64 protein-coding genes, 1 tRNA gene and 1 riboswitch (1 of these 66 only partly in view) are annotated in these 53,477 nt (G+C 44.4%); of the genes, 8 read left to right on the forward strand and 57 right to left on the reverse strand.

Features of this window, described 5'->3' with window-relative positions; translation table 11 throughout:
• From ACLROL_RS08440 to ACLROL_RS08495, 12 genes are all read right to left on the reverse strand, one after another.
• Positions 1 to 51 (reverse strand) — tRNA-Ser (locus ACLROL_RS08440) (it extends 62 nt beyond the left edge of the window).
• A 131-nt stretch (positions 52 to 182) separates the two neighbouring features.
• Entirely contained in the window at positions 183 to 905 is a 723-nt protein-coding gene (ispD, locus tag ACLROL_RS08445) for a 2-C-methyl-D-erythritol 4-phosphate cytidylyltransferase (protein WP_287448181.1), read from the reverse strand.
• Between the two features lie 36 nt (positions 906 to 941).
• Complete coding sequence (gene tsaD / locus ACLROL_RS08450) at positions 942 to 1,970, reverse strand: tRNA (adenosine(37)-N6)-threonylcarbamoyltransferase complex transferase subunit TsaD (protein WP_288723787.1); 1,029 nt, start codon at positions 1,968 to 1,970, stop codon at positions 942 to 944.
• Between the two features lie 19 nt (positions 1,971 to 1,989).
• Positions 1,990 to 2,901, reverse strand: coding sequence for a ribonuclease Z (locus ACLROL_RS08455; protein ID WP_087203311.1), 912 nt, complete (start codon positions 2,899 to 2,901; stop codon positions 1,990 to 1,992).
• Between the two features lie 53 nt (positions 2,902 to 2,954).
• Positions 2,955 to 3,197: a hypothetical protein gene (locus tag ACLROL_RS08460; RefSeq protein WP_087203310.1), complete on the reverse strand. Its 243-nt coding sequence runs from the start codon at positions 3,195 to 3,197 to the stop codon at positions 2,955 to 2,957.
• Positions 3,198 to 3,238: 41 nt separating this feature from the next.
• Entirely contained in the window at positions 3,239 to 3,718 is a 480-nt protein-coding gene (gene rimI / locus ACLROL_RS08465) for a ribosomal protein S18-alanine N-acetyltransferase (protein WP_413067683.1), read from the reverse strand.
• The gene (gene tsaB / locus ACLROL_RS08470) at positions 3,715 to 4,425 is read right to left on the reverse strand and encodes a tRNA (adenosine(37)-N6)-threonylcarbamoyltransferase complex dimerization subunit type 1 TsaB (protein ID WP_413067684.1); all 711 of its coding nucleotides are present in this window, start codon (positions 4,423 to 4,425) and stop codon (positions 3,715 to 3,717) included. The genes rimI and tsaB overlap by 4 nt, the downstream gene beginning before the upstream one ends.
• 16 nt (positions 4,426 to 4,441) lie before the next feature.
• Complete coding sequence (trpS, locus tag ACLROL_RS08475) at positions 4,442 to 5,524, reverse strand: tryptophan--tRNA ligase (protein WP_087209767.1); 1,083 nt, start codon at positions 5,522 to 5,524, stop codon at positions 4,442 to 4,444.
• Between the two features lie 2 nt (positions 5,525 to 5,526).
• On the reverse strand, positions 5,527 to 5,958 hold the full coding sequence (tsaE, locus tag ACLROL_RS08480) for a tRNA (adenosine(37)-N6)-threonylcarbamoyltransferase complex ATPase subunit type 1 TsaE (RefSeq protein WP_087203306.1): 432 nt from the start codon (positions 5,956 to 5,958) through the stop codon (positions 5,527 to 5,529).
• 12 nt (positions 5,959 to 5,970) lie between these two features.
• A complete protein-coding gene (locus tag ACLROL_RS08485) occupies positions 5,971 to 6,510 on the reverse strand; it encodes a YcxB family protein (RefSeq protein WP_087203305.1) in 540 nt (179 codons plus the stop codon).
• A gap of 140 nt (positions 6,511 to 6,650) precedes the next feature.
• Complete coding sequence (locus ACLROL_RS08490; protein ID WP_330620419.1) at positions 6,651 to 7,298, reverse strand: ECF transporter S component; 648 nt, start codon at positions 7,296 to 7,298, stop codon at positions 6,651 to 6,653.
• Positions 7,299 to 7,438: 140 nt separating this feature from the next.
• A riboswitch (FMN riboswitch) is annotated at positions 7,439 to 7,557 on the reverse strand.
• 63 nt (positions 7,558 to 7,620) lie between these two features.
• Entirely contained in the window at positions 7,621 to 9,777 is a 2,157-nt protein-coding gene (locus ACLROL_RS08495) for a Tex family protein (RefSeq protein WP_413067685.1), read from the reverse strand.
• A 150-nt stretch (positions 9,778 to 9,927) separates the two neighbouring features.
• On the opposite strand from ACLROL_RS08495, the gene ACLROL_RS08500 reads away from it, so the two are divergent.
• The 6 genes from ACLROL_RS08500 (at position 9,928) to ACLROL_RS08525 (ending at position 17,537) form a co-directional block, all read left to right on the forward strand.
• On the forward strand, positions 9,928 to 10,536 hold the full coding sequence (locus ACLROL_RS08500; RefSeq protein ID WP_087209972.1) for a TetR/AcrR family transcriptional regulator: 609 nt from the start codon (positions 9,928 to 9,930) through the stop codon (positions 10,534 to 10,536).
• A 345-nt stretch (positions 10,537 to 10,881) separates the two neighbouring features.
• Positions 10,882 to 12,714 (forward strand): NAD(P)-binding protein, encoded by a 1,833-nt coding sequence (locus ACLROL_RS08505; protein WP_087203303.1) that lies wholly within the window; start codon positions 10,882 to 10,884, stop codon positions 12,712 to 12,714.
• Positions 12,708 to 14,447 carry a [FeFe] hydrogenase, group A gene (locus ACLROL_RS08510; RefSeq protein ID WP_087209773.1) on the forward strand — a complete coding sequence of 580 codons (1,740 nt, stop codon included), beginning with the start codon at positions 12,708 to 12,710 and terminating at the stop codon, positions 14,445 to 14,447. Before ACLROL_RS08505 ends, ACLROL_RS08510 begins: the two co-directional genes overlap by 7 nt.
• A 90-nt stretch (positions 14,448 to 14,537) precedes the next feature.
• Positions 14,538 to 15,455, forward strand: a complete 918-nt coding sequence (locus ACLROL_RS08515) for a diacylglycerol/lipid kinase family protein (RefSeq protein ID WP_204244081.1) — start codon at positions 14,538 to 14,540, stop codon at positions 15,453 to 15,455.
• Positions 15,456 to 15,635: 180 nt separating this feature from the next.
• The gene (locus ACLROL_RS08520) at positions 15,636 to 16,829 is read left to right on the forward strand and encodes a DUF5067 domain-containing protein (RefSeq protein ID WP_144018278.1); all 1,194 of its coding nucleotides are present in this window, start codon (positions 15,636 to 15,638) and stop codon (positions 16,827 to 16,829) included.
• Positions 16,830 to 16,862: 33 nt separating this feature from the next.
• Complete coding sequence (locus ACLROL_RS08525) at positions 16,863 to 17,537, forward strand: phosphatase PAP2 family protein (protein ID WP_087203299.1); 675 nt, start codon at positions 16,863 to 16,865, stop codon at positions 17,535 to 17,537.
• Between the two features lie 48 nt (positions 17,538 to 17,585).
• Here the strand turns inward: ACLROL_RS08525 and ACLROL_RS08530 are convergent, their stop codons facing one another.
• The 11 genes from ACLROL_RS08530 to ACLROL_RS08580 form a co-directional block, all read right to left on the reverse strand.
• Positions 17,586 to 18,737 carry a double-cubane-cluster-containing anaerobic reductase gene (locus ACLROL_RS08530; protein ID WP_087203298.1) on the reverse strand — a complete coding sequence of 384 codons (1,152 nt, stop codon included), beginning with the start codon at positions 18,735 to 18,737 and terminating at the stop codon, positions 17,586 to 17,588.
• A 99-nt stretch (positions 18,738 to 18,836) separates the two neighbouring features.
• The gene (gene mutY / locus ACLROL_RS08535; RefSeq protein ID WP_413067686.1) at positions 18,837 to 20,669 is read right to left on the reverse strand and encodes an A/G-specific adenine glycosylase; all 1,833 of its coding nucleotides are present in this window, start codon (positions 20,667 to 20,669) and stop codon (positions 18,837 to 18,839) included.
• Positions 20,670 to 20,671: 2 nt separating this feature from the next.
• Positions 20,672 to 21,082 carry a DUF3783 domain-containing protein gene (locus tag ACLROL_RS08540; protein ID WP_221919773.1) on the reverse strand — a complete coding sequence of 137 codons (411 nt, stop codon included), beginning with the start codon at positions 21,080 to 21,082 and terminating at the stop codon, positions 20,672 to 20,674.
• Positions 21,083 to 21,196: 114 nt separating this feature from the next.
• On the reverse strand, positions 21,197 to 22,669 hold the full coding sequence (gene xylB / locus ACLROL_RS08545; RefSeq protein WP_087203295.1) for a xylulokinase: 1,473 nt from the start codon (positions 22,667 to 22,669) through the stop codon (positions 21,197 to 21,199).
• A 70-nt stretch (positions 22,670 to 22,739) separates the two neighbouring features.
• The gene (locus tag ACLROL_RS08550; RefSeq protein WP_087209789.1) at positions 22,740 to 24,236 is read right to left on the reverse strand and encodes an L-fucose/L-arabinose isomerase family protein; all 1,497 of its coding nucleotides are present in this window, start codon (positions 24,234 to 24,236) and stop codon (positions 22,740 to 22,742) included.
• A 70-nt stretch (positions 24,237 to 24,306) separates the two neighbouring features.
• Entirely contained in the window at positions 24,307 to 25,140 is an 834-nt protein-coding gene (locus ACLROL_RS08555; RefSeq protein WP_087201640.1) for a helix-turn-helix transcriptional regulator, read from the reverse strand.
• A gap of 97 nt (positions 25,141 to 25,237) precedes the next feature.
• On the reverse strand, positions 25,238 to 25,981 hold the full coding sequence (locus ACLROL_RS08560) for an amino acid ABC transporter ATP-binding protein (protein ID WP_087201638.1): 744 nt from the start codon (positions 25,979 to 25,981) through the stop codon (positions 25,238 to 25,240).
• On the reverse strand, positions 25,971 to 26,699 hold the full coding sequence (locus ACLROL_RS08565) for an amino acid ABC transporter permease (protein ID WP_087201635.1): 729 nt from the start codon (positions 26,697 to 26,699) through the stop codon (positions 25,971 to 25,973). The genes ACLROL_RS08560 and ACLROL_RS08565 overlap by 11 nt, the downstream gene beginning before the upstream one ends.
• 67 nt (positions 26,700 to 26,766) lie before the next feature.
• Positions 26,767 to 27,558, reverse strand: a complete 792-nt coding sequence (locus ACLROL_RS08570) for a transporter substrate-binding domain-containing protein (RefSeq protein WP_087201651.1) — start codon at positions 27,556 to 27,558, stop codon at positions 26,767 to 26,769.
• A gap of 155 nt (positions 27,559 to 27,713) precedes the next feature.
• Positions 27,714 to 28,526 carry an undecaprenyl-diphosphate phosphatase gene (locus ACLROL_RS08575; protein ID WP_087201633.1) on the reverse strand — a complete coding sequence of 271 codons (813 nt, stop codon included), beginning with the start codon at positions 28,524 to 28,526 and terminating at the stop codon, positions 27,714 to 27,716.
• The gene (locus ACLROL_RS08580; protein WP_087201631.1) at positions 28,511 to 29,371 is read right to left on the reverse strand and encodes a Cof-type HAD-IIB family hydrolase; all 861 of its coding nucleotides are present in this window, start codon (positions 29,369 to 29,371) and stop codon (positions 28,511 to 28,513) included. Before ACLROL_RS08580 ends, ACLROL_RS08575 begins: the two co-directional genes overlap by 16 nt.
• 132 nt (positions 29,372 to 29,503) lie before the next feature.
• Between ACLROL_RS08580 and ACLROL_RS08585 the strand changes: the two genes are divergently transcribed.
• Positions 29,504 to 30,649 carry a cell wall hydrolase gene (locus ACLROL_RS08585; protein WP_087209792.1) on the forward strand — a complete coding sequence of 382 codons (1,146 nt, stop codon included), beginning with the start codon at positions 29,504 to 29,506 and terminating at the stop codon, positions 30,647 to 30,649.
• Positions 30,650 to 30,730: 81 nt separating this feature from the next.
• Here the strand turns inward: ACLROL_RS08585 and ftsH are convergent, their stop codons facing one another.
• The 5 genes from ftsH to ACLROL_RS08610 all read right to left on the reverse strand — a co-directional run bounded on the left by ftsH (position 30,731) and on the right by ACLROL_RS08610 (position 37,711).
• Positions 30,731 to 32,578, reverse strand: a complete 1,848-nt coding sequence (gene ftsH / locus ACLROL_RS08590) for an ATP-dependent zinc metalloprotease FtsH (protein WP_087209795.1) — start codon at positions 32,576 to 32,578, stop codon at positions 30,731 to 30,733.
• Between the two features lie 102 nt (positions 32,579 to 32,680).
• Entirely contained in the window at positions 32,681 to 33,187 is a 507-nt protein-coding gene (locus ACLROL_RS08595) for a GNAT family N-acetyltransferase (RefSeq protein WP_413067687.1), read from the reverse strand.
• A 102-nt stretch (positions 33,188 to 33,289) separates the two neighbouring features.
• On the reverse strand, positions 33,290 to 34,042 hold the full coding sequence (locus ACLROL_RS08600; RefSeq protein ID WP_087201624.1) for an aminoglycoside phosphotransferase family protein: 753 nt from the start codon (positions 34,040 to 34,042) through the stop codon (positions 33,290 to 33,292).
• A gap of 158 nt (positions 34,043 to 34,200) precedes the next feature.
• Complete coding sequence (gene adhE / locus ACLROL_RS08605) at positions 34,201 to 36,813, reverse strand: bifunctional acetaldehyde-CoA/alcohol dehydrogenase (RefSeq protein ID WP_413067688.1); 2,613 nt, start codon at positions 36,811 to 36,813, stop codon at positions 34,201 to 34,203.
• 223 nt (positions 36,814 to 37,036) lie between these two features.
• Positions 37,037 to 37,711: a YitT family protein gene (locus ACLROL_RS08610; protein ID WP_087209801.1), complete on the reverse strand. Its 675-nt coding sequence runs from the start codon at positions 37,709 to 37,711 to the stop codon at positions 37,037 to 37,039.
• A 76-nt stretch (positions 37,712 to 37,787) separates the two neighbouring features.
• On the opposite strand from ACLROL_RS08610, the gene ACLROL_RS08615 reads away from it, so the two are divergent.
• Complete coding sequence (locus tag ACLROL_RS08615) at positions 37,788 to 38,612, forward strand: MerR family transcriptional regulator (RefSeq protein WP_413067689.1); 825 nt, start codon at positions 37,788 to 37,790, stop codon at positions 38,610 to 38,612.
• 58 nt (positions 38,613 to 38,670) lie between these two features.
• Here the strand turns inward: ACLROL_RS08615 and ACLROL_RS08620 are convergent, their stop codons facing one another.
• The 29 genes from ACLROL_RS08620 to rplW form a co-directional block, all read right to left on the reverse strand.
• A complete protein-coding gene (locus ACLROL_RS08620) occupies positions 38,671 to 39,198 on the reverse strand; it encodes a bL17 family ribosomal protein (RefSeq protein ID WP_087201616.1) in 528 nt (175 codons plus the stop codon).
• Between the two features lie 236 nt (positions 39,199 to 39,434).
• On the reverse strand, positions 39,435 to 40,394 hold the full coding sequence (locus ACLROL_RS08625; RefSeq protein WP_087201614.1) for a DNA-directed RNA polymerase subunit alpha: 960 nt from the start codon (positions 40,392 to 40,394) through the stop codon (positions 39,435 to 39,437).
• A 39-nt stretch (positions 40,395 to 40,433) separates the two neighbouring features.
• Positions 40,434 to 41,027: a 30S ribosomal protein S4 gene (rpsD, locus tag ACLROL_RS08630; RefSeq protein ID WP_087201611.1), complete on the reverse strand. Its 594-nt coding sequence runs from the start codon at positions 41,025 to 41,027 to the stop codon at positions 40,434 to 40,436.
• 16 nt (positions 41,028 to 41,043) lie between these two features.
• Positions 41,044 to 41,439 (reverse strand): 30S ribosomal protein S11, encoded by a 396-nt coding sequence (rpsK, locus tag ACLROL_RS08635; protein ID WP_024731877.1) that lies wholly within the window; start codon positions 41,437 to 41,439, stop codon positions 41,044 to 41,046.
• A 60-nt stretch (positions 41,440 to 41,499) separates the two neighbouring features.
• A complete protein-coding gene (gene rpsM / locus ACLROL_RS08640; protein ID WP_087201608.1) occupies positions 41,500 to 41,868 on the reverse strand; it encodes a 30S ribosomal protein S13 in 369 nt (122 codons plus the stop codon).
• Between the two features lie 272 nt (positions 41,869 to 42,140).
• Complete coding sequence (gene rpmJ, locus ACLROL_RS08645; RefSeq protein ID WP_003022746.1) at positions 42,141 to 42,254, reverse strand: 50S ribosomal protein L36; 114 nt, start codon at positions 42,252 to 42,254, stop codon at positions 42,141 to 42,143.
• A gap of 168 nt (positions 42,255 to 42,422) precedes the next feature.
• Positions 42,423 to 42,641, reverse strand: a complete 219-nt coding sequence (gene infA / locus ACLROL_RS08650; protein WP_004607275.1) for a translation initiation factor IF-1 — start codon at positions 42,639 to 42,641, stop codon at positions 42,423 to 42,425.
• Positions 42,642 to 42,665: 24 nt separating this feature from the next.
• A complete protein-coding gene (locus ACLROL_RS08655; protein ID WP_413067690.1) occupies positions 42,666 to 42,914 on the reverse strand; it encodes a hypothetical protein in 249 nt (82 codons plus the stop codon).
• Positions 42,908 to 43,690 (reverse strand): type I methionyl aminopeptidase, encoded by a 783-nt coding sequence (gene map, locus ACLROL_RS08660; protein ID WP_413067691.1) that lies wholly within the window; start codon positions 43,688 to 43,690, stop codon positions 42,908 to 42,910. The genes ACLROL_RS08655 and map overlap by 7 nt, the downstream gene beginning before the upstream one ends.
• 2 nt (positions 43,691 to 43,692) lie before the next feature.
• Positions 43,693 to 44,337: an adenylate kinase gene (locus ACLROL_RS08665; protein WP_087201601.1), complete on the reverse strand. Its 645-nt coding sequence runs from the start codon at positions 44,335 to 44,337 to the stop codon at positions 43,693 to 43,695.
• A gap of 70 nt (positions 44,338 to 44,407) precedes the next feature.
• Positions 44,408 to 45,724, reverse strand: coding sequence for a preprotein translocase subunit SecY (secY, locus tag ACLROL_RS08670; protein ID WP_221919769.1), 1,317 nt, complete (start codon positions 45,722 to 45,724; stop codon positions 44,408 to 44,410).
• On the reverse strand, positions 45,725 to 46,165 hold the full coding sequence (gene rplO / locus ACLROL_RS08675) for a 50S ribosomal protein L15 (protein ID WP_087201598.1): 441 nt from the start codon (positions 46,163 to 46,165) through the stop codon (positions 45,725 to 45,727). It lies immediately after the preceding gene.
• Between the two features lie 23 nt (positions 46,166 to 46,188).
• On the reverse strand, positions 46,189 to 46,371 hold the full coding sequence (gene rpmD / locus ACLROL_RS08680; RefSeq protein ID WP_087201597.1) for a 50S ribosomal protein L30: 183 nt from the start codon (positions 46,369 to 46,371) through the stop codon (positions 46,189 to 46,191).
• Positions 46,372 to 46,385: 14 nt separating this feature from the next.
• Positions 46,386 to 46,895 (reverse strand): 30S ribosomal protein S5, encoded by a 510-nt coding sequence (gene rpsE, locus ACLROL_RS08685; protein ID WP_087201596.1) that lies wholly within the window; start codon positions 46,893 to 46,895, stop codon positions 46,386 to 46,388.
• A gap of 21 nt (positions 46,896 to 46,916) precedes the next feature.
• Complete coding sequence (rplR, locus tag ACLROL_RS08690; protein WP_087201595.1) at positions 46,917 to 47,285, reverse strand: 50S ribosomal protein L18; 369 nt, start codon at positions 47,283 to 47,285, stop codon at positions 46,917 to 46,919.
• A gap of 17 nt (positions 47,286 to 47,302) precedes the next feature.
• Entirely contained in the window at positions 47,303 to 47,845 is a 543-nt protein-coding gene (gene rplF, locus ACLROL_RS08695; protein WP_087201592.1) for a 50S ribosomal protein L6, read from the reverse strand.
• A 67-nt stretch (positions 47,846 to 47,912) separates the two neighbouring features.
• Positions 47,913 to 48,314, reverse strand: coding sequence for a 30S ribosomal protein S8 (gene rpsH / locus ACLROL_RS08700; RefSeq protein WP_087201590.1), 402 nt, complete (start codon positions 48,312 to 48,314; stop codon positions 47,913 to 47,915).
• Between the two features lie 146 nt (positions 48,315 to 48,460).
• Entirely contained in the window at positions 48,461 to 48,646 is a 186-nt protein-coding gene (locus ACLROL_RS08705) for a type Z 30S ribosomal protein S14 (RefSeq protein ID WP_087201587.1), read from the reverse strand.
• A 15-nt stretch (positions 48,647 to 48,661) separates the two neighbouring features.
• Entirely contained in the window at positions 48,662 to 49,201 is a 540-nt protein-coding gene (rplE, locus tag ACLROL_RS08710; protein ID WP_221919768.1) for a 50S ribosomal protein L5, read from the reverse strand.
• 23 nt (positions 49,202 to 49,224) lie between these two features.
• Positions 49,225 to 49,536 carry a 50S ribosomal protein L24 gene (rplX, locus tag ACLROL_RS08715; protein ID WP_087201583.1) on the reverse strand — a complete coding sequence of 104 codons (312 nt, stop codon included), beginning with the start codon at positions 49,534 to 49,536 and terminating at the stop codon, positions 49,225 to 49,227.
• A 14-nt stretch (positions 49,537 to 49,550) separates the two neighbouring features.
• Positions 49,551 to 49,919, reverse strand: a complete 369-nt coding sequence (rplN, locus tag ACLROL_RS08720) for a 50S ribosomal protein L14 (RefSeq protein ID WP_087201582.1) — start codon at positions 49,917 to 49,919, stop codon at positions 49,551 to 49,553.
• Positions 49,920 to 49,955: 36 nt separating this feature from the next.
• Complete coding sequence (gene rpsQ, locus ACLROL_RS08725) at positions 49,956 to 50,213, reverse strand: 30S ribosomal protein S17 (protein ID WP_087201580.1); 258 nt, start codon at positions 50,211 to 50,213, stop codon at positions 49,956 to 49,958.
• 11 nt (positions 50,214 to 50,224) lie between these two features.
• Complete coding sequence (gene rpmC, locus ACLROL_RS08730; RefSeq protein ID WP_087201578.1) at positions 50,225 to 50,431, reverse strand: 50S ribosomal protein L29; 207 nt, start codon at positions 50,429 to 50,431, stop codon at positions 50,225 to 50,227.
• Positions 50,421 to 50,858 (reverse strand): 50S ribosomal protein L16, encoded by a 438-nt coding sequence (gene rplP / locus ACLROL_RS08735; RefSeq protein ID WP_087201576.1) that lies wholly within the window; start codon positions 50,856 to 50,858, stop codon positions 50,421 to 50,423. Before rplP ends, rpmC begins: the two co-directional genes overlap by 11 nt.
• On the reverse strand, positions 50,858 to 51,514 hold the full coding sequence (gene rpsC / locus ACLROL_RS08740; protein WP_173864017.1) for a 30S ribosomal protein S3: 657 nt from the start codon (positions 51,512 to 51,514) through the stop codon (positions 50,858 to 50,860). The genes rplP and rpsC overlap by 1 nt, the downstream gene beginning before the upstream one ends.
• An 11-nt stretch (positions 51,515 to 51,525) precedes the next feature.
• Positions 51,526 to 51,912: a 50S ribosomal protein L22 gene (rplV, locus tag ACLROL_RS08745; protein WP_004843607.1), complete on the reverse strand. Its 387-nt coding sequence runs from the start codon at positions 51,910 to 51,912 to the stop codon at positions 51,526 to 51,528.
• 34 nt (positions 51,913 to 51,946) lie between these two features.
• A complete protein-coding gene (rpsS, locus tag ACLROL_RS08750) occupies positions 51,947 to 52,228 on the reverse strand; it encodes a 30S ribosomal protein S19 (RefSeq protein WP_004843609.1) in 282 nt (93 codons plus the stop codon).
• 26 nt (positions 52,229 to 52,254) lie between these two features.
• Complete coding sequence (rplB, locus tag ACLROL_RS08755; protein ID WP_009245094.1) at positions 52,255 to 53,097, reverse strand: 50S ribosomal protein L2; 843 nt, start codon at positions 53,095 to 53,097, stop codon at positions 52,255 to 52,257.
• Positions 53,098 to 53,163: 66 nt separating this feature from the next.
• A complete protein-coding gene (gene rplW / locus ACLROL_RS08760) occupies positions 53,164 to 53,463 on the reverse strand; it encodes a 50S ribosomal protein L23 (protein WP_004843611.1) in 300 nt (99 codons plus the stop codon).
• Between the last annotated feature and the right edge of the window lie 14 nt (positions 53,464 to 53,477).

Consider the following 53,477-nt stretch of genomic DNA (forward strand, 5'->3'; position numbering starts at 1 on the left):
GGACAAACGGTTTTCAAGACCGCCTCGTTATGACCACTTCGATACCTCTCCATACACTCTATTCATTTCGTCCGCACAGCGAACAATATGTATTCTAACAGAACCACATGTGCTTGTCAACATTTTTTTTGATTTTTTTCTTTTTTTTCAAATGTCCTAAAACTGTCGCTCTTTTTTGGTCGCTACCTTGAGATTTTGTTTCGGGAAGCCGCAAAGATTTCGGCAATTTTTAAGTCTTCCGGTGTTGTGACTTTGATATTCTCGTAGGAACCTTCCACAAGAAATACAGGATTGCCTGTCATCCGTTCCACTGCCATGGCGTCATCTGTCACATTTTCATGAGGAGATCTCATCATTTTTCTGTACGCTTCGATAATGAGTCTGCTTTGGAACACTTGGGGAGTCTGCACGATCCACAGCGTCCTTCTGTCCGGTGTTTCCGTTGCCGCTCTGTTCTTATCTACTATCTTAATCGTATCTTTTACAGGCATCCCGGCCACGCAAGCCCCTTTTTGGACAGCCTCTTCGTATGTACGTTCCAAAATCTGCTCATCCGGAAACGGGCGTGCTCCATCATGGATGAAGACGATCGCGTCATCTTTCTCCGACTGTTCTATCGTTTTCAAAGCATTCCATACAGAATCATAGCGTTCCTTTCCGCCTTCCACAATCCTGGATATTTTCTCAAATCCATACTCCTGCACAATCGTCTCGCGGACATACTCTATCTCTCCTGCCCCTGTCACAAGAATGATTTCATCGATCAGTTCTGACTTATCAAACACTTCCACCGCATAATAAAGGATCGGTTTTCCTGCGATTTTCAGATATTGCTTTCTTGTCTTTGTCCCCATCCTTGTCCCTTGTCCCGCTGCCAGGATAATCGCTATACATTTTTTCTTCATGACTGTTCCGCCTTTTTCTCCAGATATCTCTGTTCTTTACCGTTCTCCCAGTTTCAGATTAGGTACTGCATTCAGATCCCATCCGCTTCTGATCCCGTTTAGATAGTCATAGTACGCCGCTGCTCCGATCATTGCCGCATTATCTGTACAGAGAATTGGCGATGGGTAGTAGAATTCGATCTCACGTTCCTCACACGCCTGCTTCATCGCCATGCGCAGACTCGAATTGGATGCCACACCTCCTGCAATCGCAAGTTTTTTAAGTCCATAATTCTCCACGCCCTTCATGGCATGATCCACGAGAACATCTGTCACTGCCTTCTGGAAGGATGCTGCTATATCAGCCGTATTATACTCTTGCCCCTTCATTTTGCATCCATTGATATAATTCAAAACTGCAGATTTAACTCCGCTGAAACTAAAATCGTACACGGAATCTCCCACATGCGCGCGTGGAAAAGCAATCGCATCCGGATTCCCTTCTTTTGAAAGTTTGTCAATCTTTGGTCCTCCTGGGTATCCAAGACCGATAGCTCTTGCCACTTTGTCGAATGCTTCTCCAGCCGCATCATCTTTTGTTTTGCCAAGGATCTGATATTTCCCATAATCTTCCACACATACCAAATGGGTATGCCCACCGGACACAACCAGACATAAGAACGGAGGCTCCAGCTCTTTATTTTCAATGTAATTGGCTGAAATATGCCCTTCAATATGATGTACACCGATCAGCGGGAGTTTTTTTGCGTAGGCGATGGCTTTGGCCTCAGCTACCCCGACAAGAAGGGCCCCAACAAGTCCCGGCCCATAAGTGACGGCGATGGCATCGATGTCATCCAGTGTATATTTTGCCTCTTTTAGTGCCTCCTCAATGACTTGATTGATCTTCTCGATATGTTTTCTTGATGCAATCTCCGGTACAACTCCTCCATACAGTTTATGGAGATCGATCTGGGATGAAATCACATTTGACAGGACTTCCCTTCCGTTTCTTACCACTGCAGCGGACGTCTCATCACAGGAACTTTCTATCGCCAGTATCGTTATATCTTTTGTTTCATTCATTTTCAACCTTTACCTCCGATCATGATTCCGGGAAATACAGTTCTACACTCATTCTATCTTTGCCGGCCTTCGCCCCCGGAAAGATCTTCCGCACCTCATCCATATATTCTTCCGGTCTTGTCAGAGACGGGCTGTAATGTGTAAGCCACATTTCCTGGACATCTGCCTCTTTCGCAAGTCTGGCAGCTTCGTAAAATGTCATGTGTTTGTATTCTACCGCTTTTTTTGCTTTATCCGGCTCCCCGTACATGCCTTCGCAGATGAAGAGGTCGGATCCGACTGCATTTTCTGCAATAGATTTCGTCGGCCTTGTGTCTGTGCAGTACGTAAGCTTGATTCCCTTGCGCGGGGGGCCAAGCACCATGTCCGGTGTATAAATTTTTCCGTCTTCTTCCATGGTTTCTCCTTTTTGCAGAAATCTCCAGAGACGCTGCGGTATTTCCTGCTGCCTTGCGCGCTCCACGTCGAATTTTCCTGCTCGGTCGATCTCGATAGTATACCCGTAGCAGATTACGTTGTGATTGACTTTAAATGCTCTTAGCCGGTATCCATCCATCTCGAATGTCTGTACCGGCTCTGTGATCTCCATAAATTTCAATTCAAACGGAAGCTCCTGCGCGATAACACGCAGAGCATTGACTACTCTTTCGAGTCCTTTCGGCCCGATCAAAGTGAGGGGCTCCTTCCTGTCGGCATTTCCCATTGTGAGCAAAAGCCCCGGAAGTCCGCTTATATGATCCCCGTGATAGTGGGTAAAACAGATGACGTCAATCGGTTTGAAGCTCCATCCTTTTTCCTTAATGGCAATCTGTGTGCCTTCGCCGCAGTCGATCAGGATGCTGCTCCCATTGTACCGCATCATCAGCGATGTGAGCCATCTGTACGGAAGCGGCATCATGCCGCCTGTACCCAGTAAACATACATCCAGCATTTCTCTTCTCCTAACTTTCAGATTTCAAAAAATGCCGCCCTGTCACACCGACATTACCCGTTCTCTTTCTCTACAGGTATCACAAACTGTGCAATCAGCTTGTCATAACATGATTCGCACAGATCAAACCGATGCACCTCGTTGTCTTTCTCGGAAAAATATCCCCATCGTTTTTCAACGGTAAGGATATCTTCCTGCGGCATTTCATTTTTTACGATAATTTCTTTTCCGCACTGGTTGCAAAAAATTTTTTCTGTTTTTCTTTCTTCTTTCAAATGATACTGATACTGGCGCATACAATCTCCTCCGATGAGTTTTTTCCTTTGTTACGCCTTTATTATATCTGCTGATTTTTGCCATGTACAGCGGAAAGGGTTTCCAGTTTACGCGTCATGAGCACGGCATCCTCTCTTGGATGATCATAGTATGCTTTTCGAATTCCGTCCTGCACAAACCCGTGCCTTATGTAAAAGGCCCGCGCGCCTTCGTTGCTCTCGCGCACATCCAAATGCCAAAGCCAAATCCCTTTTTCCGCACTTTCCTTCTCAAGCACCTGAAGGATCCGGCTGGAAACCCCTTGTCTCCGCGCTTTTTCCGCGCAGGCAATCCGCGCAATCTCTCCTTCGTCCAACACTGGATAGAAAATCACGTATGCCAGCAGCCGGGAATTTTCTTCTGCATGTGCGACATAAATCCACGCATTTCCCTTTGTCATACTCTCAAGGATCCCTTCCTCGCTCCACGCATCTGAAAAGATTTCTTTTTCCAGCTCCGCAATATACGCTGCGTCCTCTTCTCTTGCTCTGCGCACGATCATTCTTCGCGCCCCTTTTCCCTTTCCATCCGCTCTCTTTCAGCCTGCGATACTCTCAGGTAGTCCGGCTGGTGGTCTCTTGCATTTTCCAGTTTTCCTTCTTTTGCGTAGACGAGCCCCAAAGCTCCTACTGCAGCAGCGCTCTGCCTGTTCAAATGAGGCGGCGCAAAAGAAAACGGGACTGTCACACTCTCCCGGATCTTCTCTTTGTATACCGGCACTCCATCTCCGAGGAATACAACCTTTTCCCCATACGAATTTAAAAGTTCGGCAAGTTTTACGATATCTTCTGCCATCTGGCGCTCGACAATCTCAAAGGAATTCTCGAAACGGTACACTCCTGTGTACACCTGGTTTCTTCTGGCATCCATAATAGGGCAGATCAATCCGCCGAAACCGTAAAGCCGGTATGCCATGGCATCCACAGTCGGGATATGGATAAGCGGCTTATCAAGCGCAAGTCCAAGCCCTTTTGCTGTGGCAGACCCGATCCGAAGCCCTGTAAAAGAGCCCGGTCCTCCTGCCACCGCAATGGCGTCGATGGAATCCAGGGAGAGTCCCGTCATCCTGACCGCATCATCCAGCATCGGAAGGAGGGTCTGGGAATGCGTTTTTTTGTAATTCATTGTATACTCACAGAGTATCTGTTCTTCCTCCACCACCGCGATACTTGCGGTAAGTCCGGAACTATCCATTGCTAAAATACGCATCTTCTTCGTCCCTCTCTTATCTAAACCGCTCTGACTGAGAACGGATCAGTTCTTCATCGTCAAAATAATTGATCTTCATGGAAGCCTTTACTTCCGCCAGTGTTCTGGCTGCCACTTCCTCAGCCTTCTCGCTTCCCTTTCTGAGGATGTCATAGATGGCCGGAATATCTTTTGCAAACTCTTTTCTTCTTGTACGGATCGGTTCCAATTCTTGCTGGATCACTTCGTTCAGGAAGCGTTTTACTTTCACATCTCCAAGTCCGCCTCTTGTATAGTGCGCTTTCAGTTCGTCGAGGTTTGCATATTCCGGGAGGAATTCCTCAAAATGATGTTCCTGACAGAATGCATCGAGATAAGTAAACACCGGATTTCCTTCCACCCGTCCAGGATCAGACACTTTCAGATGATTCGGATCCGTAAACATGCTCATAACCTTCTTCTTTACTTCATCCGCACTGTCGGAAAGATAAATACAGTTATTCAGTGATTTGCTCATCTTCGCCTTTCCATCCGTTCCAGGGAGCCTTAGACATGCCTGATTTTTCGGCAGAAGGATCTCTGGTTCTACAAGTGTGTCCCCGTACACGGAATTAAATTTCCGTACGATCTCCTTTGTCTGTTCCAGCATCGGGAGCTGATCTTCCCCTACCGGGACCGTTGTAGCCTTAAATGCAGTGATATCTGCCGCCTGGCTGATCGGGTAGGTAAAAAATCCAACCGGAATACTTGCCTCGAAATTTCTCATCTGGATTTCCGATTTCACGGTAGGATTTCTCTGGAGTCTGGAAACTGTGACCAGATTCATATAGTAAAAAGAAAGCTCGCACAATTCAGGTATCTGAGACTGGATCAGCAGTGTGGATTTTTCCGGATCAAGACCGCACGCCAGATAATCCAGCGCGACCTCTATGATATTCTGCCGTACCTTTTCCGGATTGTCTGCATTGTCTGTCAGCGCCTGCGCATCCGCGATCATGATAAAAATATCATCGTATTCCCCAGAATTCTGAAGCTCTACTCTCCTCTTCAGCGAACCGACATAATGCCCTACGTGCAGCCGTCCTGTCGGTCTGTCGCCTGTTAAAATAATTTTTGACATGTCTATTCCTCCAATTTATTTATCGTGATTTTCCTGTAATCAAACCCTTTATCCAGATCTTTCTCGATCCGTACTTCCGTTCTCTTCTTTGGCAGGATTTCTTCTATCAGATTGGCCCACTCGATCAGACACACGCCATCCCCGTAAATATAATCCTCATATCCGATCTCATCCATCTCTTCAATGTCTCCGATCCGATATACGTCAAAATGGTAAAACGGCAGCCGTCCATCCTCGTATTCCTGGACAATCGTAAACGTCGGGCTGCTCACATCTTCTTTGACTCCAAGCCCTTTTGCCAACCCTTTCGTAAACACGGTCTTTCCAACGCCAAGGTCTCCTTCCAACGTGAAAACATCGCCTTGTTTGGCAGATTTACCGAGCATTTCCCCAAGTTCATATGTTTCTTTTTCAGACAAGGTTTCCTTTACCATACTGTCTCCTTCCTACTTATTTTTTCTGGAAAAGCGAAATGGCAAAATCCTTTTTGAAGCATCTTCAATTCTTTGTTCCCCGAGTACATTCGTCACGATTTTCATAAAAGAATCTTTCTGGATACCGATGTCTTCCTTCGGGAAAATAAATGCTGTCTGCGATCCTCTGTACAAAACGATCAGATTTGGTGTGATCAAAACATTGCTCATATCTTTCCAGGAGAACAGTTTCTTCTTTTCGCCGCTTACTACTTCCAGACCATCTTTTTCAAGACTATACTGTATCGGCATCCGATAAACGCTGCTCATCTGCATCTGCTCTCTTGCACTAAACCACAAAATGATCGGGATGATCAGAAGACAGAATACGAAGATAAATACAAGAACCAAGCCCCACGTTGTCTGTCCGAGGATAAAGCTTACAATGGCTGCAATCCAACAGATAACCCCAACTGCAAGAAGCAGAATTCCTTTTATTCCCCGATAAGTATGATAGATCAGAAATTCAAAGAGAATCTCTTTACTCATCTTTACTTCAAATCCAACTTTCATTTTTCAATCTATACCTCCATCTTTCCGAATATTGAAATTATAACGCATCCTGGGAATTGTTACAATACACAGTTTGAAATAATAGGCAGACCAGAACAGGCCTCCGGCATCTGGAAAAGACGCCGAAGGCCTGCTTTTTTCTAGCCAATCTTTTTGTGAAGGATAGGGCTGATCTTCTTATACACCAGAAGAAGGATTACAGAGACAATTACTCCTTTCAGAAGATTGAACGGCGTCACTGCCAAAAGGATAAATGTCCAAATCCCGTCAATCGCCGGATTTACTGCGCTTCCCATAGCAATCAGGGAGTCTATCGGCATTCCGAAGACTGCCGCGTAAGTCGGGAGAAGGATATATGCATTGATCACACAGCCGACCACCGTCATGATCACTGTCCCTGAAGCCAGCGCGATGCACGCCCCCTTTTTCGTCCGCATCCTCTGATAGATGATTCCGGCCGGAACACAGAAACTGCATCCGATCAAAAAGTTGGCAAACTCACCCACTCCACCTGTCGTTGTTCCGTTGATGACAAAATTCAGAAGGATCTTGATAAGCTCCGTTACCGCACCCGCCAACGGCCCCATAGCAAACGTCCCGATCAGCACCGGCACTTCGCTTATGTCCAGCTTATAAAAACCCGGCGCGAACGGAAGCGGGAACTCAAACAGCATCAGTATGACCGATACCGCCCCCAGCATGGCCGATACGACCATAAACTTTACTTTTACAGTGTTGTTTCTTTTGACTCCTTCATTTCTTGTGCCATTCATACTTGTGTTGTCCATTGTTTCTTCTCTCCTTTTATTGCTTTCTTGGAAAAGAAACTCTTCTCTCCCTGCAAGGGAATGGGAAACATGCAAAAGACCCCGGATTCAAAACATATCCGGGGCTGTAAACATTAAGACACTTTCGTCCTTCTTTCACATATTTTCTTCTCTCATCCAGACTGTACTGTCGGTTCCGGAATCACACCGGATCAGCCGCCGAAGCGGGTCGCGGACTTTTACCGCCGGTTGGGACTTACACCCTACCCCGAAGAATTTTTTCCTGCCTTTTATTATAAAACCAGCTGTTCATATTTTCAAGACCTTTTCTAAAATTCACTTCTCAGATACCTTTCATGGTAAGCTGTATCCGCTTTCTTTTCATATCCACACTCAAAACTTTCACATCCACAATATCCCCCACACTTACTGCCTCCAGAGGATGTTTGATAAACTTCTTATCTGTTATCTCTGAGATGTGAACAAGCCCATCCTGATGCACGCCAATGTCCACAAAAACGCCGAAATCAATGACGTTTCGAACGGTTCCTTTTAGTACCATCCCTTCTTTAAGATCTTTCATTTCCAAAACGTCCGTCCTTAGGATTGGTTTTGGCATTTCCTCTCTCGGGTCTCTTCCCGGTTTTTCCAGCTCATTTACGATATCCCGCAGCGTGATCTCCCCTGTGCCGAGCTCCTGCGCCATTTTCTTGTAATCCGTGATGTGCCCGGAAAGAGCGGTAAGTTTCCCTGTCTTGAGATCTTCCGGTGCAAACCCCTGGCTCTTCAACAACTTTTTAGCCACCTCATAAGATTCCGGATGAACGCTTGTGGCATCCAGTGGATCGTCTCCTCCCTGGATCCTCATAAATCCGGCACATTGCTCAAAAGCTTTCGGCCCCAGTTTCGGCACTTTCAAAAGCTGTCTTCTGTTGGTAAAGCGGCCATTTTCTTCGCGGTATGCAACAATGCTCTTTGCAATGGAAGCCGAAATTCCGGATATGTAGGAAAGAAGCGGTGCAGAGGCTGTATTCAGGTCAACTCCCACCCTGTTTACGCAGTCCTCCACGACGCCGGAAAGAGCTTCGCTCAGCTTCCTCTGATTCATATCGTGCTGGTATTGTCCCACACCGATGGATTTCGGATCGATCTTTACAAGTTCGGCCAGCGGATCCTGAAGTCTTCTTGCAATGGAAGCGGCACTTCTTTGACCTACATCAAATTTCGGAAACTCCTCAGCCGCCAGTTTACTTGCGGAATATACAGATGCGCCGGCTTCATTTACAATGACGTACTGGACATGCTCTTCCGGTATTTCCTTCAGAAGTTCCACTATGAACTGTTCTGACTCTCTGGATGCGGTTCCGTTTCCAAGGGAAATCAGCGTAATATGGTATTTCGGGATGATCTTTTTCAGAAGATCTTTTGACGCCTTGATCTTAGCCGGTGTCGTCGGAGCCGTCGGATAGATGACGGTCGTCCCAAGCACTTTTCCGGTAGGATCTACCACCGCAAGCTTACACCCCGTTCGAAATGCCGGATCCCATCCAAGAACGACATGCCCGGCTATAGGCGGCTGCATGAGAAGCTGTGTAAGATTTTTCCCAAACACCTGTATAGCTCCGTCTTCCGCCTTCTCCGTCAGTTCATTCCGGATCTCCCGCTCGATGGCCGGAGCGATCAGCCTTCCATAACTATCTGCAATAGTCTCCTTTAAAAGAGGATTTATAAACTCGTTCTCCCCGCGAAGTATTTTTTTCTCCAGATACCGGATGATTTCTTCTTCCGGAGCTTCTATCTTTACTGTCAAAAACTTTTCTTTTTCCCCTCTGTTCAGTGCAAGAATTCTGTGACCTGCAAGTTTTGAGACCGGTTCCTCAAACTCATAGTACATTTCGTATACGGATTCCTGCTTTTCATCCTTTGCGGCAGAGATCACTTTTCCTTTTTTGTATGTCAGATTTCGGATGTGAGTTCGGTAGTCCGCCTCGTCGGAAATCATCTCCGCAATAATGTCCTTGGCTCCATCCAGAGCTTCCTTCGCAGACCCAACCCCTTTTTCATCCGAAACATAGACTTCCGCCGCTTTCTCAGCCGGCTCTCTCAATTTCTGAAGCATCAAAATGGATGCGAGAGGCTCCAGTCCCTTTTCTTTGGCAATGGTAGCCCTTGTCCTCCTCTTTGGTCTGTATGGACGGTACAGATCATCTACCAGCACCTGTGTCTGTGCCGCCAGAATCTGTGCTTTCAATTCTTCGGTCATCTTGCCTTGTTCTTCTATGCTTGCGATAACCTGCGCTTTCTTCTCTTCCAGATTTCTAAGATAGACAAGTCGCTCGCTAAGCTTTCTCAGCTGTTCATCGTTTAACGTTCCTGTCGCTTCTTTTCTGTATCTCGCAATAAACGGTATCGTGTTGCCTTCATCGATCAGTTTTACAGCAGCATCTACCTGCCATTTTTTTACCTGCAGTTCGTCTGTAATTTTTTGTATGATATCCATCTTGCATTTCCTTTCCTCGGTAACTTCTTGTCTTATTATAATCGATAGGCAGTATCCGTGCAATCAACGAAAAACAGAGTTTGCTCTGTTTTTTCTTGAAATCCTTGTTTTTCTGTGTTATAGTTTTTTGAAAAAGGAGGGTGTATGGAAATGTCTGAACACACACAGCAGAAACTGTCCAAACAACAGCAAAAGTCTCAGGAAACGAAAGAACGTATTTTCCGCGCTGCAAAAGAAATTTTGAAAAAAAAAGGATATGATGCACTTTCCATCAAAAATATCTGCGAAGAAGCCGGTGTCTCAAATGGAAGTTTTTACCATCATTTTAAAACGAAAGACGATCTTCTTTCTTACTATATAGAAGAGCAGCCTTCTGTTTCCACTGATTATTCTGAAATACCCCAAAATGCAGATGATGCAAAACGCACCGTGATTCTTGTTTATCTCAACTATGTTAAATACTGTGAAGAGCTCGGGGTCCCATTTATGGCGAACTACTACACTCCAAAAAACCAGGCTCTGAATCCGGTAAGCCGTACAAAACGCCCTTATCCGATCGTAACCGTAACTACTTACCTCGAAAAAGCATTAAAAGCTGGAACAATAAAGATCTCTCTTACACTGGAAGAAATCTCGACCGATATCCGTATGCTTGTCATCGGAAATGTGTTTGAATGGTGTTTAAGAAACGGAAAAACAGATTTTGCCGGAAATATGGAGCGTTCTCTTGGAAAATACCTGGACAGTGTCATCCAATAATATATCTTAATTAATGAAGACATGAAAAAACCTTTCAGTGAGCGAACGCTGAAAGGCTTTTGCATTTTAGAAGGTTTTTGTCTATTATTGACAGCTCACTGTCTTTTGTGTTTTTATTATATCTCTTCTCTCTTCTTTCTGCAAATCAGTAATCGTGATATATCATTTTACTTATCATTATTTTCTATGTATTTGAATCTTTTTCTACTTGTTTTTTTGCCCACCCCTTTATACATACTCAACAATTCCATCGTTTATTTTTTAACTTTTGTTGTGTATTGTGTCCGAATGCGTTACAATTAGTTTACTACGAGTTCGTAAATTCATTTGTGAGGTGAAAAGAATATGAGCAGACTTGAACTTCCTACCCCAAGCAAGGCTCAGCTGGTCGTCGAGGGGCTTTACAAAGACTTGGAGCGTAGAATTGAAGCAAGCCCGCCGGGACTTTGCCCTGTTGATATTTCACGGGCATTTCTTGAACTTTGTCATGCACAGACATGCGGAAAATGTGTGCCATGCCGTATTGGCCTGCTTCAGTTAAAACATCTTATTACAGATGTTCTCAACGGAAAGGCGACAATGGAAACTCTGGATCTGATGGAACGCACTGCCTTATCTATTATGGAAACGGCCGACTGCGCTATTGGATACGAAGCCGCTAATATGGTGTATAAGGGATTGATCGGATATCGGGAAGATTATGAGGAACATATCAAAAACGGACGTTGTACCTGTACATATAACCAGCCTGTTCCTTGTGTCGCTCTGTGTCCTGCACACGTAGATATCCCGGGATATATCGCCCTTGTACGCGAGGGAAGGTATGCGGATGCCATCCGCCTGATCCGAAAGGACAACCCATTCCCGACAACATGCGGATTTATCTGCGAACATCCTTGCGAGGCCAGATGCCGCCGCAATATGGTAGATGACGCTGTCAATATCCGCGGATTAAAACGTATGGCAGCCGACTATGCGGGGAAAGTACCTCCTCCGCCTTGCGCGCCGTCTACCGGAAAAAAAGTTGCCGTTGTAGGCGGCGGTCCGGGTGGTCTGAGTGCAGCATATTACCTGCAGCTGATGGGTCATCAGGTAACCGTATACGAGATGCTGCCTGGACTTGGCGGTATGCTTCGTTATGGTATCCCAAATTACCGTCTTCCGAAAGAACGTCTCGACGAGGATATCGAGGCAATTCTCGCCACCGGAGTGGAAGTTAAATACGGCCTCCGCATCGGAAAAGACATCACGATCCAGGAACTGCGCGCACAGTATGACGCTGTGCTGATCACTATCGGTGCAAGCACAGACAAAAAACTCGGCATCGAAGGCGAAGATGCAGATGGTGTCATGTCCGCTGTCCATTTCCTGAGAGATGTCGGAAAAGGAATCAACCCTGATCTGACGGGTCAGGAAGTGGCCATCATCGGCGGCGGAAATGTATCCATGGATGCAGTTCGTTCTGCTATCCGTCTTGGTGCAAAAAAGGTAAGCATTCTGTACCGTCGGCGCGTCGCTGATATGACAGCTCTTCCGGCAGAAATTGAGGGCGCAGCAGCCGAAGGTGTGGAAATCCGCACTCTGAGAGCGCCATCCCGCATTGAGACAGACGAAAACGGACATATTAAAGGAATCTATGTCACTCCTCAGATGATCAGCAGCATCAAAGGCGGGCGTGCCAGCGTAAAACCATCTGGACTCCCGGATGAATTTGTTCCATGTACTACGCTGATCGTTGCCATTGGGCAGAATATCGAAACAGAGCATTTTGAAAAGGCCGGCGTTCCTGTAGAGCGCGGCAAGATCATGGCCGAAAAATTCGGAGGATTCAACAACATTCCAGGCGTATTTGCAGGCGGAGACTGTGCGACAGGTCCTGCCACTGTGATCCGTGCGATTGCTGCTGCCAAAGTTGTAGCCGCCAATATTGATGAATATCTTGGATTCCACCATGAAATCGCATGTGATGTGGAGATTCCGGAACCGAATCTGGATGACCGTATGCCTTGCGGACGTGTCGAGCTTACTGAACGCGAGGCATGTGAACGAATCCACGATTTTGATGGTATCGAAAACTGTATGACATGCCAGGAAGCAAAGCAGGAAGCAAACCGCTGTCTGCGCTGCGACCACTTTGGTTTTGGAATATTTAAAGGAGGTCGCGAAAAAGTATGGTAAATCTTACAATTGACAATAAACCAATTTCCGTGCCGGAAGGTACGACGATCATGGAGGCGGCATCCCAAAACGGGATCGTCATTCCTAAATTATGTTATCTGAAAGGGATCAACGAGATTGCTGCCTGCCGTGTCTGCGTGGTGGAAATGGAGGGCAAAGAAAAGCTCATAACATCCTGCAACAATACGGTGCAGGAAGGTATGGTCCTCTATACAAACAGTCCGAAAGTGCGCGCTGACAGAAGAAACACAGTACAGCTCATCCTCTCCCAGCACGACTGCAAATGTGCGACGTGTGTGAGAAGCGGAAACTGTTCTCTTCAGAAAATCGCCAATGATCTGAATATCCTTGAACTTCCGTTCCAGGAACGGCTTGAACGCCAGCCTTGGAATAAAGATTTCCCGCTGATCCGGGATTCCGCAAAATGTATCAAATGTATGCGCTGCATCCAGATCTGTGACAAAGTACAGAGTTTAAATATCTGGGATCTCGAGGGAACAGGGGCACGTTCCACTGTCAATGTCTCCAGAGGACGCAAGATCGAACAGTCCGACTGCTCTCTCTGCGGCCAGTGTATTACTCACTGTCCGGTAGGTGCCCTGCGTGAACGCGACGATACAGAAAAAGTCTGGGAAGCCATCGCAGACAAGAAAAAAGTGACAGTAGCTCAGATCGCTCCGGCTGTCCGTACCGCATGGGGCGAGGCACTTGGTCTTTCCAGGGAAGAAGCAACGGTTGGAAAAATAGCGGACGCACTCCACAAACTTGGGGTGGACTATGTGTTTGACACAAGCTTTTCCGCCGACCTTACCATCATGGAGGAAGGAAACGAATTTCTGGAACGCTTTACAAAAGGCGAGACAAAAGTACGTCCGATGTTTACTTCCTGCTGCCCGGGCTGGATCCGTTTTATCAAATCCCAGTATCCGCACCTTGTGCCTCAGCTTTCTACCGCCAAATCTCCTCAGCAGATGTTTGGCGCTGTTATGAAGACTTATTTCGCAGAATCGATCGGTGTTGATCCGGAAAATATTTTCACGGTATCCATCATGCCTTGTGTGGCAAAAAAAGGCGAAAGCAATATGGAACTGTTCTATGAAGAATATGCCGGCCACGACACAGATGTGGTGCTTACAACAAGGGAACTGACCCGTATGATCCGCTCTGCACATATCCCGGCATCTTCATTGGAAGACCGCGAATTTGACCGTCTGATGAAAGAATACACCGGAGCCGGAGTTATTTTCGGCGTAACAGGCGGGGTAATGGAGGCTGCACTTCGTTCCGCCTACTATCTGGTAACCGGAAAAAATCCGGATCCAAATGCATTCCAGGCAGTCCGAAACGATGGAAAAGGCGTGAAATCCGCTGAGATCCAGATTGGCGATGCTGTCGTAAAAGCGGCTGTTGTAAGCGGCCTTGGAAATACAAGACGGCTCATCTCCCAGATCGAACGCGGAGAAGTGCATTATGACTTTGTGGAAGTCATGGCTTGCCCTGGCGGATGTGTCGGAGGTGGAGGCCAGATCATCCACGATGGAGAAGAGCTGGCTTACGAACGCGGACAGAATCTGTACTTCCTGGACAGAAATATGCCGCTTCGGTTCTCCCATGAAAATCAAGACGTATTGAAACTGTATGCGGATTACATGGAGCGTCCGCTCTCACACAAAGCCCACATGCTCCTCCATACAGATCACAATGCTTGGGAAATGCCAAAACAAGACAGATAATTTTCCTCTTTGGAGCCGGATATCGAATCTTGATATCCGGCTCCTTTTTTCATATAATGATGGATAGAAAACAACAAAGGAGATCGGATTATGTACCATTTCATCGTCAACCCAAACTCCCGCTCTGGTCTAGGTCTCTCCCTTTGGGCGCAAATCGAACCGGAGCTCCAAAAACGCAAGATTGACTATACTGTTTTCTTTACGCAATATCAGAAACATGCCTGGGAGTATACCGAAAAGCTTACTTCTGATCACACTTACCATACCCTTGTCGTCCTCGGCGGAGATGGAACTGTCAATGAAGTGATAAACGGAATCCAGGATTTCTCCAAAGTCACGCTCGGATATATTCCTACCGGTTCCAGCAATGACTTTGCAAGGAGTTTCAAGATTCCCTCCGATCCGCTCAAGGCACTTGAAATCATCCTTTCTCCTTCGGGCTACTCCTACATGGATGTGGGCTGTATTTCCTACCAGAATAAAAAACGAAGATTTGCTGTGAGTTCGGGCATCGGGTTTGATGCCGGCATCTGTCATGAGGCAGTCGTATCCCGTTTCAAGATATGGCTTAACAAAATCCGGCTTGGGAAATTTACCTACGCTCTCATCGCACTCCACCGGCTTTTCCTTACCATTCCCGCCGATATTACCCTGCGGCTGGATAGACGGAATCCCGTGGTTTTCCGAAAAGGTTGGTTTGTGACCGTCATGAACCATCCTTTTGAAGGAGGAGGACTGAAGTTCTGTCCGGCAGCAAAGCCGAATGATGGATATCTGGACATTATTGTAGTCTTCGGATTTTCTCCTTTAAGATTACTGTCTGTCCTTCCTTTTGCCTTCGCAGGCCTCCACACACGTTTTCGTGGAATTCGGACGTTTCGCTGTAAGACGGCAGAAATTACCACGACCCGTACTCTTCCCGTACATACCGACGGAGAACCGGTCTTCCTCCAGCGACATCTTTGTGTTTCTATGGAAAAAAAGAGGCTGAAAATCATAATATCTTGAAATATTCATAAAATCTTTCATTTCTTTTAACGGAAATGTGCTATACTGTTAAGATGATATGAGGTGCAAAAAATATGACGACAGTTACAGTTGCTTTTGCCCCCACATCTTAATATGACGAAAACATGCAGCAAAACTTCGTCATTTAAAGGACATACGAATGAAAAGGGGAGAATAGAAATGAAGTGTCCAAAATGCAACAGTGAACTACGGGAAAGCAAGAAGACGCCTGGCTACTATCTTTGCGATTCCTGCAAAAAAAAATTTAGCCAGGAAACCCTTGCACGGTTTAAATATGCAAAATCCTCCGCAAAAAATACTGAATCCTCCGACGAACAGGAGATTCCGGAAACATTGGAACAACCTATTGCGGACAAGGAACCAGGAGGAACCGTCTACTCCAACATTCCTCCGGAACATATACGTCAAAAACGCGAGAAAGAAATGCGGGAAAATTACGAAGCATTGCTGAATATAAAAGAGGATCACACTCCACTGCCAAAAGAAGAAAACGATACGGAAGGCCCTGGAAGTTTTGATGACGAAGAAGCGTCCTGCCGCGGTTTCCGCCTGCTCATAGGTATTCTTTCGCTCCTCGGAGCTGTTTACCTTGGCTATGTTGCCTTTTCTTCTGGAAATGTGGTCACATTTATTCATACACAGGATCTGACCGGAACCGCCTCTATGCTGCTTGCTGTATGCCTGCTTATCGGCGGAATCATCACTCTTGGCATGCAGGCCAAAAACAGCATCACAGCCTTTTTACTTCCTGCGCTGTTTTTTATCGGAGGTTCAGCCGGCAGTGCATTCCTTCCAGGGTCTTCTCTGATCGTTAAAATATTGATCTACGTAACCGCAGCTTTCGGCGTTTTCATGATCTTCTGCCTCTGCTGTGCAAAGAAGATCCACGTCGCACTGCGGATCCTGATCCTTGTTCTCCTGCTTGCCCTCGCAGGCGGTGGGGTATTTGCAGCTCAAAAATTTGTAGTGAAAGAGACATTTGGCTCTAAAAATACGCTGCGTCTTGTGACCGACAATTTTACTGCCATCTATGAAAAAACAGACATCGCGGAAGATTACGAAGGTATGGATTCCCTGCTTGTCTACTATACTATTACAAACAAGGGGGAGGAACCTCTCGTGCCATCGGTGGCAGTTACTTTCAAGGCAATGCAGGACAGCACTACTTTGGAATCTACGCTTGTTCCGGATGAAAAGCTGACGGAAAATGAATCCAAAGAAATCAAGAAAGGGGACAGCGTCCGTGTCTGTACCTCTTTCCGTCTGATCGACAGATCAGATATCACACTGCAAGTATCCGAGTCTTTTGCCTCCGACGGGAAACAGGCTGAGACAACGATCAGCATTGACTAAAACAAAGTTACAATGGTAATTGAGGAGACTTACATGACTGCAAAGAACAACTGGAAACAATTTTTACATCGATACAAACACATATGGGTACTTTCCTATATTCTTATTTATATGCCATGGTTTCTTTATCTTGAAAAGCATGTGACGAAAGACTACCATGTGATCCATACTGCTTTGGATGACTATATTCCATTCTGTGAATATTTCATCATTCCTTATCTTTTATGGTTTGCTTTCATTGCCGTAACCTTTTTGTGGTTCTTTTTGTACGATACATCTGGTTTTTACAAGATGGCGGCTTTTCTTTTTACGGGGATGACCATTTTCCTTATCATATCAACTATTTTCCCAAATGGTCAGGATCTCCGCCCGACACATTTTGCCAGAGATAATATTTTTGTCGATATGGTAAAAGCACTGTACAAGACCGATACCCCGACAAATGTACTTCCGAGTATCCACGTGTTCAATTCTATCGGAGTCTGCGTCGCCATCTGTCACAACAGCCAGCTTTACATCAAAAAGTGGATTCGCTATGGGTCACTGGCTCTTGGCATATCCATCATTCTGGCTACTATGTTCCTGAAACAGCATTCCGTAGTTGATGTGCTTGCGGCGGGATGTATGGCCACCATTCTTTATCCGGTCGTTTATATGAGAGAAAGCCGAAAAGCTGCTGATCTTTCAAGTCAGCCAATAAAAGGATGAAATCCGTGATCTGGATTTCATCCTTTTTCGTTCTTCCTGTATATAGGCTTAAAGCATTTCAATAAAAGCTGCGATTCTTGTGTTGAGCTGTCCGATGTCTCCCTGTGAGTAATCTGTCTCGACACTGATATACGGTTTACCTTTTTCTTCATTTACGAATCTTCTGATTCCAAGCGTCTCCACATTGTATGTATGGCATGCCTGAAGGATCATCTCCACGACACCGTCCACCTGATATTCATCTATCAGCCTTCCGAGAAGCTCAAGCCTGTTCGGGTTCGGTGTCATAATGGAGCACCCGATATTCAGATATCTTTTTGCGATCGCTTCATAGATATCGTCCGTATCTTCATCCACCAGCTTATCAATAGATTTTGCACCGGAACAGTTTTCATATGTCACAACAATACCACCGTTATCCTCAATAGCCTTGATCACTTTCTCTGTTGCTCCTCCGATCGGACATCCTGTCACAAGGATACGCGGCTTTCTCTCCTGCATCTTTCCTTCTGCATATTCTTTCTCGATCTTGTCTACGATTTCATTTACCTCGCCCGGAATTACAGAACGGTCTACCTTAAATGTACTTCCATACAACACTTTGAATAATTCCATTCCTGTTATCGGCGCCGGATCAAGCTTCATTGTCTCATAGAGACGTTTCAGTGCTTTTCTGCCTTCATTCTGGATATGAACCGCGTTCCTTACCTGCTCTTCTGTGATCGTCACATCGAATTTCTCTTCCAGATACTCTTTAAAACGCACAATTTCCTTTTTCCAGAGACGGAGTCCCTCTTCCGTCTGTCTATTCGGCAGCTCCATCGTAAATACATCTTTAAACTGCTTCAGATACTCATACATTTTTTTCTTTCCGTCACAAGTCGTCTCCCCAACTACGAGATCAGAAAAATAAAAGAACGGGCATTTCTGGGTAGATGCAAATCCATAGCTGGATTTGATCAGAGGGCAAAGATTCTTCGGCAGATCTTTTTCCGCTGCAGGAATCGTCTCGTCCGATGTGGAGCACAGGCTGACAGTCGCAGCTCCCATAGCCATCGCGATCTCCTGAGGGAAATAGGTACAAAATACTCCGACAATTGGGATCCCTGCATCTTTCAGTTTTTTGATATCGAGAAATGCTTTCTGCCTCTGTTCGGCAAATTCTTCAAATACTTCCGGCAACTCTTTTATCAGTTCCATTTTCTTCCTCCTGTGTTACGCATACTTATCATAAATCTCTGCCTATTATCGTAACATTTCCGGCCAAAATGGACTAATTGATAATTAGCATGTGTTCTCTCATTTATTGAGATGCTCTATTTTTTCATATTTTTCCTGTCCCAAAAGAACATTTATGGACCCTGTGTAAGTCTCAAAGGCGGCCGGGATAGCGTACGTCCTCTGAATTTCCTCCGGATGTACAAAAAGCATATCCTCCGTACAAGACTTTTCCAGTTCATCCACTCTCACTGCAAACCCTTTCATATGCCATTCCACATGACTGAAAATATGTTTTGCCTCCGGCAGAGACTCGATCCGAAGGGGCGAAAGCCCAATCTGACGGCTGTACTGCGCCACTTCTTCCATCGTTTTGAATCCTTCCAGATTTGGAAATTCAAAAAGACCTGCCAACAGTCCTTTTTTCGGGCGTTTACAAAGAGCAATATTGTCCCCATCCTTAAAAATCAGAATTGTCTTTTCCTCGATTCTGCGGGCCTTTGCTTTTTTCTTGACCGGGAGAGACATTTCAATACCATGCTGATGGGCAAGACAAAACTCTCTTGCCGGACATTCGCTGCATTTTGGCTCCCCGTTTGGGACGCACACGATGGCTCCCAGCTCAATAAGACCCTGGTTAAAGTCATTGGCTTCGCCTTCCGGTATCACGGCTTCAATCCATTCCTCGGCCCTTTTCTTTACCGATGCTTTGGAAATATCAGCATCATCGGCCAAAATACGGGATAAAACCCTCAAAACATTTCCGTCCACCGCCGGCTTTGGGATACCAAAGGCAAAGGAGCTGATGGCTCCGGCCGTGTAGCTGCCGATCCCGGTAAGAGAAAGGATTTTTTCATAATCTGCGGGAATCTCCCCGTCATACATTTCCATGATCTGTCTTGCCGCCTTCTGCATGTTCCGCACACGGTTGTAATAGCCAAGTCCTTCCCACAATTTCAACAACTTTTCCTCCTGTGCCTCAGCAAGGTCGCGGATCGTCGGAAAAGCTTCCAGAAAACGGGCATAAAATGGCTTTACTGCCTCAACCCGTGTCTGCTGAAGCATGATCTCCGACACCCACACATGATATGCACTTGGCTCGTTTCTCCACGGAAGATCTCTCTTATGTCCGCGGAACCAGCGGATCAGCGGATCCGGAAGTTTGCTGAGGATCGAGATCGGATCCTCCCCATTATTTTTTTCTCCCCCCTTCTCATCCCCCGGAAGGACGACCGGGATTTCCTTGTCTATACGTATCTCATCCTCAGAGACAATACAATCATAAGCAGCCAGATGCACGCCCTTTTCCCTTGCTTTGCACAGCACATCGGCAAATTCCGGATGTGTTTCCACATTGGGCATCATCTGATCCACATCTTTCATCTGGATAACAAAAAAAGCATACGCTTCATATCCTTCTTCCACAGCATGCATGAGCTCTTCCATATGGCGGACAGCGCGCTCGCTCGGTGCGTCCGGAAATTTGGCAAGTCTTCCTTCCTTCAGCGTGACTCCTTTTATTTCCATCAAAATCTTGCGTTCTTCTGCCTCGACATAGAGATCGATACGGGAACTTCCATACGTGTATTCTGGGCGTATCTTTGTGATGCCAGGAATAAAATTTCCTTCCTCAAGCCATTCTTTGACTGCCTTGTTCGGAACCTGGGAGTCCATATTGATGATCTGTCCATCCTTTTTTACCGCAATCAGATCCCATTTTGTTTTTCTGGACGGATTATCCGTCTTTTGTACGTACACCTCAGCTCCTGGTATGAGGAGTTCCGCACATCTGCCAGTATTTTTCACATGGACGGTCTCCGTTTGTTCCGGATCTTCACAGAGCCCTTTTACGTAGGCAATAAACCTGTTTGGGCGGCTCAGGAAGGAAGCCTTATGAACTCTTTCATACTTCATCTTTACGCCTCCGGCTGTCCGTCTTCATGGACATTTTCTCTTCTTTGCATAGCTGTATGTTCTTTTGCCAGCTCCTCGTAAAGTTCCATCACATTCCAATGGATATTCGTCGGTGTGAGCACCGCTTTATAGTCCACTTTCCGTATCCCGTTTTTCCTCATCTCCGCAAGCATTCTCTGAAGTTTTGCATCCGAGACACCTGCAAATACCATAACCTCTTTTTCCGGGGCAATTCCTGTAAATACTGTATCGGAAGGCTCTATTCCCTCCACACCGGCCAGATACCCAAGCGGCATGAGAAAATCTTTTTCCTCGATCATACGCACTTTCATCTTTAGGAGGAAGGCAGTCATCTGGATACCTTTGAGCTGTTTTTTATCTTTAAAATTAAATAATAATAGGGATTCTCTCATCGTTTTCTCCTTTTCGTTTTTGTTCCATTTTCCTTCCTTACAGTAACACGAAAGTACAAAAGAAACAAGAAGCAACAACTTCCTTTTGCGGAAACCATTGCTTCTTTTCTCGTTTTAACTCGCAAGCTCCTGAAATACCGGGCGAAGAGCCGGATAGATCTTTCGGAACTTCTGATATCCTTTTTCATATTTTTCCACGAGTTCTTTTTCCGGTTCAATCGTCTCGACAACTTTCACGATTTTACTCACTGCCTGCTCTACGTTTTCAAATTCTCCGCAGCCTACTGCTGCCAGAATCGCTCCGCCAAGAGCCGGTCCCTCCTCGTTTTTTGCAATCTCTACCTTAACATTCAAAATATTGGCTGCCATTTTTTTCCACAGCAGGCTTTTTGCTCCACCGCCGCAGATTTTTGTCTTTTCGATGGAAAGTCCCAGGCTCCTGGCCACTTCCAGGGAATCCCGCAGACCGTAAAGCACCCCTTCCAATACTGCCTGTGTCATATCCTTCCGCGTTGTATCCATCGTCATTCCGATAAATGTCCCCCTTGCATAAGGATCATTATGCGGAGAACGCTCCCCCATTAAGTATGGAAGGTAAAAAACTCTATTCTCGCCAAGTGTAAAAATTTCTTCCTGCTCTTTTGAAAACTCCTTTGTATCCAGTATGTCCTCCATCCACCATTTATTGCAGGATGCGGCGCTTAACATGCACCCCATCAAATGGTAATGACCGTCTGCATGCGCAAAGGCATGTAGCGCATTGTTTGTATCCTTGCGGAACGTATGGCTGGAGATAAAGATGGTACCGCTTGTTCCAAGAGAGATATTGCAGCGTCCCTCTCCGACTGTCCCCGTACCGATGGCTGCCGCCGCATTGTCCCCTGCTCCGGCAATTACCTTGACATTTTCAGGAAGGCCGATTTCTCTGGCCACATCGCTTTTTACCGTACCGATGGTATCGTAACTTTCAAACAGATCCGGCAGCTGTCCCCGCTCGATCCCGCAGATTTTCATCATTTCCTCAGACCAGCATTTGTTCTCCACATCCATCAGAAGCATCCCCGATGCATCCGAGTAATCACTGGCAAATACTCCTGTGAGCCGGTAGGACAGATAATCTTTTGGGAGCATGATCTTTTTGATCCTTCCGAAAAGTTCCGGCTCATGATTTCTCATCCAGAGAATCTTCGGCGCCGTAAACCCAGCAAAAGCAATATTGGCCGTATAAGCTGAAAGTTTTTCTTTCCCGATCACTTCGTTAAGATACGCTGTCTCCTGAACAGAACGACTGTCATTCCAGAGAATAGCAGGACGTATAACATGGTCCTCCACATCCAGCGTCACAAGACCGTGCATCTGCCCGCCAAAACTGATTCCTGAAATTTGGGTTTTGTCAAATCCCTCTGTCAGAATACGAATCCCCTCCAGAGTTTCCCTGTACCAATCCTCAGGATTCTGCTCCGACCAGCCTGGATGCGGGAACGAAATCGGATATTCCCTCGATACAATATTTCTGATCCGCCCATCGCTGTCCATCAAAAGCAGTTTGACAGATGAAGTGCCAAGATCCACTCCAATATACAACATATTGTTACCTCCTGATAAAACGGGGACGTGTACCTGCTTCCAGGAACCCGTCCCTCTTTCACATATTTGTTTAGTATGCAAACGGATTTTCGGTTTTATACCGTACTCCTTTCGGATGGTTGTATCCTATTTCTTCTGTATCAACTCCGATGTACCGGAATACTTCGTAGAGTTCTTTTCCGAAATGTCCGAATGCCACTGCCCCGTGGTGTGGGTAGTTCCCTTCAATAAGTACGTGACGGTAGAAGCGTCCCATTTCCGGGATTGCAAAAATACCGATGGATCCGAAGGATCTTGTAGCTACCGGAAGGACTTCTCCTTGTGCAATGTATGCGCGCAGTTTATTGTCAGCGGTACTCTGAAGTCGGTAGAACGTAATATCTCCCGGTGCGATATCTCCTTCCAGTGTCCCTTGTGTCACTTCTTCCGGAAGTGTTCTTGCCATAATCATCTGATATTTCATTTCGCAGAAGGAAAGTTTCCCGGAAGCAGTATTTCCGCAGTGGAACCCCATAAATATGTCTTTCAGTGTGTAATCGTATTTCCCTTTGATTTCCGCTTCGTACATATCTTTCGGAACCGTGTTGTTGATGTCCAGAAGTGTCACTGTATCCTGGCTTACAACTGTCCCGATAAACTCGCTCAGTGCTCCGTAAATATCCACTTCACATGATACGGGTATCCCTTGTGCTGTCAGACGGCTGTTCACATAGCACGGTACAAATCCAAACTGTGTCTGGAATGCCGGCCAGCACTTACCTGCGATGGCCACATATTCCCGATACCCTTTATGATCCCGGATCCAGTCTTTTAGTGTCAGCTCATACTGTGCAAGTTTAGGAAGAATTTCCGGCTTTTTATTTCCTTTTCCCAATTCTTCTTCCATCTCTTTGACAATATCCGGAATTCGTTCGTCTCCTTCATGACGATTGAATGCCTCAAAAAGATCCAGCTCAGAATTTTCCTCGATTTCTACACCGAGATTATAAAGCTGCTTGACAGGTGCATTGCACGCAAGGAAATTGAGCGGTCTTGGGCCAAAGCTTATGATCTTCAGATTCTGAAGTGCAATGACCGCCCTTGCGATCGGCAGAAACTCATGGATCATATCTGCACAGTCTTCTGCATCTCCCACAGGATACTCCGGAATATAAGCTCTGATATTGCGAAGCGCCAGATTGTAGCTGGCATTTAACATACCGCAGTAAGCATCGCCTCTTCCCTGGCGCAGATGGTCTCCGGACTCCTCCGCTGCCGCGATAAACATCTTCGGGCCATCAAAATGTTTTGCCAGAAGTGTCTCAGAAATCTCCGGTCCAAAATTTCCAAGATAGACACAAAGCGCATTGCACCCCGCTTTCTTAATATCTTCCAACGCCTGTATCATGTGGATCTCACTTTCTACAATGCAGACCGGACATTCATAGATATCCTGTATGTCATACTTCTCTTTGTATGCTTTCACAAGTGCTTCCCTTCTTGTGACAGACAAACTCTCCGGGAAGCAGTCTCTGCTTACTGCCACAATTCCCAGTTTTACTTTTGGCATATTGTTCTCCAAACTCATCTTTTCGCCCTCCTGTATCTTTGTGGTCATTATAGCATCACTTTTTTGTCCTTTTCGACCCATTTTTTAGCTAATTTATGGCACTTTTTTGCCTTTTCCTGTATTCACTCGGCAAAATCCCATACTTTTTCCGAAACTCTCTGGAAAGCGACTTGCTGTTTGGAAATCCACTGTTCATGGCGATATCCGATATCGTATGCTCTGTGTTTGCCAGCTCCTGAAACGCATACTCTGTGCGTACACTCTGGAGAAATGTTTTGTAGTTGGTCAGCGCATACTTTTGAAACATTCGGGATAAATAAGAGGGCGAGTAGCCAAAATGTTCCGCCACCGTTTCCAGCGACAGTTCTTTCTGGTAATTTTCCCTAATATACGCAGTAATACTGGAGAGCCTGTTTAATTTCCGATAATGCCGTATCTCCTCCGATCCAATCTCTGTTTTTTTGTATTTTGTCACAAGAAGATAGATCAGCAAAAAAAAGTCGCTTCTTACTTTCCACTCATATCCGGTATCTCTCTCTGAAATCCCTCTGTACATCTCCCTGATCAGCTCCATGATCTTTTTGTCCTGCGTCCTCGGGCTGTGCGTAAAAAGCAAAAATCCATCTTCCTCACAGTAATCGGAGAACATATTGAGTGGGATCTGAAGCACGATCGTACAGTTGGGATTTGGTGCCAAGACAGAGTGTACTTCATTGGAATTCAGCAAAATAAACTCCCCTGGATGCAGCAAGTGCTGCTCTTCATTGATAAAAAAAGTGAGATTCCCTTCAAATACAGCGAAAATTTCAATCGAACGATGCCAATGCTTTTCGCGCACATAATGACCGTGCATCCCTTCAAACCGGAAAATCTTAAATGGAAAACCTTCATTTGGAATGATCAATTCATGTTCAAACCCCATTTAGCTCCTCCTTTTTGTCTTTCTGTCCTATAGTATAGCAACAAAAAAGCAACGTGTTCAAGCCCCTTCCGGAGAGGAGGGGAGAACACGTTGCATTTTACAATACTTTTCTCAAAAATTCCTGCAGTCTTGGGTCTTTCGGCTCCGCAAAAAACTGTTTTGGAGCGTTTTCCTCTTTGATGACCCCCTCGTCTACAAACAGGACTCTCGTTCCAACTTCCCTCGCAAATCCCATTTCATGTGTAACGACAACCATTGTCATTCCATCCTTGGCAAGCTCCTTCATCAAATCAAGAACTTCCCCCACCATCTCCGGGTCCAGCGCGGAAGTCGGCTCATCAAACAGAAGTACATCCGGATCCATGGCAAGTGCCCGTACAATAGCAATCCTCTGTTTCTGTCCTCCGGAAAGCTGCTCCGGATATGTATTCGCTTTCTCGAGAAGTCCAACCCGCTCAAGCAGTTCTTTTGCCCTGCTGTTTGCCTCCTCCGGACTTAGTTTCCCCAATGTTACCGGAGCAAGGGTAATATTTTCCAGGATGGTCTTATGCGGGAACAGATTGAAATGCTGGAATACCATACCAATCTTCTGTCTGTGGATATCAATGTTGACTTTTGGATCTGTGATATCCGTCCCCTCAAAGCGGATCTTTCCACCTGTCGGTTTTTCCAGAAGATTCAAGGAGCGCAGAAATGTAGACTTCCCGGAACCAGATGGGCCGATAATTACCACTACCTCCCCTTTATGAATCTCTGTTGTGATTCCTCTGAGGACTTTGTTTTTCCCAAATGCTTTTTCCAGATTTTCTACCTGGAGCAATGTCTCTCCTTTAACGTTCATTAGTCCTAAGCCTCCTTTCCAGCTTATTCATAAAGAATGTCAGCAAACTGATCAGGGCAAGATAAATTACCGCTGCTGCAACCAGAGGCATCAGAGCATCGAATGTACGACTCTGGATGATCATGGCTGCCTTCGTCAAATCCTGTTCTCCGATATATCCGATAATGGCTGTCTCCTTGATCAGCACGATCATTTCGTTTACAAGAGCCGGAAGTACATTTTTAAATGCCTGCGGCATGATTATCAGCCGCATTGTCTGCGCATAGCTTAATCCCAAACTTCTTCCGGCCTCTGTCTGTCCTTCCGGTATAGACATGATCCCTGACCGTACGATCTCCGCCACGTATGCACCGGAATTGATACCAAAGGCAATTCCACCGATAATGATCGAATTGAGAGAGGAAGATCCGAATACGACCAAATACATGATAAGGATCTGGATCATGGACGGAGTCCCCCGGATAATCGTCAGATAGATTTTACAAATCACATTCAGTATTTTAAATTTCCCTGTCTTATCGTGATAGGATCGGATGATCGCTACAATAAAACCGATGATAATACCAATCAGCAGAGCCTCCAGCGTGACAATTACCGTCACTTTCAGACCGTTCAAAAGTGTAAGCCATCGGTTGTCCTCTATAAAGTTCTGGTAAAACCGGTCCGCAAACGAATTGGAGGCCAGAAGAGCCCCGTAAACTTTTGTGAATCCCTCCATATTTCCACCTTTCTTCCGAAAAAACAGGACTGTTGGTTTCTATCAGCAGTCCTGTCTTCTTTGCTGTTTATTTTCTTACGATAACGACCTGACTTGCATTTGCATAAGTGTCCGTAAAGTCTACATTTTTCTTTCTTTCTTCTGTCACTGTCATCCCTGCTGCACCAAAATCAGCTTTTCCAGCTTCGATAGCCGGAAGGATGGAATCAAATTCCATATCTTCGATCTTTAAGCTGTATCCCATCTTATCACAGATTGCTGTCGCAATGTCCACGTCAATCCCGACAATCTTGTCTCCATCGTGATATTCATACGGTTCAAATTCGGCGTTGGTTGCCATGACAAGTTCTCCCTTGGAATGATCTGCATCTGCCGGACTTTCATACTGGTAGGATCCTACGTCCCCGATATAATTGCTGATGATCTTATCCAGAGTTCCTTCTTCTTTCAGTTCTGCCAAAGCTTGATTCATGGATTCCTGAAGCTCTGTATTTCCCTTTTTCAGGCATATCGCATACTGCTCATCCTCAAACAAGTCGCTTATGATTTTCAGATCATCATTCTTCTCCACAAATTTTTCGGCCGGCTGTGTATCAATCACAACACAGTCCAATTTTCCCGTCTTCAGGGCCTGAACTGCTGCTGCGCCCTTCGGATAACGCTTCATCTGGCTGTCCTTTTCTACGATTTCAGAACATAACAAATCTCCTGTGGTTCCCTGCTGCACCCCGATCGTAAGGTTTTTCAGGTCATCCTGACTTGCAACAGAAACTTCTTTTTCTTCTTTGGACCCACATGCCGCCATAGACATGACACATACCGCTGCAAGAGCAGCTGCTAACACTTTTTTCAACTTCATAATTCTCTCCTCCATACCTTTGATTGAATAAAAATACGTTTTCTTTTCTGTGATATTCAACTGTGCTTTCTCTATTTTAGCACATTTCGCAAAAAAAGCAAGCGCATTTTTATACATTTATATTGTATAAAAACCGCCTGCTTTGTGTATATTTACTATGCAAAAATCAGGAAATAACCAAGTACTACGATACCGAGTATGATCCGGTAGTAGCCGAACACGGTAAAATCGTGTTTCTTGATATATCCCATCAGGAATTTGATGGCAAATACAGAAACAAGGAACGATACCACGCATCCTACCAAGAGGATCAGCACTTCCATAGATGTATAGTGGAAGCCAAACTTGAACAGTTTCAGTCCGCTTGCGGCAAACATCGTCGGAATGGCCAGAAAAAACGTAAATTCCGCTGCCACCGGACGTGCCACACCGATCAGCAATGCCCCTACAATGGTTGCACCGGAACGGGATGTCCCCGGAATCATAGCCAACACCTGGAACCAGCCGATGGCAAATGCCGTAAGATAAGTCAATTCTTTTAGTTTTGTAATCCTAGGCTGCATATGTGCATTCCGCTTTTCAATGACGATGAAGAGAATACCGTAGATGATCAGCATCAAAGAAATTACAATATAATTGGACAACTTTTCATCCACGATATCATCGATAAAAAGCCCCACCGCCGATGGGATGCAGGCAACTGCCACTTTCATCCACAGCTCAACTGTATGGATCTTCTGAGCTCGTGTCTTCTTCGGCGAAAACGGATTCAGCTTATGGAAATAAAGTACAATGACTGCAATGACTGATGCCAGCTGAATCACGACTTTAAACATATTCATAAATTCTGTGCTCACATTCATATGCAGGAATTCATCCGCCAAAAGCAGATGTCCCGTGCTGCTGATCGGGAGCCATTCCGTGATTCCCTGGATGATTCCCAAAATAACCGCTATAATAATATCCACTCTTTTTCCTCCTTTTCATTCAGAACAAATTTTTCAATAGCTTTAGCCACGCCGTCTTCTTCGTTTCCGGCTGTCACATAATCGGCGGCTTCTTTTACCTCTTCCGATGCGTTTGCCATCGCAACCCCAAGTCCTACTTTTTGGATCATTGCAAGGTCGTTGAGTCCATCTCCGCAGGCCATGATTTCTTCTCTTTTGATTCCCAGCATTTCTCCCAGTTTTAAAAGTCCGTTTCCTTTATCTACACCCTTGGCGTTTACTTCAATATTATTGAAAAGTGCACCTGTCACAGCCAACGACGGCTCTCGTTTAAGTCTTCGCATCGCCTCGTCTCTGTCATCGATCCGTTTAAAAACTGCCTGTATCTTATCCAGTCCTCCCGGGAATTCTTTCATCTTCTCCCTCACACTTTCCACCCTGTTTCTGGTGTTCCGTATGTACTCCTGCATCGCCGGATTCGGGTAGAATTCCTCTATCCTCTCGATCTCGGCCCGGCCTGCATAACCAATTCCGTCATAATAGACATCTCTTAGTGTATCATATTCTTCCAGAACATCCAATACCTTCTCGGCATCTTCAATGGGAAGCAGATGTTCATATATCATATGAAAGCCATTTTCCCGCTTCAGTATCCTCGCTCCATTTGCAGTAAGAATGTAGCGCATTCCGGGAAATTCTCTCATAAATTCCGGGACGCCATAGAGCGGACGCCCGGTAGCTACCAGCACAATGATTCCCTTACTGATTGCTTTCTCAAGTACTTTTCTGGAGTATTCTGACAGACATTTCTTTTCATTCAGAAGTGTTCCATCCAGATCCAGCCCTATCATTTTTATCTTTGCCATATCTGTTCCTTTCTTAATAGCCACCCATATCCAATATACTCATATCTTCTACATTTTATCAAAATTTGATTAATTGCGCAATTTATAGTATACTTAAGTGGCACTTATTTTTTTACGAAAGGATTCGGTATAATGAAAGCAACATTCAAACCCTTGATTCGTGCTTTTACTGCTTTTGCCTGTACCACTGTTCTTACCCTTACCCCAGTTTTTGCAAACGCTGAGGATACAGTGTCTGACTTGGAACAGCAGACCCAGGGCCTTGAATCCGAACTGCAGGATCTGAATAAGCAGTTATCTTCACTGAGCAAAGAGATCACTTCTCTTGCCAAAAAGATTGAAAGTACGAATAAGGCAGCCGAGCAGGCTGAACTGGATCTTACCGCCGCAAAGCTGAACGAAGAGTTACAGTACCGCGCTATGAAAAAAAGAATCCAGTTCATTTACGAAAACGGAAATACTTCCTTTTTTGATATCCTTTTTTCTTCTTCCAGCATGGGGGAATTCCTAAACAGGATGGATTTTGTATCAAAAGTCACGGAATATGACCGTAAAATGCTCGACCGTCTCACGGAAACGCGAAACGATATCGACCAAAAAGAAAAAGCCTTGCGAAAGCAGGAAAAAGAACTGGATGCCCTGAAAAAGGAAATGGTGTCCAAAGAAAAAGAACTGAATACAAAAATCTCTTCCACAAGCATAAAACTGGATGCTTCGTCGAAAGAGCTTGCCGCCGCAAAGGCAGCACAGGAAGCTGCAAAAAAGGCATTGCAAGCCAAGCAGGACTCCTACAACGCGGCAGGCAGTCAGTCGGGGGAATCCGATTCTTCCAACAAAAACCAGTCACAAAATCCTGGAGACAATACATCAAATCAAGACAATCAAAAACCAAATTCTGATAATGGAACCACACAAAAACCACCTCAGCAGTCAGACACAAGCGATCTTGTTCTCTTTGCCGCAATACTGGAATGCGAGGCTGGCTCCACAGACTACAATGCTTTGCTTGCTGTAGCTACTGTCATCATGAACCGTGTGGAAAGCCCTCGTTATCCGAACACATTAAGCGGTGTTATTTATCAAAGCGGACAGTTTTCTCCGACTTGGAACGGAAGCTTGAGCCGCGTGCTGGAACGTGGACCAAAGCCTCTCTGCTACCAGGTTGCCAGAGATGCTTTGAATGGAAAAAGACTGGCCTCTGTGAGCAATTGTTACCAGTTTCGGGCTGCTTCCACAGGGCACGATGGTATCGTAGTAGGCGGAAATGTATTTTTCTGACAAATAGCTCTTTTCAGCACAACAACTCATCAAAAAACTCTATGCAGATATACATTCTGCATAGAGTTTTCTCTTGTCCTTTTATTCTTCTGGTTTTTCCTCGATCTGTTCCGGTTTCCGGTTCAGTATCTCCATGAACTCTTCTCCCGTAATCGTCTCCTGCTCATACAGATACTTTGCGATCTCGTGAAGCTTCATAATATTGTCTTCCAATATTTTCTTTGCCTTGGCGTGCTGTTCTTTTACAAGCTCAATAACCTTTCTGTCGATAAGTGTAGCCGTCTCATTGGAGCATGCAAGTGTGGCATCTCCCCCAAGATACTGGTTCGAGACATTCTGGAGGGCTACCATGTCAAATTCATCCGACATTCCATACTGCATGATCATCGCTCTGGCGATCTTCGTCGCCTGCTCAATATCGTTGGATGCTCCTGTTGAGATGGAATGGAAGATCAGTTCTTCCGCTGCCCGTCCTCCCGTAAAGGTCGCGATCTTGTTTTCCAGCTCTTCCCTGGACATCAGAAAATGCTCTTTTTCTTCAACCTGAAGGGTATATCCCAGCGCTCCGCTCGTCCTCGGTATGATCGTGATCTTCTGTACCGGTGCAGAATGCGTCTGCATAGCAGCCACAAGCGCATGGCCTACTTCATGGTAGGAAACCTGGAGTTTTTCTTTATTCGACAGAACTCTTGTCTTTTTCTCATATCCGGCGATAACAACTTCCACGCTGGCTTCCATATCAGCCTGCGTCGCAAATTTTCTTTTTTCTCTGACCGCGCGAAGCGCCGCTTCGTTGACAATATTGGCAAGCTCCGCACCGGATGCACCTGCCGTCATCTTCGCGATCTCATCAAAATCCACATTGTCCGCAATCTTGATCTTTTTTGCATGCACTCTCAGGATCGCTGCACGACCAGCCATATCCGGGAGTTCTACCGGTATTCTCCTGTCAAACCGGCCTGGTCTCAAAAGTGCAGGGTCAAGAGAATCAGGCCTGTTGGTAGCAGCCAGGATCACGACTCCCCTGGATCCGTCGAACCCATCCATCTCCGTGAGGAGCTGATTCAGGGTCTGTTCTCTTTCATCATTTCCGCCAATCTGTCCGTCTCTCTTCTTCCCAATCGTATCGATCTCATCGATAAATACGATACACGGCGCTTTTTCGTTTGCCTGTTTGAAAAGATCTCTTACTTTGGCGGCACCCATTCCGACGAACATCTCCACGAACTCTGATCCGGAGATAGAAAAGAACGGAACGTTTGCCTCGCCGGCTACCGCCTTTGCGAGCAATGTTTTTCCTGTCCCCGGAGGCCCCACAAGAAGAGCACCTTTCGGCATGGATGCGCCGATCTCGCGGTATCTCTGCGGATTGTGGAGAAAGTCTACGATTTCAGTCAGCAGTTCTTTTGCCTCATCTTCCCCCGCCACATCGGAAAAATGAATTCCGGAATCCGACTGCACATAGATTTTGGCGTTGCTTTTCCCCATTCCAAATGCCATGGAGTTGGCGCCGCCTCCCATCTTGGACATCATCTTCTTAGAAAGCCAGCTTCCGAGCAGTATAAAGATAGCAATCGGCACCACATAGGATAAAATCAGAGACAGCCAGATCGGCATCTGCTCCTCCACGTTTCTCTGAAATTTTGCATCTGCCTCATGAAGCCGATCCACGAGCTGAGGATCATTCATTACCCCTGTCTTATACACATTCTCTTCCGACTTGTCCGTAAATACGATCTCTGTATCCTTTACTTCCACAAGACCGATATCTTTTTCATCTATCATGGTCATGAAAGTACCGTAATCTACTTCTTTAACATGTTTATTCATAATATTCGGAAACAGCAGTCCATTTAAAACAATAATGATGAACGCCACGACCAGCACATATATGATAAACGGTTTCCTGGGCGTTTTTACTTCTTTCATGATTCGTCCCCCTTCCTAGTTCTTACTGATTAAGTATAACACGGGATATTTGTCGAAACTATGGAGGAATTCTAAAGCTTTTCTAAAATAAATATATTCTGTTTATAGACATTTTTCATATGCATAGCGCAATGCTCCATCATCCAGAAAGATATGTCCACAGTACACAAAGCCGTTTTTTCGTATCCAGTTCTGCATAATCCGGTTGTCCGGGTGGGTGTCGATACGAATGCTTTCCTTCCCCTTCTTCAAAGCCGCCTGCTGTGCAAATCGCAAAAATGCGTCAGCTGTCCCGTTTCTTTTATATGCGTTGTGTGTCGCAATCCGATGGATCACAGCATAGTTTTTCCTGTTGCCTGTCAGCCATTCTCCATTTTTGATGATCTCATAATTTTCCTCTTTTTCCATAGAGATAGCAGCCGTCCCGATGACTGTTCCCTCTTTCTCTGCTACATAGCTCTCCCGCCTGTTCATATCTCTCCGGATCACTTCTTCATTGGGGTATCCATCCTGCCATTGATCGATCCCCATCCTGCAAAACTGCTCCTGCGCCATGTGTATAATCTCCATAACATGAGGGATATCTTTCTCTTCGGTCATCCGTATCATCGCTTTTCTCCTCGTCTTTTCTTGAAATAATCTTTTTCTGGACAGAAAAACACACTGCCGGAATCCGCTTGTCGGACCCGGCAGTTTTTTCTTTCTGACTTCTTATTGATAGTCGATAATATCGATCCACTGCATAAGGAAATCTTTTCCCATCGCATCTTTTCTTGTCAGCGCAGATGCGGCAATGATCGGAAGCCACTGCTGTACATACTGTTTGGCCGTATCACTCTTTTTACAGAATATATCCAGATATGTATCGGCCAGAGCTTTGTCTTTCAGTGCAAACATCAAATACGTCATGGCCGCGTCAGCACTTGCATTTCCCTGTGTCACATGCGCCCAGTCAACAATATAAAATTTTCCATCATCGCTTACGATGACATTGCTTGGATTAAAGTCGCCGTGGCATACTTTGTGATGCGTCGGCATACTGTCAAGTCTTGTCAGGAGTTCATATCTTGTCGTCGCATCAATGACATCTTTCAGTCCGTTGATCTGACGTGCAAGCTTATCTTTCAGCTGGTTCAAAAGCGGAGATGTCTTTTCTTGAACCTGGATCTGGAGATTTACAAACTCATCCATATATGTTTCCATATTTTCCGGATGTTCATTCATCAGATCTTCCAGCGTCTTTCCCTCTTTATATTCAACAACAAGAGCCCATTTCCCATCGATCTCACTTACGCTTATCACTTTCGGGATATCCAGGCCTGTCGCTTCCACTCTTGCCTGATTCAGCGCTTCATTAAATACATCTGCTTTCGGATGAGATGGTTCGAATACTTTCGCGATTCCTTCTTCACAGCGATATACTTTTTTATAAGGACGCTCCACAATTACATTTTCCAGCTTCATAAGAATACCTCCTGTCATTTTAAACTGTTTTTTAATTTGAACCCATTATACCATATTTCTCAGACAATAGTAAGTTATTTAACAAACAATTTAACAAAAAGTGTTTCAGGGCATGACATATGTCCGCCACGCCCTAAAACACTTAATCTGAGAATATATTATTTTCCATAGTAGGATTTCAGGTAAAGTTCTTTAATCTCGCTCATAAGAGGATATCTCGGGTTTGCTCCAGTACACTGGTCATTAAACGCCTGTTCCACCATCTCATCCAGAGTGGCAAGGAAGTCTTCTTCCTTGATTCCCCATTCTTTGATCGTCTTCGGAATTCCGATTGCTTTCTTTAATTCTTCCAGTTTTTCGCAGAACAATTCTACTGTCTCAGCGTCATCTTTTCCGCAAATTCCTGCAAACCTTGCTGCTTCGGCATATCTAGCCTGCGCATGCGGATACTGATACTGGGAGAATGTTCCCATCTTAACCGGCACTTCTGCTGCATTGTAACGGATCACGTTCGTCAACAGCAAAGCGTTTGCCACACCGTGCGGGATATGGTGGAATGCACCTAATTTGTGAGCCATGGAGTGGTTCAGTCCCAGGAATGCATTGGCGAAAGCCATACCTGCCATACAGGAAGCATTTGCCATCTTTTCTCTGGCAATCGGATCTGCTGCTCCCTTGTCATATGCAGCCGGCAAGTAGTCAAATACTGTCTTGATCGCTTTTAATGCCAGACCGTCTGTATATTCTGTAGCCATAATAGATACATATGCTTCGATGGCATGTGTCATAACATCGATACCGGATGCACTTGTCAGACCCTTTGGCTGAGTCATCATGTTGTCCACATCCACAATCGCCATATTCGGAAGTAATTCGTAATCTGCCAGCGGCCATTTTACCCCCGTATCTGCGTCTGTAATGATCGCAAACGGCGTCACTTCAGAACCTGTACCTGAAGATGTCGGGATTGCTACAAAGTAAGCTTTTTCTCCCATCTTCGGGAATTTGTATACCCTCTTGCGGATATCCATGAAATCCATAGCCATATCTTCAAAGTTTGCTTCCGGATGTTCATACATTACCCACATAATCTTTGCAGCGTCCATCGCAGAACCGCCACCGAGAGCGATGATCGTATCCGGTTCGAAAGCTCTCATCTGATCTGTACCTTTCAGCGCACACTGTAAAGTCGGATCCGGCGCAACTTCGTAGAAGCATGTATGCTGGATTCCCATTTCATCCAGTTTTTCTTCGATCGGCTTTACATATCCGTTTTTGTATAAGAAACTGTCTGTAACAATGAATGCTTTTTTCTTGTGCATTTCTGTGCCGAGTTCGTCAAGTGCTACCGGCATGCAGCCTTTTTTAAAGTAAACCTTTTCAGGTGTTCTGAACCAAAGCATATTTTCTCTCCTCTCGGCAACTGTCTTGATGTTGATCAGGTGTTTCACTCCTACGTTTTCAGAAACGGAGTTGCCGCCCCAGGAACCACATCCAAGTGTCAGTGACGGAGCAAGCTTGAAGTTGTATAAGTCTCCGATACCACCCTGTGAGGAAGGAGTATTTACGAGAATACGGCATGTCTTCATCGCTTCTGCGTGTTTTGCCATCTTTTCTTTTTCCGCTGTATGGATATAGAGAGAAGATGTATGTCCATATCCGCCGTCTGCCACGAGACGTTCTGCCTTCTGGAGTGCTTCGTCAAATGTTTTTGCCTTGTACATTGCAAGTACCGGAGAAAGTTTTTCGTGAGCAAATTCTTCGGAAATATCTACGGATTCCACTTCCCCGATAAGGATCTTTGTATTTTCCGGAACTGTCACACCAGCCAGTTTTGCGATTGTGTAAGCTGTCTGTCCGACGATCTTCGCGTTCAGCGCTCCATTGATGATGATTGTCTTTCTTACTTTATCGATTTCGTCTTTCTTTAAGAAATAGCATCCTCGGTATGCGAATTCTTTCTTTACTTCTTCATACACACCTTCCAGGACAGTTACGGACTGTTCGGAAGCACAGATCATACCATTGTCAAATGTTTTGGAATGGATGATAGAGTTTACTGCCATTTTGATATCTGCAGTATCGTCGATGATGACCGGTGTATTACCTGCTCCAACGCCAAGGGCCGGTTTTCCTGAAGAATAAGCTGCTTTTACCATTCCCGGTCCGCCTGTTGCAAGGATAATATCGGAGTCTCTCATGACTTCGTTTGTAAGTTCAAGAGACGGCACATCGATCCATCCGATGATTCCTTCCGGAGCTCCTGCCTTCACTGCTGCATCAAGAACAACTTTCGCTGCTGCAATTGTGGATGCTTTTGCACGCGGATGCGGGCTGATGATGATCGCGTTTCTTGTTTTCAGAGCAATCAGAGTCTTAAAAATCGCTGTGGATGTCGGGTTTGTCGTCGGGATAACTGCAGCAATCAGTCCGATCGGTTCTGCGATTTTCTTGATTCCAAAAGCTGCGTCTTCTTCGATAACTCCACATGTCTTTGTATTTTTATATGCATTGTAGATATATTCTGCTGCATAGTGATTCTTAATGATTTTATCTTCAACAACGCCCATACCTGTCTCTTCTACTGCCATTTTTGCAAGTGGAATACGCTGTTTGTTTGCTGCCATAGCTGCTTCAAAAAAGATTTTGTCAACCTGTTCCTGCGTATATGTGGCAAAAATCTGCTGAGCTTCTCTCATTGCTTTCATCTTTGCCACTAATGCTTCGACATTGTCGATAATTGCCGGTGCTTCTTTTTTCTTTGTCGCCATGATCATTTTCCTCCTAAAAGTTAGACGTTTTGTTTCACTGGAATAAGTATATAATATCGTTAATAATTTGTCAATTACTTTTTGTCAATTTTTTAACAAAATAATTTTTTTCCACATTTTCTCCAAAGAACATGTTTTTTCTAACTTATTTTTGTGTAAATAGATTGGCTTTTCTTTTGCATTTTATGAAATGCTCAGCGCCATATAGTACTATACCTATCTGTTATGACACCATATTTTCCTTCTTGCAGGCAGAGCTTCTTTTTTTGTCAAACACAAAATTTTGTACATGATCAATCAGATAAGACGAGATCGTAACCGTAATAACTGAAAAAATGATTTTTTTCAATGGAATATACGTCAGTGAAAGCCCCAATACCGTGAGATCCGTAAAGAGATATGCTCGGGATAGACGCCAGTGCGTCACATGTGAAATTGTAAGGGCCAACGCATCGTCGCCGCCGCTTGATCCTCCCTGACGGACGATGATTCCGACGCCAATTCCCACAAAAATTCCGCCTCCTACCGCTGCAGCTAAAGGAAAATCTGAGAGATCCGGAAGCATCGGAGGGAAAAGCTCCCATATTTTGTAAAACAAAGAAACGCTCAACGTCGACACAACTGATATTTTGATAAATCTTCCGCCCAGATACTTAAAAGCAAGAAGGTAGCAGGAAATATCCAATATCGGTGTGATCAGAGCCGGCGAAAGACCAAGCCAGTTCTCTGTCAGAAGCATCATTCCGATTACCCCACCTTCTGTAATGCCACTTTGCTGATGAATATTGTGGATTCCAAAAGTACAGATCATGGCTCCTATCAAGATAAAAACGACTCTCTTTAAAGATAATCCATCTGTCAGTTTATGTGTTAGTTTGGTCAGCCTTTTTTCAGGCATAATAAAACCTCCTTGTAATTTTGGTTTATAAGGGTATAATAAAGGATATAGTTACTATATTGTCAAGAGGTGCACTATGAATAATTTATTTACGATCGGCGAAGTATCCAAATATCAGAATATATCAAAACAGACTTTGATCTTTTATGATAAGATAGGTCTGTTCCGCCCTGCCTATGTGGATCCCAACAACGGATATCGGTACTATAGTTCCAGCCAAATTGACTATCTGGATACCATTCTGATCATGAAAAAAATTGGCTTTTCCCTAGGTGAGATCAAAGAACATATGCAACATTACACCATTGACAGCAGTCTTCTTGCTTTGCGGAAACAGCTTACCGTTATTGATCAGAAAATACAGGAACTTCGTCTCATCCGGAGCAGAGTACAGCACCGCTGTGATCAGATGGAATCCGCAAGAACATGCGGAGAGAAAGAGAACATGGTAATTGTAGAAAAGACCGAAGAACAATATATTCTTTTTCGGGCCGTCGACAAGCCATATACACTGAGGGAAATCAGTATTGCTACAAAAAGATGCTTTTCAGACTCTTTTCAAAAGCAGCTCCCCATCTTTTTTCAATGCGGAGTGATTGTTCCTTTTGACCACATTAGAGAAGGTCGTTTCACGGAAGCCACACAGGCCTTTTTGCCTATCGAAAAAACCGATCATGTCAGCAATATCAGGCGTCTCCCCGGTGGACTTTGTGCCAGTATCTACCATATCGGCGATTATCTTTCCATCGGTCACTCCTACAAGAAATTGCTTGATTACTGCAGCTTACATTCCCTGGAAATCCTGTCTGATTCCTATGAGTTCTGCATCAACGATTACATTACCTCCCGTGATGAGAATGAATATATTACAAAAATCATGTTCTATGTCAGAGAATCCTAAAATGGGCATTCTTGCCCAAAATAAAAGAGATGCCTTACAGCATCTCTTTTGATCATTCTTATACTAATTCGATGAATACTTCCATTGCAGCATCGCCTTTACGCTGTCCGATCTTAACGATTCTTGTGTAACCACCGTTACGTCCAACATACTTCGGAGCGATTTCTGTAAACATTTTATTTACAAGATCTACTTCTTTTGCAGATCTCTTCTTTCCGTCTGTCACTTCTTTTACCGGGCAGAGTACTTTGAGCATCTGACGGCGTGCGTGAAGTCTGGATGGAAGATCTTTTTTAATCTTCTTTTCTACTTCATCGTAAACAGTTACTTTCTTTCCATCAACAACTTCTTTTACGCGCTTTCCTTCTGCGTCTTTGCGAGCAACTTTTGCTTTTACTGTCACTTCTTCAAAGTTGTCTTTTTCTTTTACAGCTAAAGCGATGAGTCCTTCTGCAATTTTACGGATTTCTTTTGCTTTTGCTTCTGTTGTTCTGATTCTTCCGTTATTCAGAAGAGCTGTTACCTGATTTCTCAGTAAAGCTTTTCTTAAATCGCTTCTTCTTCCAAGCTTTCTATATTTTGCCATTTTGTGTTTCCTCCAAATTTTTTACATCTGATTATGCATCTTCGGTCTTACTAGTCAAATGCTCCACCGCGCATCTTCGGTCTTATCGGCAGATCATCCTTCTCCTCGCCCATTTTGGAAGCCGCTTGAACATTAGCAGTTCAATCGGCAGCGCCAGGGCGGTCGTTTTACTCCTCGCCCATTTTGGAAGCCGCTTGAACATTAGCAGTTCAATCGGCAGCGCCAGGGCGGTCGTTTTACTCCTCGCCCTGGCTTAATTCCAGGCCGAGTTCTTTCAATTTTGCAAGTACCTCTTCCAGAGACTTGCGTCCCAGGTTACGTACTTTCATCATATCTTCAGGAGTTCTGTTTGTAAGTTCTTCCACTGTATTGATTCCGGCTCTCTTCAAGCAATTGTAGGAACGAACGGAAAGTTCAAGTTCATCAATGCTCATTTCAAGCACTTTCTCTTTTTCATCGTCTTCTTTTTCGATCATAACTTCCGCAGCCTGTGCTACTTCTGACAGGTCGATGAAAAGTTTCAGATGTTCGTTCAGTACTTTCGCAGCAAGGCTTACCGCCTCATCCGGAAGTAATGTACCATTTGTGTATACATCCAGAGTCAGCTTGTCGTAGTCCGTGATCTGTCCGACACGAGTGTTCTGAACAGTCAGATTTACGCGCTCTACCGGTGTATAAATGGAATCAATCGGAATGACTCCAATCGGAAGGTCTTCAGTCTTGTTCTTCTCTGAGCTTACATAACCGCGGCCTTTTGTGATCGTCAGTTCCATGTAAAGCTTACTGTCTGTTCCGCCGTTGAGTGTCGCGATTACCAGATCCGGATTCATGATCTCAATATCGGAATCAACCTGGATATCAGCGCCTGTTACAACACCTTCTCCTTCAAATTCAATATAAGCTGTTTTCGGTTCATCTGTTTCTGAAGAGTTTTTAATAGCTAATGCCTTCAGATTCATGATAATCTCGGTTACATCCTCTTTCACACCCGGAATGGAACTAAATTCATGAAGAACGCCGTCGATCTTTACCTGGCTTATGGCTGCGCCCGGAAGGGAGGACAGCATAATTCTTCTGAGGCTGTTACCCAATGTCGTTCCGTATCCTCTTTCGAGCGGTTCCACGACAAATCTTCCATATCTTTTATCTTCTGACATTTCTGTGATTTCGATATTCGGTTTATTAAAATCAAACACTATAAGTTCCCTCCTGCTATTAGCACGTTTTACGGGTTATTATTTAGAATATAATTCGACGATCAGCATTTCGTCAACCGGTACATCGATTTCATCGCGTGTCGGAAGCTCTTTTACTGTTCCTTTTAAATTCTCTGTGTCGATTTCCAGCCATCCCGGTACAAGACGTCCGCCTGTCACTTCAAGGATATCTTTATATCTCTGAGAACCTTTGCACTTTTCTTTGATTTCGATCACATCTCCGGCTTTTACAAGGTAAGACGGGATATTAACCTGTTTTCCATTTACAAGCACATGTTTGTGGTCTACAATCTGTCTTGCTTCACGTCTTGTTCTAGCAAGTCCCATACGGAACACTACATTGTCAAGTCTTGTTTCCAGAAGAACCATCAGGTTTGTACCTGTCATACCGCTCATCTGTTTTGCTTTTTTGTAGTAGTTGCGGAATGGTTTTTCCAGAACGCCATAGATGAATTTTGCTTTCTGTTTTTCACGTAACTGAAGACCATACTCGCTCATCTTTCTGTTTGCTCTTTTTAACTGTCTTTTAGACTTTTTATCAATTCCTAAATAAATCGGATCCATTCCAAGGGAACGGCATCTTTTCAGAACTGGAACTCTATTTACTGCCATGCTCTTATCCTCCTAATTAGACTCTTCTGCGTTTTGGTGGACGGCAACCATTGTGCGGTACCGGAGTTACATCTTTGATGCTTGTTACATCGATTCCGCATGCCTGAAGTGCACGGATCGCTGCTTCTCTACCTGAACCTGGTCCCTTTACCATAACGTCTACTGATTTCAGACCATGTACTAATGCTGCCTTTGCTGCAGTTTCTGCTGCCATCTGAGCCGCATATGGAGTAGATTTCCTTGAACCTCTAAATCCCAGACCGCCGGCACTTGCCCATGATAAAGCATTTCCCTGAGCATCTGTCAATGTAACGATTGTATTGTTGAAAGATGACTGGATATGTGCCTGTCCATGTTCAACGTTTTTCTTGACACGTTTTTTTGTTACTTTCTTTGCAACTTTCTTTGCCATTTAAACTAACCTACTTTCTTGTTTTCTGTACTGATCCCCAAAGCGGGGAAAGTTATCATCTTACTTCTTCTTGTTTGCCACTGTTCTCTTCGGACCTTTTCTTGTTCTTGCGTTTGTCTTTGTCTTCTGTCCACGAACCGGGAGTCCTTTTCTGTGACGGATTCCTCTGTAGCATCCGATTTCCTGTAATCTCTTGATGTTCAGAGCGATCTCTCTTCTGAGATCACCTTCTACTGTCTGTGTCTCATCGATCACTGCACTGATCTTCTTTACTTCTTCATCTGTCAGGTCTCTGCATCTTGTATCCGGATTTACTCCTGCATCTTTTAAGATACGGTTGGAGCTTACTCTTCCGATTCCGTAGATGTAAGTCAGACCGATTTCAACACGTTTGTCTCTTGGTAAATCAACACCTGCAATACGAGCCATTCTTGTTTTCCTCCATTTTCAATCGTTTTCTGTTTCATATTGTCTTTAACTGGGGCGTCTGTATCTGACGGAATACATTTACGCCCAGGCATATCCGGTATGCTAATATGCCCTTTCCGGCAACCTCTCGGTTAATGACCGCCGGTATTAGAAGCAATATACATGGAGCACTCGTCTCAGGTGTCCTTGTATATTTAAAATAGCACTACACACTTCCTGGCGTGTCATGCTATCAGCCGCCTAATTCAATTCCAATCTACATTCAGTCCAAATTAACCCTGGCGCTGTTTGTGTTTTGGATTCTCGCAGATAATTCTGATACTGCCTTTTCTTTTAATTACTTTGCATTTTTCGCAAATCGGTTTTACTGATGATCTAACCTTCATGTCAAATCCTCCTTTCATACCTGCTAAACCGTCCCGGATAAAACACACTACCGTTCTGTTTTTCCGGATACTTTCCAATGGATACTGCCGCTGCGCAGACTACACCCACGAACGGCATTTAATATTATAGCCCTGTCGCCTTTGAAAGTCAATAACTTTTTTATTTTTTTACTTATCTCTCCAAATAATTCTTCCTTTTGAGAGGTCATACGGAGAAAGTTCCAGTGTTACCTTGTCTCCTGGCAAAATCTTGATAAAATTCATACGAAGTTTTCCGCTGATATGCGCCAGCACCTGGTGGCCATTTTCCAGCTCTACCTGAAACATCGCATTTGGCAATTTTTCTACTACTGTTCCCTCAATTTCAATTACGTCAGCCTTTGACATGTTGCTCCTCCTTCTGCTTCACAATTACATGATTTCACTCTGATATTTTCTTATGAATGTCCGGATGTTCTCATCCGTAAATTCCTCATCCTCAATCTTTTTTAAGATTACCTGCACATGCTTTTTCTTTTTTCTTTTCGGTTTTTCCATCGGGCGAAGCCTTCCGTCCGTAAGGAAAAGGGAATCCTCTGTCTCTTCTATTATAATATAAAGTCTTCCCCGATCGTGGCCTGCAAGGGACTTAACAAGTGCCCCGGTCTCGTAGTTTAACATGTTGTCTCCTTTTTATCGGAATCTTCAGACAATGTCAGGATCTTCGGTTCCCCGTCTGTGATCAGAATCGTGTTTTCGTAGTGCGCCGACGGCTTTCCGTCTTTTGTGACTACGGTCCATCCATCAGAAAGCCAATTTACTTTTGCTGTACCCAGATTGATCATCGGCTCAACTGCAAGCGTCATGCCTGCCTTCAGCTTTATGCCTCGTCTTGGCATCTCGAAATTGGGTATCTGCGGATCTTCGTGGAGTTTCGTACCGATGCCATGTCCGCACAGCTCTTCCACCACTCCATACCTGAAGCGGCGGGCATACTCTCCGATGGCTTTCGATATGTCATACAGATGGTTTCCTTCCCTGGCATATTTGATTCCTTCAAAAAAACTTTCTCTCGTTCTTGCTATCAGTTCCTGCGTCTCCTTTGGGATCTCCCCCACTGCATGGGTTCTTGCCGCATCGGAATGATAACCTTTCCAGATCACTCCCGCATCAAGGGAGACTATATCGCCGTCTTTTATGATCCTGTTTCTGCTTGGAATCCCATGGACTACTTCTTCATTGATGGAAACACAAATGGAAGCCGGATAGCCGTTATAACCCAGGAAGGAAGGTACGCAGCCGTAACTCCTTATGACTTCCTCCCCGAGCTTATCAATATCAGCGGTCGTCATGCCAGCGTGAAGCGCACAGGAAAGCTCCTGATGAACCTTTTCCAGTATTCTCCCCGCTTCTGTCATCAATTCAATTTCTCTTGCTGATTTGATCTTAACGGACATTTCTATTCTCCTAAAATCTTCACGATTTCCTGGAACACATCATCGATATCTACAGTGCCGTCAACTTCTTTTAAAATACCTGAATTCTTGTAGTAATCGATAAGCGGCTGTGTCTGTTCGTGGTACACATTGAGACGTTTCTGAACTGTTTCCGGTTTGTCGTCATCCCTGAGAATCAGCTCTTTCCCACATGTATCGCAGACATTTTCCACTTTCGGCGCCGCGTACACAAGATGATATGTAGCTCCGCATCCGACACAGGCTCTTCTTCCGCCCATCCGATTTACGATGTTTTCATCCGGTACTTCCACGTCAATGGCATAGTCCATCTTATCTCCAAAAGAAGCAAGGGCTTTATCAAGCGCTTCTGCCTGCGGGATCGTTCTCGGGAATCCGTCCAGAACATATCCGTTTTTGCAGTCATCCTGCTTTACACGGTCAACTACGAGGTCTACAACGAGTTCGTCCGGTACAAGCAGGCCCTGATCCATATACTCTTTTGCTTTCTTTCCAAGTTCTGTCCCTTCCTTGATATTCGCACGGAAGATATCTCCTGTGGAAATATGTGGAATCTCATACTTTGCTGCGATCTTTTTCGCCTGTGTGCCTTTTCCTGCACCCGGAGCACCTAACATAATCACTTTCATTTTGTGTCCCTCCATAATATCTCTTTATAGAACTTTAACTCGCGAAAAAGGTTTCCGCGAGCTAAAATCATCAGGTATTTAAGAATCCTTTGTAATTACGAACAAGCATCATAGATTCCACTTTCTTGATCGTCTCAAGAACAACACCCACAATAATAATCAGGGATGTTCCTCCGAAAGATACATTGGCACCAAAGACGCCGTTAAAGAAAAACGGGATAACCTGCACAATTACAAGTCCGCAGGCACCGATAAAAATGATGTTGTTCAGGATCTTTGTCAAATATTCTACAGTAGGTCTTCCCGGACGAATACCGAGGATGAACCCGCCGCTCTTTTTCATATTGTTTGCAATCTCCATCGGATTGAATGTAATACTCGTGTAGAAATATGCAAAGAATATTGTCAAAAGAATATATACGAGCAGCCCCCATGAATATTGGATCTGGGATGGGTTGCACCAGTTGTTGGAACTCAGTCCCTTCAGGATCTCGCTTCCAATACCGTCGCCGTTGCCTTTTCCAAGAAAGGCAGCGATGACAACCGGAAACTGCATCAGAGAAGATGCGAAGATAACCGGAATAACGCCGGCTGTATTTACCTTGAGAGGGATGCTGGTCGTCTGGCCGCCCATTGTCTTTCTTCCGATCACTTTCTGTGAATACTGTACCGGAATTTTTCTAACAGCGTCCTGAAGGACGATGACAAATACGACGACTACAAGAAGAACCGCCAAAATAATCAGAGCTGCAAGTCCTCCTGTGGCAAGGCTTTTCCCTTTGATAAACTGCTCATATAAGGTAATAAAATCACTTGGCACACGAGAAATGATGTTGATAAGAAGAACGATGGAAATACCGTTTCCGACACCATTTTCTGTGATACGCTCACCGATCCACATCAGTAAAGTAGAACCTGCCGTCAATGTGAGAACAACTACCGCTGCGTTCACAAAGTTGAATTCTATCAGAAGTCCCTGACGTCCAAATCCTACTGCCATAGCTGTGGACTCTACCAATGCCAGCACGACCGTAAGATAACGGGTAATAGCTGTCATTTTCTTTCTTCCTTCTTCTCCTTCTTTCTGCATCTCTTCCAGTTTCGGAATCGCGATGGTCATAAGCTGGACAATAATGGAAGATGTAATATAAGGAGTAATACTCAGCGCAAACACCGACATCTGCGTGAAAGAACCGCCGGTAAATGCATTAAAAAAGTTAAATGCATCACCGGTCTGGCTCGCGAAGAAGTCCTGGATATATGTCGGATCCACGCCCGGTGTAGGCAGCTCAGAGCCGAGTCTTACTACAATCAGCATCAAAAATGTGAAGAACAGTCTTTTTCTGATCTCTTCAATCTGAAATGCCCTACGGACTGTCTGCAGCAATTAGATCACCTCTGCTTTTCCACCAAGTGCTTCAATTTTAGCCTTTGCGCTTTCGCTGAAAGCATTAGCCTGAACTGTAAGTTTTTTGGTTAATTCTCCATTTCCAAGAATCTTTACTCCGTCTTTCGGATTCTTAATAATTCCGTTTTCGATTAATGTTGCAACAGATACAACTGCATCATTTTCGAATGCTTCCAATACACTTAAGTTAACAGCTACGATTTCCTTAGAGTTTCTGCAAGTGAAACCTCTCTTCGGAATACGTCTGTATAATGGCATCTGTCCACCTTCAAATCCCGGTCTTGGTGCTCCGGAACGAGCTTTCTGACCTTTGTGTCCTTTTCCGGCAGTCTTACCATTTCCTGAACCGTGACCACGGCCTCTTCTGAAATTATCGCTGTGTTTTGAACCATCAGCTGGTCTTAAATTTGATAAGTCCATTATGACACCTCCTTATCTTTCAATTAAGCTTCTTCTTCCACTTTTACTAAATGTCTAATCTGCTGTACCATGCCTCTTGTCGCTGCATTATCCGGAAGCACAACTGTTTTGTGCATCTTCTTCAGTCCTAATGCTTCAACTGTCTTTTTATGCTTCGGAATGGCACCGATTGTTGATTTCACTAATGTGATTTTCAAATTTGCCATGTGAACCGTCCTCCTTAGCCTACGATCTCTTCGATAGATTTCCCGCGAAGTCTTGCCACATCTTCCGGTGTCTTTACATTTGCAAGACCATTCAGTGTAGCGAGAACAACGTTCTGTTTGTTGTTAGAACCTAAAGATTTTGTACGGATGTTTTTGATACCTGCCATTTCGATTACGGCACGCGCCGGACCTCCGGCGATAACTCCGGTACCTTCCGGTGCTGTCTTCAGAAGCACTGTAGCACTTCCGTATTTTCCATAAATATCGTGAGTGATGCTTTCTTCGTTATTAAGAGCAACAGTGATCAGGTTCTTCATTGCATCTTCTTTCCCTTTGCGGATTGCTTCCGGGATTTCTGCTGCTTTACCCAGTCCTGCTCCAACGTGTCCTTTTCCGTCGCCAACAACTACTAAAGCTGTGAATCTGAAGTGACGGCCACCTTTAACAACTTTGGTTACACGTTTGATTGACACTACTTTTTCATTCAATTCTAACTGACTAGCATCAATATGATTACGTCTCATCTGTGTTTTCCTCCTCAACTTCTAGAATTCCAGTCCAGCTTCTCTAGCTGCATCAGCTAATGCTTTGATCTTTCCCTGATATATGAAGCCGCCTCTGTCAAAGACAACTGTAGTAATACCTTTTTCCAGGGCTTTCTTTGCAATTACCGTACCAAGATATGCTGCTGCTTCAACATTGTTGGTCTTTTCCAGTTCTGCTTTCACGTCTTTCTGAAGAGTGGAAGCTGATACCAGAGTGTTTCCAACTGTATCATCGATGATCTGAGCATACATATGATTGTTGCTTCTGAATACAGCAAGACGTGGTCTCTCAGCAGTACCGCTGAAACGGTTGCGTAATTTTCTATGTTTATTTAAACGAACTTCGCTTCTTGATTTTTTGCTAACCATTTTCACACTCTCCTTACTTATTTCTTACCAGTTTTACCAACTTTACGTCTGATTACTTCATCAGCATACTTGATACCTTTGCCCTTGTACGGTTCCGGTCTTCTCTTATCTCTGATTTCAGCTGCGTATTGGCCAACTTTTTCTTTACTGATACCTTTAACAATGATTTTGTTCTGTCCTTCCAGAACTGTCTCGATGCCTTCCGGATCTTCCATTTCTACCGGATGAGAATATCCAAGGTTTAATGTAAGTTTCTTTCCAGCTTTTGCAGCTCTGTAACCTACACCGTTTACTTCAAGAACCTTCTGATATCCTTCTGTAACACCGATCACCATGTTGTAAATCAGTGTTCTTGTAAGACCATGTAAAGATTTCATCTTTTTCAAATCGTTCGGTCTTGTTACCACGATTGTATTGTCTTCTTTTTTGATTTCCATTTCTACAGGAAGTTCTCTCACGAGAGTTCCCTTCGGACCTGTTACAGTCACTTTGTTGTTTTCTGCGATTTCAACAGTTACTCCTTCCGGAATTGCAACCGGAAGTCTTCCGATACGTGACATAACGTATACCTCCTAAACTTAAATTTTCGGAGCGGTCTTTGCCGCTCTGTTTTCAGTTGCTTTCGGCCTACCAAATGAAGCAGAGTACTTCTCCGCCGACACCGAGTTCTCTTGCTTTTTTATCTGTTACAACACCATGGTTGGTAGAGATGACTGCTGTTCCAAGTCCTCCAAGTACTCTCGGAAGATCTTCTTTTCCAGCGTACACACGCAGACCCGGTTTGGAAATTCTCTTTAATCCTGTGATAACCTTTTCGTTCTTATCTGCGCCGTATTTTAATGTAATTCTGATCGTCTTGAAGTTTCCGTCTTCAACGAGATCGTATTTTTCAATATATCCTTCATCTGCAAGGATGTCTGCGATTGCGACTTTCATCTTGGAAGCCGGCACGTCTACTGTATCATGTTTTGCAGTATTTGCATTACGGATTCTTGTAAGCATATCTGCGATTGGATCACTCATAGTCATTTTCAGTTTCCTCCTTGTGGAATGCTAATTCTAAAATTTACTGACTGCGGATATCCTTTTTCAAGGAAGTTCTCCGGCATCTGTCGGAGAGCAGCCCCAAGCCTCGCGAATCCCTGTAAAGGGATTCTGCAAAGCCGATTTGTGGCTTACCAGCTTGCCTTCTTAACTCCCGGGATTTCTCCTTTATATGCTAATTCACGGAAGCAGATACGGCAAATACCATATTTTCTTAAATATGCATGCGGACGACCGCAGATTTTGCAGCGATTATATTCTCTTGTAGAGAATTTCTGTTTGCGCTGCTGTTTGATTTTCATAGATGTCTTTGCCATGATTCTCCTCCTTTACTACTTTGCGAATGGCATGTTGAACTGTTTCAGTAATTCACGAGCTTCTTCGTCTGTCTTAGCTGTTGTAACGAAGATTACGTCCATACCGCGAACTTTGTCAACTTTGTCATATTCGATTTCAGGGAAAATCAACTGTTCTTTGATTCCAAGAGCGTAGTTACCTCTTCCGTCAAATGCGTTCGGGTTTACCCCTCTGAAGTCACGTACACGAGGAAGTGCAAGGTTGATCAGACGATCAACGAACTCGTACATTTTTTCTCCTCTTAATGTAACTTTACATCCGATCGGCATACCTTCTCTGATCTTGAAGTTCGCTACAGAATTTTTAGCTCTTGTCACAACTGCTTTCTGTCCTGTGATCTTTTCCATATCAGCAATAGCAGCTTCAAGAAGCTTTGCATTGTCTTTTGCTTCGCCTACACCCATGTTGAGAACAACTTTGTCAAGCTTCGGCACTTCCATAATGTTTTTATATCCAAATTTCTTTACCAGAGCGTCTACGATTTCATTCTGGTACTGTTCTTTTAATCTACTCAAAGCGATGGACCTCCTTTCCCGAATTAATCAATAACTTCGCCTGTTGATTTTGCAAAACGAACTTTTTTGTCTCCGTCCATCTTGAAACCTACTCTTGTAGCTTTTCCTTTGTGAACGTACATTACGTTAGATGCATCAATAGGTCCTTCCTGGTGTACGATACCGCCATTCTGATTAGCAGCACTTGGTTTTGTGTGCTTTGTCAGCATGTTGACACCTTCAACCAGAACTTTTCCGTCCTTTTTGTTAACAGCAATTACTTTGCCTTCTTTGTCTTTATCTTTTCCGGCGATGACTTTGACTGTGTCGCCCTTTTTAATTTTCATCGTTGACATTCTCAGGTACCTCCTTATAATACTTCCGGAGCCAGAGATACGATTTTCATGAACTGTTTCTCACGAAGCTCTCTTGCTACTGGTCCAAAAATACGAGTTCCTCTTGGGTTCTTGTCTTCTTTTATAATAACAGCAGCATTTTCATCGAATTTGATGTAAGAACCATCTTTACGACGTGCGCCTCTTACAGTACGAACAACTACGGCCTTTACAACATCGCCCTTTTTAACAACGCCGCCTGGTGTTGCATCTTTGACAGACGCAACGATGATGTCGCCGATATTCGCATATCTTCTTGTAGAACCGCCCATAACACGGATACAAAGTAATTCTTTAGCACCTGTGTTATCTGCCACTTTTAATCTGCTTTCTTGCTGAATCATGCAGGTAACCTCCTTATATTCTGCTTCCTAGTGAAATTATCTCACTTTCTCCATTACTTCCACAAGTCTCCATCTCTTGTCTTTGGACAGCGGTCTTGTTTCCATAACTTTTACTTTATCTCCAATGTTGCATTCGTTGTTTTCGTCATGTGCTTTCAGTTTGTAAGTTCTCTTCACGATCTTGTTGTAAAGCGGGTGTTTCACATGGTCTTCAACTGCAACGACGATTGTTTTGTCCATTTTGTTGCTGACAACCTTACCAACTCTTGTTTTTCTCAGGTTTCTTTCCACGATCTATTCCCTCCTTACTGAGCCTTAGCCATTTCTGTGATCACTGTCTGGATTCTGGCAATATTTTTTCTTACTTCTTTGATTCTGCTTGTATTGTCAAGCTGATTCGTTGCGTTCTGGAATCTCAGGTTAAAGAGCTCCTTTTTAGCAGCTACTAATTCTTCATTTAACTCTGCAACTGATTTTGTTCTTAAATCTTCTACAAATGCATTAATTTTCACTGTTATCACCGCCTTCTAAATCTGCGCGAGAAACGATTTTACATTTACAAGGTAATTTGTGCATTGCAAGACGCAGCGCTTCACGTGCAACTTCTTCCGGAACTCCCGCAAGTTCGAACATAACACGTCCTGGTTTTACAACTGCTACCCAGTATTCAAGAGTACCTTTACCGGAACCCATACGCGTTTCAGCTGGTTTTGTAGTTACTGGTTTATCTGGGAAGATCTTGATCCAAACTTTACCACCACGTTTGATGTAACGTGTCATCGCAATACGGGCAGCTTCAATCTGGTTGGAACGGATCCAGCACGGTTCCGTTGCTACAAGACCAAATTCACCGTTAGTGATCTTATTTCCGCGTAAAGCCTTTCCTCTCATGGAGCCACGGAACTGTTTACGACGTTTTACTCTTTTTGGCATTAACATTATTTATCGCTCCCTTCCTTATCTGCTTTTGTCGGAAGAACCTCGCCTTTGTAAATCCAAACCTTTACACCGACTTTTCCGTAAGTTGTGTCAGCTTCTGCGAATCCATAATCAATGTCTGCTCTCAGTGTCTGAAGCGGAATTGTTCCTTCGCTGTAGAACTCTGTACGAGCCATATCAGCTCCGCCGAGACGTCCGGAAACAGATGTCTTCACACCAAGTGCTCCTGATTTCATTGTTCTTGACATGCAGGATTTCATAGCACGTCTGAATGAAATACGGTTTTCCAGCTGCTGTGCGATGTTTTCAGCTACTAACTGAGCATCTTTATCTGGTCTTTTTACTTCTTTGATGTCTACGATTAATTTTTTGTTTGTGAATTTAGCAAGTTCTGCTTTCACTTTCTCAATCTCAGAACCACCCTTACCGATTACTACACCAGGTTTTGCTGTGTAGATGATGATTTTCACACGGTCAGATGCTCTTTCGATCTCGATCTTGGAAACACCTGCACTGTATAATTTCTTTTTCAGAAATGTTCTGATCTTGTTATCTTCTACCAGGTTATCTGCAAAGTCTTTTTCTGCGTACCATCTAGAATCCCATTCTTTGATAACGCCGACTCTTAAACCATGTGGATTAACTTTCTGTCCCATGAGTGTCCTCCTTATCTTTCATTCAGCACGATTGTGATATGGCTCATTCTCTTTTCGATTCTGTAAGCTCTACCCTGTGCTCTCGGTCTGATTCTCTTCATTGTTGGTCCTTTGTTTGCATAACACTCTTCGATATAAAGGTTCTCAACGTTCATACCGTTGTTGTTCTCAGCATTTGCGATTGCTGATTTCAATAATTTCTCTATTACGCTTGAAGCATATCTTGGATTATAAGCTAAAATACCAAGTGCTGTCTGTACATCCTTACCTCTGATGGCATCCAAAACGTAGCATGCTTTCTGAACAGAGACTCTAGCGTAAGAAATCTTAGCTGATGGTCTTGTGTCTTTCTGCTCGTTTCTTTCTCTCTTGATTTGGGATCTATGTCCTTTTGCCATGGATGAACCCTCCTTCCGAATAATCTAATCTATATTATCTGACTTTTGACTTCTTCTCGTCTTTTCCGTGTCCTCTGTATGTTCTTGTTGCAACGAACTCTCCGAGTTTGTGTCCAACCATATCTTCTGTCACATACACCGGTACATGTTTTCTTCCGTCGTGAACAGCGATTGTGTGTCCAACAAATGACGGGAAGATTGTAGAACGACGTGACCATGTCTTAATAACTGATTTATCACCTGCAGCGTTCATAGCATCTACTTTTTTCAGTAAGCTGGCATCTGCAAATGGTCCTTTTTTAAGTGAGCGAGCCATAGGTTCTAACCTCCTTGTAAACTAAATTATTTGATTGCTTTACCGTCTCTTCTTCTTACGATCATCTTGTTAGAAGCTTTGTTTTTCTTACGTGTCTTAAGACCAAGTGCCGGTTTACCCCATGGAGTACATGGACCTGGACGACCGATACCAGTCTTACCTTCACCACCACCGTGCGGATGGTCGTTCGGGTTCATAACAGAACCGCGGACAGTAGGTCTGATACCCATGTGACGCTTACGTCCTGCTTTACCAACGTTGATCAGGCTGTGATCTCCGTTTCCTACGACACCGATAGATGCTCTACAAATGATTGGAACCATTCTCATCTCACCGGATGGAAGTCTAAGTGTTGCGTATTTTCCTTCTTTCGCCATCAACTGAGCGCTGTTTCCTGCTGAACGAACCATCTGTCCGCCTTTTCCAGGATATAACTCGATGTTGTGGATCTGTGTACCAACTGGGATTTCAGAAAGTGGCAGGCAGTTTCCTACTCTTACCTCTGCTTCTGCTCCGTTCATAACTGTCATTCCGTCTTTTAATCCTTCTGGTGCAAGGATGTAAGCTTTCTCTCCGTCTGCGTAGCAGATCAGTGCGATGTTAGCTGTTCTGTTCGGATCGTACTCGATTCCGATTACAGTTGCCGGAATTCCGTCTTTTCTTCTCTTGAAGTCGATAATTCTATATTTCTTTTTAGCTCCGCCTCCGCGGTGTCTTACAGTGATTTTACCCTGGTTGTTACGACCAGCTTTTCTATTTTTAGATTCCAGTAAGGATTTCTCAGGAGTTGTTTTTGTGATCTCAGAGAAATCAGATCCTGTCATCTGTCTTCTGGAAGGTGTATATGGGTTGTATACTTTAATTCCCATTACTGTCTCTCCTTTCATTTTTCCTAATTATTTGTTTCACGGATTTGCACCGTTTAATGTCAAATCTTACAGTCCTTCAAAGATTTCGATATCTGCGCTCTCTTCTGTTAACTGTACAATTGCTTTCTTTGTCTTAGCTGTTTTTCCGAATGTCATTCCACGTCTTTTTGTTTTCCCGTCAAGGTTCATTGTGTTGACGCTTTTTACTTTTGTTCCTGCGAACATTTTTTCAACAGCTTCTTTAATCTGAGATTTTGTAGCATCTGTGTGTACCTGGAAAGTGTATTTCTTATCAGCCATCATTTCCATGCTCTTCTCAGTGATTACCGGTTTAAGGATTACATCATAATACTGAATGTTTGCCATTATGCGTACACCTC

The organism is Sellimonas sp., from assembly GCF_047234585.1.
Classification (GTDB): domain Bacteria; phylum Bacillota; class Clostridia; order Lachnospirales; family Lachnospiraceae; genus Sellimonas; species Sellimonas caecigallum.

Excerpts from the sequence above, each read along its gene's own strand:
- ispD (WP_287448181.1), bottom strand. The coding sequence starts at position 905 with ATGAAGAAAAAATGTATAGCGATTATCCTGGCAGCGGGACAAGGGACA.
- tsaD (WP_288723787.1), bottom strand. The coding sequence starts at position 1,970 with ATGAATGAAACAAAAGATATAACGATACTGGCGATAGAAAGTTCCTGT.
- ACLROL_RS08455 (WP_087203311.1), bottom strand. The coding sequence starts at position 2,901 with ATGCTGGATGTATGTTTACTGGGTACAGGCGGCATGATGCCGCTTCCG.
- ACLROL_RS08460 (WP_087203310.1), bottom strand. The coding sequence starts at position 3,197 with ATGCGCCAGTATCAGTATCATTTGAAAGAAGAAAGAAAAACAGAAAAA.
- rimI (WP_413067683.1), bottom strand. The coding sequence starts at position 3,718 with ATGATCGTGCGCAGAGCAAGAGAAGAGGACGCAGCGTATATTGCGGAG.
- tsaB (WP_413067684.1), bottom strand. The coding sequence starts at position 4,425 with ATGCGTATTTTAGCAATGGATAGTTCCGGACTTACCGCAAGTATCGCG.
- trpS (WP_087209767.1), bottom strand. The coding sequence starts at position 5,524 with ATGTCAAAAATTATTTTAACAGGCGACAGACCGACAGGACGGCTGCAC.
- tsaE (WP_087203306.1), bottom strand. The coding sequence starts at position 5,958 with ATGGTAAAGGAAACCTTGTCTGAAAAAGAAACATATGAACTTGGGGAA.
- ACLROL_RS08485 (WP_087203305.1), bottom strand. The coding sequence starts at position 6,510 with ATGAAAGTTGGATTTGAAGTAAAGATGAGTAAAGAGATTCTCTTTGAA.
- ACLROL_RS08490 (WP_330620419.1), bottom strand. The coding sequence starts at position 7,298 with ATGGACAACACAAGTATGAATGGCACAAGAAATGAAGGAGTCAAAAGA.
- ACLROL_RS08495 (WP_413067685.1), bottom strand. The coding sequence starts at position 9,777 with ATGGATATCATACAAAAAATTACAGACGAACTGCAGGTAAAAAAATGG.
- ACLROL_RS08500 (WP_087209972.1), top strand. The coding sequence starts at position 9,928 with ATGTCTGAACACACACAGCAGAAACTGTCCAAACAACAGCAAAAGTCT.
- ACLROL_RS08505 (WP_087203303.1), top strand. The coding sequence starts at position 10,882 with ATGAGCAGACTTGAACTTCCTACCCCAAGCAAGGCTCAGCTGGTCGTC.
- ACLROL_RS08510 (WP_087209773.1), top strand. The coding sequence starts at position 12,708 with ATGGTAAATCTTACAATTGACAATAAACCAATTTCCGTGCCGGAAGGT.
- ACLROL_RS08515 (WP_204244081.1), top strand. The coding sequence starts at position 14,538 with ATGTACCATTTCATCGTCAACCCAAACTCCCGCTCTGGTCTAGGTCTC.
- ACLROL_RS08520 (WP_144018278.1), top strand. The coding sequence starts at position 15,636 with ATGAAGTGTCCAAAATGCAACAGTGAACTACGGGAAAGCAAGAAGACG.
- ACLROL_RS08525 (WP_087203299.1), top strand. The coding sequence starts at position 16,863 with ATGACTGCAAAGAACAACTGGAAACAATTTTTACATCGATACAAACAC.
- ACLROL_RS08530 (WP_087203298.1), bottom strand. The coding sequence starts at position 18,737 with ATGGAACTGATAAAAGAGTTGCCGGAAGTATTTGAAGAATTTGCCGAA.
- mutY (WP_413067686.1), bottom strand. The coding sequence starts at position 20,669 with ATGAAGTATGAAAGAGTTCATAAGGCTTCCTTCCTGAGCCGCCCAAAC.
- ACLROL_RS08540 (WP_221919773.1), bottom strand. The coding sequence starts at position 21,082 with ATGAGAGAATCCCTATTATTATTTAATTTTAAAGATAAAAAACAGCTC.
- xylB (WP_087203295.1), bottom strand. The coding sequence starts at position 22,669 with ATGTTGTATATTGGAGTGGATCTTGGCACTTCATCTGTCAAACTGCTT.
- ACLROL_RS08550 (WP_087209789.1), bottom strand. The coding sequence starts at position 24,236 with ATGAGTTTGGAGAACAATATGCCAAAAGTAAAACTGGGAATTGTGGCA.
- ACLROL_RS08555 (WP_087201640.1), bottom strand. The coding sequence starts at position 25,140 with ATGGGGTTTGAACATGAATTGATCATTCCAAATGAAGGTTTTCCATTT.
- ACLROL_RS08560 (WP_087201638.1), bottom strand. The coding sequence starts at position 25,981 with ATGAACGTTAAAGGAGAGACATTGCTCCAGGTAGAAAATCTGGAAAAA.
- ACLROL_RS08565 (WP_087201635.1), bottom strand. The coding sequence starts at position 26,699 with ATGGAGGGATTCACAAAAGTTTACGGGGCTCTTCTGGCCTCCAATTCG.
- ACLROL_RS08570 (WP_087201651.1), bottom strand. The coding sequence starts at position 27,558 with ATGAAGTTGAAAAAAGTGTTAGCAGCTGCTCTTGCAGCGGTATGTGTC.
- ACLROL_RS08580 (WP_087201631.1), bottom strand. The coding sequence starts at position 29,371 with ATGGCAAAGATAAAAATGATAGGGCTGGATCTGGATGGAACACTTCTG.
- ACLROL_RS08585 (WP_087209792.1), top strand. The coding sequence starts at position 29,504 with ATGAAAGCAACATTCAAACCCTTGATTCGTGCTTTTACTGCTTTTGCC.
- ftsH (WP_087209795.1), bottom strand. The coding sequence starts at position 32,578 with ATGAAAGAAGTAAAAACGCCCAGGAAACCGTTTATCATATATGTGCTG.
- ACLROL_RS08595 (WP_413067687.1), bottom strand. The coding sequence starts at position 33,187 with ATGATACGGATGACCGAAGAGAAAGATATCCCTCATGTTATGGAGATT.
- ACLROL_RS08600 (WP_087201624.1), bottom strand. The coding sequence starts at position 34,042 with ATGAAGCTGGAAAATGTAATTGTGGAGCGTCCTTATAAAAAAGTATAT.
- adhE (WP_413067688.1), bottom strand. The coding sequence starts at position 36,813 with ATGGCGACAAAGAAAAAAGAAGCACCGGCAATTATCGACAATGTCGAA.
- ACLROL_RS08610 (WP_087209801.1), bottom strand. The coding sequence starts at position 37,711 with ATGCCTGAAAAAAGGCTGACCAAACTAACACATAAACTGACAGATGGA.
- ACLROL_RS08615 (WP_413067689.1), top strand. The coding sequence starts at position 37,788 with ATGAATAATTTATTTACGATCGGCGAAGTATCCAAATATCAGAATATA.
- ACLROL_RS08620 (WP_087201616.1), bottom strand. The coding sequence starts at position 39,198 with ATGGCAAAATATAGAAAGCTTGGAAGAAGAAGCGATTTAAGAAAAGCT.
- rpsD (WP_087201611.1), bottom strand. The coding sequence starts at position 41,027 with ATGGCAGTAAATAGAGTTCCAGTTCTGAAAAGATGCCGTTCCCTTGGA.
- rpsK (WP_024731877.1), bottom strand. The coding sequence starts at position 41,439 with ATGGCAAAGAAAGTTGCAAAGAAAGTAACAAAAAAACGTGTCAAGAAA.
- rpsM (WP_087201608.1), bottom strand. The coding sequence starts at position 41,868 with ATGGCTCGTATTGCAGGTGTTGATTTACCAAGAGACAAACGTGTTGAA.
- rpmJ (WP_003022746.1), bottom strand. The coding sequence starts at position 42,254 with ATGAAGGTTAGATCATCAGTAAAACCGATTTGCGAAAAATGCAAAGTA.
- infA (WP_004607275.1), bottom strand. The coding sequence starts at position 42,641 with ATGTCAAAGGCTGACGTAATTGAAATTGAGGGAACAGTAGTAGAAAAA.
- ACLROL_RS08655 (WP_413067690.1), bottom strand. The coding sequence starts at position 42,914 with ATGTTAAACTACGAGACCGGGGCACTTGTTAAGTCCCTTGCAGGCCAC.
- map (WP_413067691.1), bottom strand. The coding sequence starts at position 43,690 with ATGTCCGTTAAGATCAAATCAGCAAGAGAAATTGAATTGATGACAGAA.
- ACLROL_RS08665 (WP_087201601.1), bottom strand. The coding sequence starts at position 44,337 with ATGAAAGTGATTATGTTAGGTGCTCCGGGTGCAGGAAAAGGCACACAG.
- rplO (WP_087201598.1), bottom strand. The coding sequence starts at position 46,165 with ATGGACTTATCAAATTTAAGACCAGCTGATGGTTCAAAACACAGCGAT.
- rpmD (WP_087201597.1), bottom strand. The coding sequence starts at position 46,371 with ATGGCAAATTTGAAAATCACATTAGTGAAATCAACAATCGGTGCCATT.
- rpsE (WP_087201596.1), bottom strand. The coding sequence starts at position 46,895 with ATGAGACGTAATCATATTGATGCTAGTCAGTTAGAATTGAATGAAAAA.
- rplR (WP_087201595.1), bottom strand. The coding sequence starts at position 47,285 with ATGGTTAGCAAAAAATCAAGAAGCGAAGTTCGTTTAAATAAACATAGA.
- rplF (WP_087201592.1), bottom strand. The coding sequence starts at position 47,845 with ATGTCACGTATCGGAAGACTTCCGGTTGCAATTCCGGAAGGAGTAACT.
- rpsH (WP_087201590.1), bottom strand. The coding sequence starts at position 48,314 with ATGACTATGAGTGATCCAATCGCAGATATGCTTACAAGAATCCGTAAT.
- ACLROL_RS08705 (WP_087201587.1), bottom strand. The coding sequence starts at position 48,646 with ATGGCAAAGACATCTATGAAAATCAAACAGCAGCGCAAACAGAAATTC.
- rplX (WP_087201583.1), bottom strand. The coding sequence starts at position 49,536 with ATGTCAACGATGAAAATTAAAAAGGGCGACACAGTCAAAGTCATCGCC.
- rplN (WP_087201582.1), bottom strand. The coding sequence starts at position 49,919 with ATGATTCAGCAAGAAAGCAGATTAAAAGTGGCAGATAACACAGGTGCT.
- rplP (WP_087201576.1), bottom strand. The coding sequence starts at position 50,858 with ATGTTAATGCCAAAAAGAGTAAAACGTCGTAAACAGTTCCGTGGCTCC.
- rpsC (WP_173864017.1), bottom strand. The coding sequence starts at position 51,514 with ATGGGACAGAAAGTTAATCCACATGGTTTAAGAGTCGGCGTTATCAAA.
- rplV (WP_004843607.1), bottom strand. The coding sequence starts at position 51,912 with ATGGCAAAAGGACATAGATCCCAAATCAAGAGAGAAAGAAACGAGCAG.
- rpsS (WP_004843609.1), bottom strand. The coding sequence starts at position 52,228 with ATGGCTCGCTCACTTAAAAAAGGACCATTTGCAGATGCCAGCTTACTG.
- rplB (WP_009245094.1), bottom strand. The coding sequence starts at position 53,097 with ATGGGAATTAAAGTATACAACCCATATACACCTTCCAGAAGACAGATG.
- rplW (WP_004843611.1), bottom strand. The coding sequence starts at position 53,463 with ATGGCAAACATTCAGTATTATGATGTAATCCTTAAACCGGTAATCACT.